Origin of the sequence: Achromobacter kerstersii (genome assembly GCF_902859595.1) — a bacterium.
GTDB lineage: Bacteria > Pseudomonadota > Gammaproteobacteria > Burkholderiales > Burkholderiaceae_B > Achromobacter > Achromobacter kerstersii.
This window is the reverse complement of sequence record NZ_CADIJQ010000001.1, coordinates 1,372,835-1,429,230: the sequence shown is the minus strand read 5'-3', so window position 1 is coordinate 1,429,230 and position 56,396 is coordinate 1,372,835. Positions and strand designations below refer to the sequence as shown.

Below are 56,396 nucleotides of genomic sequence, written 5' to 3'. Positions count from 1 at the left end.
AAGCCCAGCTTGGCGCTGGGCAAGGCCACGCGGTAGTGCGCGGCCAGCGCCACTTCCAGCCCGCCGCCCAGCGCCGCGCCGTGCAGCACGGCCACGACGGGCTTGGCGCTGGCTTCGATCTGATTGCACACGTCGGGCAGGGCGGGGGGCTTGGGCGGTTTGCCGAATTCGCGGATGTCGGCGCCCGCGATGAAGTTCTTGCCTGCGCCGACGAGCAGAATGGCGCGCACTTGCGGGTCGGATTGCGCGGCGTCGATGGCGTGGGCCAGATCGCGGCGCACATCGGCGCTGAGCGCATTGACGGGAGGGTGGTCCAGGGTAATGACCAGGATGTCGTCTTCACGGCGCGCGTGTGCGGCGCCGGCAGTGCTGCTGTCGGTCATGAATGCGTGTCTCCTGTTGGGCGGCCGCCGTCGCGGCGCCTGGCGAGCCGGGAACGGCTCATCTCTTATTTCTTCCAGCTTTTTTCTTCCAGCTCTTATTTCTTTATTCTTTCCCAGTAAAGAACTCTTGACAATGCCATCAAGAATTGACACGGCGGATAAGAAAATTTGACAATCACGCCCAAGGAGACCCCCATGGACACCAAATCCCTGACTTTGCTGGTGGAAATTCTGGATGCCGGCAATTTGAGCGAGGCCGCGCGCCGGCTGAAAATGACGCGCGCCAATGTCAGCTATCACCTGAATCAGCTGGAGCGATCGGTGGGGATGCAGTTGGTGCGGCGCACGACGCGCCACATCGAAGCCACCGAAATCGGCCTGAAGCTGTATCAGCATGGCCGCAGCATTCAAGACGAACTGGTCGCCGCCCGCGAGTCCGTGGAAACCCTGGGCAAGACGCCGCAAGGCCGGGTGCGCTTAAGCGTGCCCAGCGGCTATGGGCAATTCGTGATGACGCCGTGGCTGCTGGAGTTCAAGCAGGCGTATCCCGACATCGTGCTGGACGTACTGTTTGAGAACAGCGTGGACGACCTGCTGCGCGATGAAGTCGATATTGCCGTGCGCATCATGTCCGAGCCGCCACAGAATCTGGTGGCGCGCGAGCTGGGGCAGGTGCGCTATGTGGCTTGCGCGTCCCCGGCGTATGCCGATGCGCACGGGCTGGCGCAACGGCCCGAAGATCTGGCGCAAACCCGGATCATCAGCGCCGCCGTCATTGGCCGGCCCTTGCGGCTGTCGGCCTACTACGGCGGCCAGCCCCGGCAGCATGTGGTGCTGGAACCCACCGTCATCTCGCGCAACTACGCGTTCCTGCGGGACGCGATCCGGGCCGGGCTGGGCGTGGGCGTGGTGCCTGACTACGTGGTGCACGATGACATTGCGCGCGGCGAACTGCTGCCGATGCTGTCGGAATGGCGTTTAAGCATCTTCGGGCGCGGCATGTACATGCTGTACATGCCGAACCGCCATCATCCGCGCGCCATTTCGATGATGATCGAGTTCATTCTGGAACGCGCCCAGCGCGGGCATGAAGGCCAGGCGGGGTTGCTGGCCGTGGCGGGCTGACGGGGGCGGCGAATAGCGGGCGGCTGGCCGAGCCGGGAACGAGACTTGCTGGGCGCATTGAACAATTCAATGCGAGGGCAGGATGGAAAGCATGACGCCGGCGGTCTTGACGCCACACGGGGAGGACGCCGGCAGCCGTGCGTCCGCGCGCAAGGAACAGGCCGCGAAGGACCAGGCGGCCAACGCCGTGGTGCACGAAGACGCGTCCAACGACGAGGCGGGCAAGGACGCGTCCAACGACGAGGCGGGCAAGGAAGACAAAGTCACCGCGCAAGACGTCGGCTTGATCCCCGATATTGCGCCCAACGTCACGCACGTGTGGGCGCGCGGCGCCTGCCTGACCACGCTGACGGTGCTGGCCGTGCTGTTTTCGTTGAAGCTCGCGCAGGAATTCATCGTGCCGGTGGTGATGGCGATTGTCGTGGCCTATGCGCTGGACCCCGCCGTCACGCTGATGGAGCGCGCCCGCTTGCCGCGTGCCGTGGGCATTCTGGTGTTGATGGGGGTGATGGCTATTGGCCTGACCGGGCTGGTCTACGCCACGCAAAGCCAGGTGGGCTCCATCGTGCAGGCGCTGCCTGAAATCTCTGCGAAGTTGTCTCGCACGCTTAGCGGCTTTACCAGCGGGGATGGCTCGATCATGGAACGCGTCAAAGGCGCGGCCAGCGTGCTGCAAGACACTGGCGGCATTGCGCCGGGCCGGCAAGTGGTCGTGGCCAAGTCCGATTCGGGTCTTAGCGACATCCTGCTGTGGGGCTCCAAGGGCCTGGCCGCCTTTCTGGGCCAGGCGACCATGGGCGTGTTCCTGGTGTTTTTCCTGCTGTTGTCCGGCAACGCGTTCAAGCGCAAGTTCGTGAAAGTGGCGGGCAAGACCTTGTCGCAGAAAAAAATCAGCGTGCACATGCTGGACCAGATCAACAGCGCCATTCACCGCTACATGGCGATGATGCTGGTGACAAACCTGGTGCTGGGCCTGTTGTCGTGGGGGGTGTTTCGGCTGTTGGGCCTGGAAAACGCCGCCACCTGGGCCGTGGTGGCTGGCGCGCTGCACATCATTCCGTACTTCGGCCCGCTGCTGACGGCGGTGGCCACTGGCATTGCCGCGCTGGTGCAGTTCGGCGAGCTCGGGCCGGCGCTGGCGGTGGCGGGTAGTTCGGTCGCCATTGCGCTTTTGATCGGCGTGGTGGTCACGACCTGGATGTCTGGCCGCATCGCCCGCATGAACGCGGTGGCGGTGTTCATGATGCTGTTGCTGTTCACCTGGCTGTGGGGCATCTGGGGCACGCTGCTGTCGGTGCCCATTGCGTTCATCGCGAAGGTGGTGGCGGACCACATCGAAGGGCTGGAGGCGGTGTCGGAGTTTCTGGGCGAGTAGGGCGCGGCGATCCGGCTTGATCGCGTACGGAGCGTGAACGTGAATATCGAAGCGGTCTGGTTCCTGCTGATCGGCGCGCTGTTCGCGCTGATGGCGCTGGCCAAGCGTTTCATCGACGCGCTGCCGATGACGGGCGCCATGATCTACCTGGCTGTCGGCTTCCTGATCGGCCCGGCAGGCCTGGGCCTGCTGACCTTGGACGTGTACGACGACCGCCATGCGCTGCGGCTGATCACCGAAGCCGCGCTGCCGGTATCGCTGTTCGCCATCGGCATGCACCTGCGCGTGGCGTGCGGACACACGCTGTGGCGCCTGCCGCTGCGGCTGGCTGCGCCCGCCATGTTGCTGACGATCGGCATGATGACGGTGCTGGGCATGGCCGGCTGGGGCCTGGCGCTGGGGCCGGCAGTGCTGCTGGCGGCGGCGTTGGCGCCCACCGACCCGGTGCTGGCCAATGAACTGCGGCCGCTGGAAGCTGGCGACGACGACCCGCTGCGCTTTGCCTTGTCGGGCGAGGGCGGGGCGAACGATGGGGCGGCCTTTCCCTTTGTGGTGCTGGGCATTGCCTTGTGCAATGCCGGGCCGGATGGCTTGCTGCACCCCTGGACATTGGCCGCCGAACTCGTCTGGGGCGTGGCCGTGGCCATTGCCATTGGCTGGCTGATGGGCACGCTCAGTGAACGCCTGATCGCCATGTTGCGCATCCGCTTTGGCAATGCGCTGGGGGTGGATGAATTTCTGGCGTTGGGCCTGATTGCGTTGTGCTACGGCGCCACGCTGCTGGCGCATGGCTACGGCTTTCTGGCGGTGTTCTGCGCGGGCGTGGCCTTGCGTCAGCAAGAGCTGCGCGCAACCGGCGGCAGCCAGAACCCGCGCGCCGCGGTTGAGGACGTGACGCCCGCTAAACAGGAGGAAAGCGCGCAAGACCCCAAGCTGGCGCACGCGCATCTGGCTGAATCGATGATGGCGATTTCGGTCGGGCTGGAACGCTTTGTGGAACTGGCGTTGATGCTGATCATCGGCTGCGTGGTGTCGGCGTGCTGGCGCGACCTGCTGGGCGTGATGCCGCTTGTCGTCATCGCCGTGTTGTTCATGGCGGTGCGGCCGGCGAGCGTGCTGCTGTCGCTGGCGGGGTCCACGCTGGACAGGCGCCAACGCGGGCTGGCGGGTTGGCTGGGCATCCGTGGCGTCGGCACGTTCTATTACCTGCTGCTGGCCATGGAGCAAGCGCCGCGCGGCGTGACGCAGAGCCTGGCGCCGGTGCTGCTGGCGGCCATTGTGGGGTCGGTGCTGGTGCATGGCGTGTCGGCGCAACCCTTGCTGCGGCGCTATCACGGTGCGCGTGCGCCGTAATGGCCCGGCGCGGCAAGCGCCTGGGGTCGGGGGGATGGGCGCATTTCAATCGCACCGTCCGCGCGTCTTCTCTTACGCCGATCCGCCTCGCCTGTTGTTATGCTGACGCATCGCCTCGCCGGATATTTCATGCCCGACTCTGCCCGTACCGTTCCGCCGCCTTCCACTTCTGCCATCCACCATTCGACCTTGGCGTCCGACGTGCGCCGCACGCAATTGCGGCGCATGAAAATTGCCGCGCTGGCGTTGCTGGTGGCCATGGTTTGCGGCTTTATCACCAGCCACGTCATGGGCGGACAGGGCGCATGGGCGTGGGTGCGGGCGTTTTGCGAAGCGGCAACGGTGGGCGCGCTGGCTGACTGGTTCGCCGTGGTGGCGCTGTTTCGCCGGCCCATGGGCCTGCCCATTCCGCACACGGCCATCATCCCCAGCAACAAAGACCGCATCGGCGACAACCTGGCCGTGTTCGTTCGCGATCACTTTCTGGACCCGGACACGCTGATGGAAAAGCTGCGCGTCTTCGACCCGGCCGCACGCCTGTCGCGCTGGCTGGTGCGCCCCAAGCAGGCGCATGCGCTAAGCGATGGCGCGCGCCGCGTGGCCTTGCAGACGCTGGACATGCTGGATGAGCAAGCGGTTCGCGGCGTCATCCAGGAATTCGTTGTGAAGAATCTGCGGCGCTGGGATGCGGCCGGCACCGTGGGCGAAATTCTGGGGCTTTTGACGCGCGACGGGCGGCATCAGGAATTGCTGGATGCGGCCATGGAACGCCTGGGCGGATATCTGGGCGAAGACGACGTGAAAGAACGCGCGTCGACGCTGCTGGTGAAGTTTGCGCGCAAGGAATGGCCGCGCATCATCGCGGCGGTGGACGTGATCAAGTCGGTGGACGGCATCGCCGACAACCTGGCGGACCGCCTTGCGCTGGCGCTGGTGCAGGAAGTGCGCGACGTGCTGTCCGAACCCGATCACCCGGTGCGGCGCGACTACGAGGCCTGGGTGCTGAACTACATCGAACGCCTGAAAAGCGATCCGGCCTTGTCGGCGCAAGTAGAAGACTTGAAGCAACGCGCCATCGACCATCCCAAGGTGCAGGAATACGTGCAAGGCCTGTGGGACGACATTCATGCTGCATTGCGGCGCGATCTGTCCGACGAAGATTCCGCGCTGGCCCGCCATCTGGAAAGCGCCTTGCTGGCGCTGGGCCGCAAGCTGGGCGAAGACCCGAGCCTGCGCGACGCCATCAACAACCATGTGCTGGGCAGTGCGCGCCGGCTGACCGGCCGGCTGCGCATTGGCGTGACCGAACATATTTCGCGCACGGTGAAAAACTGGGATGAACGCCATCTGGTCGACGAACTGGAACTGAGCGTGGGCCGCGACCTGCAATACATCCGCTTCAATGGCACGCTGGTGGGCGGGCTGATCGGCGTGGCGCTGCACGCGCTGGTGCTGCTGGTGAATCGTTAACAAGCCTGCCCGCTTGTATCAGGAATGAAGATTGCTGGCTGTTTCTGCCGCCCCGGTGCTATTGTTTTCTGCGCCATGGGCCAGGGCGGCGCGGTTCGCCCGGCCGGGCATCCGCACCTTGTGTGCATGATTCCAGGAGGCACTTCATGAAGAAAATCTCGATGCTAGTTGCGACGCTGGCACTCGCAGGCGCGTCCAGCGCTGCGCTTGCCGAAAACGTCACCATGACGTTCGTGACGGCCGACGGCCTGGGCAAGAGCGCCGGCACGATTTCACTGAAGGACACCAAGGGCGGCTTGCAGATTACGCCGAACCTGAAGGGCCTGCCGCCGGGCGAGCACGGCTTTCACGTCCATGAAAAGGATTCGTGCATGCCGGGCATGGTGAATAACCAGATGGCCCCGGGCGGCGCTGCGGGCGGCCACCTGGACCCCAAGGGCACTAAGGCGCACAAGGGGCCGATGGCCACCGATGGGCACCAGGGCGACCTGCCGTTCATCGTGGTGGCGGCCGATGGCACCGCCAAGAAAGCGGTCGTTGCGCCGCATTTGAAGCTGGCCGACGTGAAGAAGCACGCGGTGATGGTGCACGTGGGCGGCGACAACTACAGCGACACGCCCGCGCCGTTGGGCGGCGGAGGCGGCCGTCTGGTGTGCGGCGTGGTGAAGTAAGCCGGTTTACGTCAGACCTGCCGGCGTCGTCAGGCCGTGCCGTTGCGGCCGTACAGCCGGTAGCCCTCGCGGGCGGCAAGCCGGTCGTAGTAGGCCATGACGGCGGGCAGGGCGGGCTTAGAGAATTCCCCGAAAGGCGTGCAGAACCAACGGTTGACGGACAAGCCGATGGGAATGTCCGCCAGCGTGAAATCCTGGCCCGCCACATACGCGCCGGTGCGCGCCAGTTGTTGCTCCAGGATGCCCATGGTGTGCGACCAGCTCTGGCACGATGCCTCGATGCTGGCCGCATCCCTATGCGCGGGCGATTGCCGCGCCAGCGCCATGAAGGCGTAACTCCAGGACCGGTTCAGATCGGTCGCCTGCCAGTCTATCCACTGGTCGATACGCGCGCGCAGTTTTGGTTCGGCGGGGTAAAGAGGCTGCCCGTCATATTGCGCGCACAGGTAGCGGATGATGCTGTTCGATTCCCATAGCACGAAATCGCCGTCTTGAATGACGGGCACCATGGCGTTGGGATTCAACGCCAGAAAGGCGGGGTCGCTCGTCGGCTGAAAGCCAGCGCCCCAGTCTTCCCGCGTGAACGGCAAGCGTAGTTCGGCGCAGGCCCACAACACTTTGCGCACATTGATGGATGAGGCCTTGCCTAGTATTTTCAGCATCTTGCAGCGGCAGGTAGAGAGGAAATTTGCGCCAGTCTAGCGGCGTGAAAGCCGAGCCGCCAGATACAGATCGCGGCCGCGCCGGGGGTAACAGCGCAGGGCGGGAGCAAGGCCTTGGCAGCTATAACCGCCTTCGCGCAAATTCCATCCGCGCATAGCCCCTCCGCTCAAACCCCATCCGCTCAAACCCCATCCGCTCAAACCCCATCCGCTCAAACCCATCCACTCAAACCCCATCCGCGCAACCCCCACCGCTCAAACTCCCACCGCTCAAACTCCCACCGCTCAAACTCCCACCGCATCCGGCTGGCTGCGCAATCGCAGCACGGGTGACGCGAACAACACCAGAAATTGCACCAGGAACCCGGCCGTGGACACCCATAGGCAGGCGTCCAGGCTGACGCGCGCCGCCAGCGTTGCGCCGATCAGCGCGCCCACGGGCCGCGCGCCGAACGTCGCGGTCAGGATCACTGCCGACACGCGGCCCAGCAGCGCATTCGGCGTCACCGCCTGGCGCAGCGTGGTGGTGGTGATGGTCCATAGAATCGGCCCGGCGCCAAACAGAAAGAACCCCACCGCGGCCCATGGGCCGGACGCATAGGCCAAGGTCGACAGCAAAATGGCGCTGGCCACAAGCGCCGACAGCGGCCCCAGCGCGATCATCGCGCCGAACGACAGCCGGCGCGCGAGCCAGGGCGCGGCCAGCGCGCCCGCCAGCATGCCGGCGCCATACACGCCCAGCGTGATGCCCACCCCCGCCGCCGACAACCCCAGCCGTTCAATCGCATACACCACGTACACGGCCTGGAGCACGAACCAGGCGGTGTTGAAGAACACTGCGGTGATCAGCACTGGCCGCAACAGCGGGTGCGCGACGACAAAGGCGGCCCCGGCGCGCAGCTCGGCCAACACATCGCGGCGGGCCGTGGACGTGGGCGCGTCCTGCGGCAAACCGGCAAGCAGCACCGCGGCTAATAGCGACAACGTGGTGGCCAGCACATACGCCGTCGGCGCACCCATCCAGCCCACCAGCGCGCCGCCTGCGGCCGGCCCCGCGGAAAACGCGCAGCTGCGCGCCAGTTCCAGCCAGCGGTTGGCGCTGGCGAGTTCGCGGGCAGGCACCAGGCGCGGCACCAGCGCCGGGGCGGCGACGTTATAGGCCACCGTGCCCACCGCACCTAGAAATCCCAGTGCCGCCAGCCACGCCAGGCTGAGTCCGCCCAGCCAAAGCAGCGCCAGCAACGCCAGCAAGCTGCACGCGCGCACGCACTCGGCCGCCGTCATCAGCGCGCGGCGCGACATGCGGTCGGCCAGCACGCCAGCAGGCAGGGACAGCAACAGAAAGGGCAAGGTCTGCGCCGTTTGCAGATAGCCCGTTTGCGCAGCGGTGGCGTCCAGCGCCAGCACGGCAACCAGGGGCGCGGCCGCCAGCGCCATTTGTTCGGAAAACTGAGCGGCCAGATTCGAGGCGGCCAAACGGCGGAAGGCAGAGGGCAGGGCAGACATGGGCAACGCCATCAGGCGCTCGAAAACAACAAGGGCACGATCATGATCGTGCCCTTGCTTACCCGCACTCCGGTCCTTGCCATGGGCAAGGGTGGAAGCGTTGAATCGGCCGGTCAGGGAATGGCGGGGTAGTCGCCGTAGCCGTCGGGCCAGGGCGTCAGCACTTCGTAGCCGGTTTCCGTTACGACGACCATGTGTTCCCATTGCGCCGACAGCGAGCGGTCTTTCGTGACCACCGTCCAGCCGTCCGGCAACTGCTTGGTGGCGGGCTTGCCGGCGTTGATCATCGGTTCAATCGTGAACATCATGCCGGGTTGCAAGACCAGGCCTTCGCCCGGGCGGCCGTAGTGCAGCACTTGCGGTTCGTCGTGATAGATCTGGCCAATGCCGTGGCCGCAGTATTCGCGCACGATGGAAAAGTGTTCGCGATGCGCCACCGTTTGAATGGCGTGGCCGATGTCGCCCAGCGTGGCGCCGGGTTTCACCGCCATGATGCCGGCGCGCGTGGCTTCGTACGTGGTGTTGACCAGGCGGCGCGCCAACTGGCTGGGCTGGCCCACGTAGTACATGCGGCTGGTGTCGCCGAACCAGCCGTCTTTGATGACGGCCACGTCGATGTTCAGGATGTCGCCGTTCTTCAGCACCTTGGAAGACGGAATGCCGTGGCAGATGACGTGGTTGACCGACGCGCAGATGGTCTTCGGAAAGCCGTGATAGCCGACGTTGGCCGGAATGGCCTTCAGCACGTTCACGATGTATTCGTTGCAGATGCGGTCGAGCTCATCGGTGGTGACACCGGGGCGCACGTGTTCGCCAATCATATGCAGCACTTCCGCCGCCATCGCGCCGGCCTTGCGGGCCATTTCGATATCGGCGGCGGATTTAATGGAAACCTTTCTTGCCATTTACGCGGCCTCCTGCTGGACGCCGTCCGGCAAGCGCCGGGACAAGGACGCAATGGTGAAGCCTTCCGCCTGTTCGATGCGGATCAGCAATTGGCAGATGTCCGCGTGGCGCAGTTCGGGATAGAGCTCGGACAGCATGCCGATGCGCATCCAGTGTTCAGCTTGGGAATTGATCGAGCGGCTGAGTGCGCCGCTGGCGACGCGCAGATTTTCGTGCATCTGCTCAGAGACTTTGACGAGGCCCATGAGGGAATGATCCGTATATGGTTTGTATATGAATCGTATGGTAATCCCAGAAAGGGCTGGCGCGCAAATCGAGGGGGGGGTGAAAGGCGGCGCTGCCGCCAGCAACGCGATCGGCGCGATCAGCGCGCCTTGGCCCGCGACGTCTTCTTGGCCGCGGCGGTTTTGGCCGAGCCTGTCTTGGCCGAGCCTGCCTTGGCCGAGCCCGCGCGCCCGGCATCCTTGGGCGCGGGCGCCGTCGCAGCTTGAATCTGCTCCATCCACATCAGCGCGTCCGTGTACGACAGGAACTGTTGCAGATACCCCGGCGATAGCTCGCGCATCAGCGACAGGGCGCGGTGCACCAACTGATTCGAATTCAGCGGGCCTGCGTTCTTGTGGACCTGTTCCTGCGATTGCCGCACCTGCCGGTCGGCGCTGACGCGGGACCAGACGGCGCGGAAGTACTCCAGCATCTGCACATCGGGGTAGGCTTCGCGCAGCCCCAGCGCGTCGCGCGTCCAGGCGGCGTCGCCGTCCGGGGCATCCGGGTACGCCAGGTAATCGATCAGGCCGGCCAGCGCGCTGGGGGCATCATCGGAAGGGGGCGCTTCCTGCTGCGGGGCAGGCGCGTTCAGCGAGGCTTCATAGGCGCTAAGCAAGCCCGCCAACTTCGCGTCCAGCATTTGCCGCGCGGGGCCATGCAATGCCGCCGTGCGCCGCGCCATGGCGCTCATGAACTGAAAGCGCACCGGGTCGGCATGGGCAGCCCCGCTGTCGCGCCAGGCGTCCAGCGTGGCCTGCGCGTCGTGAGCGTGGCCAGTGCCGGGGACGTCATGACCGTCGGGGACGTCCTGAGTGTCCTGAACGTCCTGACCGTCACGGACGTCCTGAGCGTCCTGAACGTCGCGGACGTCCTGCACGTCCTGAACGTCCTGAACATCGCCAAGGCTACGAAGGTCGGGCGAGACGCCCGCGCTGCCGTCACTGCTCACGCGGTTTTCCCGGCTCGTTGGACGGCTTGGGGATCGGGGTGATCTCCACGCGGCGGTTCTTGGCGCGGCCTTCCTCGTCGGCGTTGGACGCCACCGGCTGCTCCGAGCCGAACGCGGCGGCGAATACGGTGGACGACGGCACGCCTTCGTCGATCAGCGCACGCGTCACCGTCAAGGCGCGCTGCGCCGACAAATCCCAGTTGTCCGCAAAACGGCGGTTGCCTTCGCGCACCTGCTGGTCGTCGGTATACCCGCTGACCATCAGGATTTCGTCGTGTGACTTCAGATACGCGGACAGCGGTTCGATCAGCGTCTTCAGAATCTCCCGGCCTTCGGGCTGCAACTGATCGGAGTTCAGCGCAAACAGCACGCTGCCGCTGATGCCGATGCGGCCATTGATCAAGGTGACGCGGCCCGCCGCAAGCGGCCCGGCCAGCGCCTGCTCCAGCGTCTCGCGCCGTTGCGTTTCTTCCTGGCGCTGCTTGACCTCTTCTTCCAGCTGCGTCGACAACTGCAACTGCACGCCGATCACGCTGACCAGGATCAGCACAAAGGCGCCCAGCAGCACCGACATCAGGTCGCCGAAGACGGCCCAGGCGGGGGAGGAGGCCTCGACGCCGCCGTCGATGTCTTCGCTCATGCGGCTTCCGCTCCGGCGGTGGCGCGCTGGACGGCCAGCTGTTGCAGGTTCTCGATGATCTGCTTTTGCGACATCAGGCTCAGGTCAACCACTTCACGCGCTTGCGCCACGTAGTAGGACAGTTGCTCGTCGCCACGCGCGATGGACTTGTCCAGCGCCGCTTCGATGCGTTGCAGGTGCGCGACCAGCTTGTCGTTGGACTCGCCGAACAGCTGCACCGCCGTGCCGAAGGATTCGCCCAGGCTGGCCACTTCCACGGCGCTGCTGGTCACATGCGCCGCCACATCGGCAAGCTTGCCGGTTTCGGCTTCGACGCGGTCGGTGAACTGCGTGCCCACGCGTTCCAGCAGCTCGGCCGACGAGGCCACCAGCGCGTCCACGGCTGTGCGTTGTTCGGCAGCGGTGTGATTGACCGCGTTCAAGAGCGTGTCCAGCGTGTCGAGCAGGCGGTTGCGCTCTTCGAGCATGTCGTTGTCGCGCACCATGCTGTCCGACAGCTTCTGGCGCAGTTCACCGATGACGTCCGCCGCGGCCTTCGGGGCTTCGGATGCGGCTTGCACCAAGCGGCTGATCTCGGCAATGGTCTCGCTGGCATGCGCCTGCGTTTGCGACGTGATGTCGTGTGCGGTCTGGGCCAGCGTGTCGGCCACGGCGGCCAGCTTGCCAGTCCAGGCGCCCAGGCGCGCTTCGTCGTTTGCAGCCAGCTCGGCTTGCAGCGTCGCGTGCGACTGGTCCAGCGTTTGCAGCAACGACGCCGAATGTTGTTCGAAGGTAGCCGCTGCCGTTTCCAGCGCCTGCTGATGGCTCGCCGCCAATTGCTCGTTGACCTGCTCCTGGCGCGTCTGCGCGTCGGCCCAGGCCTGCGTGACGCTGCTTGCCGCTGTCTCCAGACGGGTCGATGCGGCCTCCAGCACGGTCGCCTGCGCTTCGGTTTGTGCGGTGATGTCGCGGGTGGTTTGGGCCAGGGCTTGCGTCAAGGCTTCCTGACGCGACGCGGCCTGCACGCCCGCCAGCTCCCATTCCTGGCCCAGCGCGTCGGCCAGCGCGGCCAGCTTCGCGGTCCAGGCGGACAGCCGTGCTTCATCCTTGGACGCCAGCGCCGCTTGCAGATCAGCGTGCGACTGGTCCAGCGTGCGCAGCAACGATGCCGAGTGTTGTTCGAACGTGGCGGCGGCGGTCTCCAGCGCTTGCTGGTGGGTCGCCGCGAGCTTTTCGCCGACCTGTTCCTGGCGCGCCTGTGCGTCGGTCCAGGCCTGCGTCACGCTGCTTGCCGCCGTTTCCAGGCGGGCCGACACGGTCTCCAGCAGACGGGCTTGCGCTTCCGTCTGGCCGGTGACGTCCAGTGCGGTCAAGGCCAGCGTGTCGCTGATTTCCTGTTGGCGGGCAACGGTGTGCTCGCCAGCGGCCTTCCATTCCTGGCCCAGCGTGGCGGCCATGGCGGTCAAGGTGCCGGTCCACGCCGCCAGACGCTCGTGGTCTTGCGCGGCAAGCGCCGTATGCAGATCGGCGTGCGATTGTTCCAGCGTGCGCAGCAAGGACGCCGAATGTTGTTCGAAGGTGGCGGCGGCCGTCGTCAAGGCTTGCTGATTGTCGGCAGCCAGCTTCTCGCTGACTTGCTCCTGGCGGGCCAATGCGGTGGTCCAGCGGTCCGACACGCCGTTCGCAGCGGACTCCAAACGGGCCGACACGCTTTCCAGCAGCAGCGCTTGCGCTTCGGTTTGCGCGGTGATGTCGCGCGCGGTGCGCGCCATCGACTCGCTGATCGCTTCCTGGCGGCTGGCGGCTTGCGCGCCAGCCTGTTCCCATTCCTGACGCAGCGTGGCGGCCATGCCGGCAAGCGAATCCGTCCAGGCGGACAGACGCTCGTGGTCCTTGGCGGCCAGCGCCGTTTGCAGGTCGGCATGCGACTGGTCCAGCGTGCGCAGCAGCGACGCCGAGTGCTGTTCGAACGTGGCGGCGGCGGTGGTCAGGGCCTGTTGATTGTCGCGGGCCAAGGTCTCGCTGACCTGTTCCTGGCGCGACAAGGCCGAATCCCAGCGGGCCGACACGTTGTTGGCCGCGGCTTCCATGCGCGCCGACACGCCTTCCAGCACGCTGGCTTGCGCAGCGGCCTGGGCGTTGATGTCGCGCACGGTTTGCGCCAGCGTGTCGCTGATGGCTTGCTGACGGGCGGCGGCTTGCGTGCCAGCCTGTTCCCATTCCTGGCGCAGCGTGGCGCCCATGGCGCCCAGCGTTTCCGTCCAGGCGGCCAGGCGTTGCTGATCGCGCGAGGCCAGGTCCGATTGCAGCAGCGCGTGCGAGTCGTTCAGCGTGCGCAACAGCGACGCCGAGTGTTGTTCAAAGCTGGCGGCAGCGGCCGTCAGGGCTTGCAGGTTGTCGCCCGCCAGCTTCTCACTGACGCGCTCCTGGCGCGACAGCGCCGAGGTCCAGGCCTCGGACATATTGCCCGACGACGTTTCCATTCGCGCCGACACGCCATCCAGCAGGGCGGACGAACGTTGCTCAAACGTTTCGGCAAAGCGGTCGAGGGAGGCGCGCAAGTCCTGCGCCAGCGTTTCGCTTGCGCGCTGCTGGCCGGCCAGCGCCTGGTTCCAGATGTCGGCCACATTGGCGGTAGACGATTGGAAGCCGGACGTCAGGCTGCTCAATTGCTGCTGCACGGCTTGCGTCACCGTGTCTTGCAAGCTGGCGGTTTCGCGCGACAGGCTGGCCATCGTGGCTTCAACAACGGGCTGCAAGGCCACGCCGGCCGAGCGCGCGCTTTCGGCCACGCCTTCCTTCATGGACTGTTCCATCACCGACGCCAGGCGGGCGTAGGCGGCCTCGGCCTTGTCCTGGAACGCATCCTGGCTGGCCATTTGGCGGTCATTGATGGCGCGGGTTTGCTGCTCCATGTTTTGCATCATGGCTTGCAGGCGGTCTACCAGCGTGGGCATGGCTTCGGCCTGACGCTGCATCACTTCGGCTTGCCGTTGCAGCAGCTTGAAGGATTCTTCGCGTTGATAGCTTTGCGAATACACGCGCAAGGTCGTGGCGATCTTGGTATCCAGCGACTGGGCCGCCTGCACGCGTTCGCGGCGGCACAGCGCAGCCAGCAGGCCCAGCATGGCGGAGGTGGCCACGCCGGCAATCGACGTGCCAAAGGCGAAACCCAAGCCCTTGACCGGCGCCGCGAGGGACGCGCGGATAGCGCCCAGGTCGGTCGCGCTTTCCAGCGCCATGCCGGTGCCGCGCAGCGTGACGACCATGCCCAGGAACGTGCCCAGCATGCCCAGCAACACCAGCAGGCCGACCAGATACGGCGTCAGCGCCGGGCCGGGCAGGCCGACGCGTTCGCCTTCCACGCGCAGGCGCGCGGCGTTGCGCAGGCTGGGATGCAGCTGATCCAGCCAGGAACCCAGGCTGGCCGGCGCTTCGGATAGCGAGGCCGTGGACCGCGTCAGGGTGGACGTGGCCTGCTGATACCGCAGCAGTTCCCACGCGCCCGCCAGATAACAGACGCCAATCAGCAGCGTCACGGCCAGCGCCAGCGGGTTCGTGCCCGCATAGCCCACGCCAATCCAGCCCACAACGGCCAGACCGGCCAGGAATACAACGAAATTGATCAGAGTCTTGGACATGGTGTCCTGGTTAGCTGGCGCGAAGGGCGGCAAGCAGCCCTTCGACCGGTTGTAAACGAACATCCAATTCGGCAAGCAGGACGCTGCGCATATCCTTGCGGAACACGTCCAGCCAGGCGCCGGGGGTAATCGGCTGGGGGGCGGGCTCGGCTTCAAGGTCGGGCGCTTCGGCCAGCCGCAGGCGTTCAAAATGCGTGTGAAGCAGCTTTGGAATGAGCCCAAACAAGGCGCGTTCCTTAGGTAGCAGCGCGCGGTCCATGATGGCGTCCACGACGGCCAGCCGTGTCATTTCGCCATTTCTGGCCGCAACCATGCCGCGCAAACGGCTGCGCAAATTGCCTACGCTGGTCTCCATCGTGTGCTGCAACGACTGATACCGCTGACGAAAATTCGAGTAATCGGCCTCGGCTTGCTCTACAGCCGCCGACTTCTTGGCCGGCGCTTGTCCGGGAACAAGCCGCTTGGCGGCCGTGGCCGCCGTATCGCTGGCGATGGCATCGGCCAGCGTGGTCCGGACACGCGCGCATTCGCGCTCTTCGGCACTGCTGAACTGACGCGCGCCAGGGGCGATCACCGGCGGGCGGGTATTCAAGGCCGCGGAAAGCGCGATCGCATCCGTCCAACCGAGCCACTGGCTCAAATGGTCGGACAGCGATTGCCTGGATTCCGGAACGTCGACATCCGTCAGGCGAGTCAGCAAGCGAATGAGCGTCGGGCCGCTTAAACCTGTGCGCTGTGGGGCTTGCAACATACCACCAGAGTCAAAAAGGGGGGAGTTTACACGCTGACGGGCAGGTTAAGGGCGGGGTGAGGGCTCCACGCGCGATAAGTGGGGACGCATCGTTTGGGGGTTGCCCAATTGGGGGCGGTTCAAGGGGGCCAGCTCAAGGGGCGCAGCTCGATGGCCTAGCTCAACGGCCTAGCCCAACGGCCCAGCTCAACGGCCCAGCTCAACGGCCCAGCTCAACGGCCCAGCTCAACGGACCAGCTCAACGGCCCAGCTCAACGGCCCAGCTCAACGGACCAGCTCAACGGACCAGCTCAACGGACCCGCTCACTTTGGGCAGATCACTCCCTGTCATCCCCGCTGGCCCATTGGCTCAGGTCGTCGACGGGGCGGGGCAGGTAGCCTTCCAGCGTCTGCGCGATCCAGGCGGGGTCAATATAGTTGTAGGTCGATTCGATCACCCAGGACAAAAAGTCCTGCGGGCCGCCATTCATGTATGGGGGTGGCGAAACCGGCTTGAACACGGTGGGCAGCTTGTCGTGGATGGACGCGTCGTTCAGCACAAAGCCCAATTCCTGCACGACTTGCCAGGCCAAAGGGTTCTGGAGGTCGATGGTGAACTTGACCCACCAATAGGCATCGCTTGTCACCTGCGAGGACAGCACGTTCACGCCCGGCATCCGCGACAGATAGTCCACCAGCTTGGGCAGCCCGGCTTTCAGCACGGCCGGGTTGATGGCTTCAACCGGCGGCGTGACCGATTCCAACTTCTTCAGAATGTGCGCGTGCAGCGTACGGTTGGCGTCGGCGGCCTCTCGTTCCAGCGGTTTCTGCAGGCTTTTGGGTAGCGTCAGTTCCATACGTTCCAGTTATGTGTGGTTAAGCGGGGGGCTTGGTTTGGTGGGGGTGCCTAGCCGGGGGCGCCGAGCCGGGGGCGCCGAGCTGGGGTCGCCTAGCCGGGAGCGCCGAGCCGGGAGCGCCGAGCTGGGGTCGCCGAGCCGACGGCCGCTCGGCCGGGCAGCTCCGCATTGTGCCAATTTGCGCGCCATCCGGCACGCCCCACCGACGCAGCGGCGGTGGTAGATTGTTCCGCACCCGAATGCCAAGGCGGATATTGAAGTGGGCGAGATCACCAACGAGCTTCTGATCGCAAGCGCGGCGCGCGCCTTGGCCGCGGGCGATCCGCTGGGCGCGCTGAACCTCGTGGCGTTGCGTGACGAGGCCCCCGCGCTGGCCCTGCGTGGTATCGCCATGGCGCAATTGGGCGACTTTTCCCGGGCGAAGGCGCTGTTGCGCAACGCGGCACGGGCCTTCGGGCCGGCGCATCCGGTCGCGCGCGCCCGCTGCGTCGTGGCCGAAGCCGAAGTGGCGCTGGCCTCGCGGGATCTGGCCTGGCCCGAAAAATCGCTGGCCGCGGCACGCGCCACATTGGCGTCACACGGCGACCCCCTCAACGCAGCGCACGCCGCGTATCTACAGGCGCGGCGGTTGTTGCTGCTGGGCCGCCTGGACGACGCCGATCTCGTTCTGGCCGGCGTGGACGCCAGCCCCATGCCCGCCGCCTCGCGCGCCATCCACGAACTCATCACGGGCGGCATCGCCATGCGCCGGGTGCAGGCAGGGGCGGCGGGCGCGGCGCTGGCTCGCGCACAACACGCCGCGCGGCAGGCCGGCATTCCCGCCTTGATGGCCGAGGTGGACCACGCGTTGCAGACGCTGCATGCCCCCGCCGCGCGGGAAGTCTTGCACGACGGCGCGCGCGATCTGCGGCTGGATGAGGTCGAGGCGCTGCTGGCATCCCCGGCGCTGATCATCGACGCCTGCCGCAACGTCGTGCGCCAAGACGGCCAGACGGTGCCGCTGGCCAGCCGCCCGGTCTTGTTCACGCTGGCGCGGCTGCTGGCCGAGGCCTGGCCACAAGACGTGACCCGCGAACTGCTGATCGCCCAAGCGTTTCGCACCGGCTTTCAGGACGACTCCCATCGCGTGCGGCTGCGCGTGGAAATCGGACGCCTGCGCACCGCGTTGCGGCCGCTGGCGGGCATCAACGCAACGCGGCACGGCTTTGTGCTGCGGCCGCATGCCGGGGCCAATGTCGTCGTGCTGGCGCGCCCGGTCGACGTGGCGGACCGAGATCACGCCGCCGTGTTGGCTTGCCTGGTCGACGGCCAGGCGTGGTCCAGTTCCGCGCTGGCGTTGGCGCTGGGCGCAAGCCAGCGCACCGTGCAGCGCGCGTTGGATGCGCTGGCGGCCTCGGGTCAGGCGCAGCCCTTGGGCCATGGCCCCGCCCGCCGCTGGACGACGCCCGCCGTGCCGGCATTCACGACAAGCTTGTTACTCCCCGCGTTGTTGCCGGCTCAGTAGCATGAAGTCTCCTCCTTCAAGGACACAGTCATGAAACGAACCCAAGCCCAAATCCTCCGTGAATACGGCCCTTTCCCCGGTGTCGACAGCGTGCATGGCGTCACCTACGACGGTCATCAGGTCTGGTTTGCCGTCGGCGAAAAACTGATCGCGCTGGACCCCGATAGCGGCGAGACACCGCGCGCGTTGAATGTGGCGGCCAACGCCGGGACGGCCTTTGACGGCAAACACCTCTATCAAATCGCCGAAGGCAAAATCCAGAAGCTGGACCCGGCCAACGGCAAGGTCCTGTCCACCATCCCCGCGCCCGGTGGCGGCGGCGATTCCGGCATGGCTTGGGCCGATGGCTCGTTGTGGGTCGGCCAGTATCAGCAGCGCAAGATCTATCAGGTGGACCCCGGCACCGGCAAGGTGCTGCGCACGATCGACTCCAACCGCTACGTCACCGGCGTTACCTGGGTCGACGGGCAACTGTGGCACGGCACCTGGGAAAACGACGCCAGCGAATTGCGGCGGCTGGAACCGGACACCGGCGCGGTGCTGGAAAGCGTTGACATGCCGGCGGGCGTGGGCGTGTCGGGCCTGGAGTCGGATGGCGCCGACCGCTTCTTCTGCGGCGGGGGTAATTCCGGCAAGGTCAGGGCGGTGCGGCGCCCCGGGTAGAATCGTTCGAAGGCCGCCACGGCTGTTGGGTGGCGGCGCTTAGCGCTATGTAGAGCTACGCAGCGTTATCCAGCACCTCTTGGCGCTATCCCAGCATCCCTTGGCGCTATCCAGCACCTCTTAGCGCCATCCAGCACCACTCTAGGAACCGCATGAAATTTGCTCCGCTAGGCATGTTGGCCTTGGCCGCAATCGGCATCACGGCCCAGGCCCAGCCCCTTGTCATCCCCACGCCGGAAGAAGCCCACGCCGCCGTGCTGACGCTGCTGGGTGATGATCTTCCCGGGATGAAGACGTCGCAACTGGCCATCGGCACCTGCCTGCCCGCACCCAAGCCGTCGCACAAGGGCCGGGTGTCTTGCACCACCATGCTGCTGATGCCAGCCGGCACGTCCGAGGCGCCCATGGACTTCTATCAGGACGGCGGCAAGTGGGTGGCCTCGCCGCCGACCAATATGGAACTGCCGTTTCCCGACCCCAAGCTTGCCGACAAGCATTGGGTGGAAGGCAAGAGCAAGCCGTAGAGCAAGCCGTAGAGCAAGCGATAGAGCAATCCATAGAGCAAGCCGTAGGGGCAATTCAGGCCATCGCGGCCCGCAGCAGCACATCCTCATAAAAAGCGCCGATGGGTTGGTGCTGGTCGCGCACCTGAATCTCAAGCACCCAGATGCCATCGCCGGGCACGAAATCCGCATTGGCCAACTGATGCTTGCCATACAGCGCATGCGGAAAATCTGACACGCGATGGCCGGGTATCTCGTGCACCAGCTTGCAGCCCAGCTCGTGCGCGTAGGTGTCGGCCAGCTCATACAGCGCTTGGCCCGTCATGCCGTTTAACCACGCCAGGCGCGTGCGTTCGAAGACGTCGCGCGCGGCTTGGGCGCAGCGTTGCCGGTCGGCATTGCTGCCGGTGACGAAGGTGTCGCCGTAGTCGCCTTCATACCCGTCCCAGACGGGGCCGATGTCGATGACGAAGATGTCGTCTTCGCCCAGCGTGCGTTGGCGGTCGGTGGGTTGCACCGCAGGCGATTGTGAATCCGCGCCGAAGCGGATGTAGGTGGGGTGCCAGTTGTGTGACGCGCCCATCTGGCGCAGGTGCGCGTCGGCCCGTGCGATGGCGTCGGCGGTGGTGATGCCGGGCGTCATCAGCGCGGCGATCTCATGCACGGCGGTGATGGAACGCTGGCGGGCTTGCAGGATGCCGTCCATCGTGAAGCGTTCGCTGACGCGTTCCCAGGGATGAGCGGCAGGGGCGGGCGGTGACGCAAGCGTGGCGCTTGCCGGTACAAACGCTTCCGACTGAAAGCGGCCGTCGGGTAGCCCGGCATCACGCAAGCGCGCTTGCGCCGCGCGCACCATGGCACCGTTGCCGCAGGCGTAGACCAGCGTGCGCGCCCAGTCATGGCCGGCTTGCGCGGCGCGATCTTGCACGTAGTGCGCGTCGTCGTGCCGGGCATCGTCGTGCCGGGCAGTTCCGTCGCCCGACAGGACGGGGTGCCAGCGGAACGCCGGGCCTTTGCCTTGCAGCGCATTCAAGAGGCCGCTGGCGTAGCAATCGGCCCGTTGGCGCGCGCCCCAATACAGCGTCACGGTGGTGAAGTGATCGCTTTCCAGGGCGCGCATCAAGATGGGAAACACGCCGGCCAAGCCCGTGCCGGTGGCCAGCAGCACCAAGTGGCTGACCCCGTGCGGCAGCGTCGATGGCAACACGCAAGCGCCATACGGGCCTTCCAGCGTCAAGGCGTCGCCTGGCGTTAACGCGGGCAAGATGTTGTTGGTGAAGGCGCCTTGCGGTGTGCGGCGGATATGGAACTCCAGCCGACAGGCGCCTGCCGCGCCGGGCGTATTGGCAATCGAGAAGCTGCGGCGTCCGCCATCCTCCAGCAGCAGCTGCACGTGCTGGCCGGGCAGATAGTCGAACGCGTCATCGCCTTGGATTTCAATGATCAGCTGCGTGATGCCGGTGGTTAGCGGCCGCCGCGATACAACGCGCGCGTCGTAGCGCTGCGCGGGGCGGCCAGGCGCGGTCCAGTGCGCAAAGCGCAAGCTCAGATCGCTGACGGCGCGGCATTGGCACATCAGCAATTCGTTATCCGCCGGCACGTAGGAACGTTCGTTCGGCGCGGTGATGGGTTCGAAGTCACCCGCCCCTACCTGCGCCCGGCACGAGCCGCATTCGCCGCGTTGGCACGAGAAGGGCACGGGGACGCCCTGGGCCAAGGCCGCATCCAGAATGGACGTGCCGCCATCGGTCGTGAACGAGCCGGTTTCCAGCGTGATGGTGTAGGGCGATGACATCGATGTCTTCCTGATTGGCATAGGAATAAAGGAATCTGGTCACGCCAATTTATCGATAGAATGGCTTATCGAATAGAGCCATATTCATAAAAATGAGCAAGCCACTTATCAGGCGCCATGGCACAGGCACAGGCACCGCCACCGCCACCGCCACCGCCACCGGCACCACCACCATCACCGCCACAGGCATCGGCGCAGGCATCGGCGCAGGCAAAGGCATCGGCACAGGCATCGGCACAGGCAAAGGAAAAGGCACAGGTACGAGCACAGGCACAGGCAAAGGCACCGGCACCGGTACGAGCACACGCGCGCGTACCAAACAGGAATCCAGCCTGGACTTGCCTGCCGACCCGCCCCGCGCAGGCGAATCCAAACAGGCCTGGGTGTACCGGCAGATTCAGGAACGCATCTTGAAAGGCGTGCTGGCGGAGGGCGCCCGCCTGCCATCAACGCGTGAGCTGGCGGCGCGATGGCAGGTGTCGCGCTCCACGGTTGAAGCGGCCTATGACCAATTGCGCGGCGAAGGCTACACGGCGGGCACGGTGGGATCAGGCACCTACGTGTCGGCGGTGATTCCCGACAACTTCTTCCGCAGGGGCTTGCCGGGCGACGGCATCAGCGCCAACACGGGCAGCAGCACCGGCACCACCACCAACACCGGCACCGGCACCAACACAAGCCCAAGCACCAGCACCACCACCCGCAGCACAGGCCGTGCCGTCACCGCCAAGTCCGCAACACCTCCCGGACCCACACCCTTATTCGCCGCCAGAACCGCTGACGCATCGCTTTTTCCCATGCCGGCGTGGCGCAAGGGCTTGATGATCAGCGCGCAGCACGTCACGCCCAGCCAGTTGGCCAACGAGGAATCGCAGGGCTGGCTGCCGTTACGCGTGCAGATTGCGCGCTACCTTGGCGCGGTGCGCGGCATTTCGTGTGAGCCGGATCAAATCGTCATCCTGACCGGCATCCGCGATGGCCTGGACCTGAGCGCCCGCATCTTGCTGACGCGCCAAGACAAAGTGCTGATCGAAGATCCGGGCTATCTGACCGCCGTGCCGCTGTTCAGCCAGTTCACGCCCAAGGTGATGCCCATCGCCATTGACGAGCACGGCTTCTCGGTCGCGCGCGCCAAACGCCAGCGCGGCGTGAAGCTGGTACACGTGACGCCCGCGCACCAGTCGCCCACCGGCATCACGATGCCCGTCTCGCGCCGCCTGGAATTGTTGGCGTGGGCCGAGGAGCAAAACTGCTGGATTGTCGAAGACGACTACGACAGCGAATTCAACTACGACAGCGCGCCGCTGCCCGCGTTGAAGAGCCTGGACACCGCCGACCGCGTCATTCACCTGGGCAGCTTCAACAAGACCATGTTCAACGCGCTGCGCATCGGCTATGCCGTGCTGCCCAAACGCTGGGTGCCCGCGTTCACGCGCGCGCGCCACACCACCGGGCGGTCCAACAGCATGATCGAACAGATGACGTTGGCCCGCTTTCTGGAAGACGGCAGCTTCGCCCGCCACATTCGCAAGGCGCGCGCGGTGTATGCGCAGCGGCGCGATCAGGTGATGCACGAATTGGCGCAAGCCATGGGCAATGCGCCGTTGCGCGTCAGTGGTGAACACGCGGGCTTTCATTTGCTGTGGTGGCTGCCTGCGGATGTGGACATGGCGGGGATGCAGGCGCGGGCGCGGGCCATGGGCATCGCCTTGCTGCCGCTATCGGACTTCTGCCGGCGCGTGGCCTTGCCGCCCGGGCTGGTGATCGGCTACAGCGGCTTGTCGGAGCCCGAGATCGCGCAACAGGGTGCGCAACTGCGCGCCCTGTTGGCGGGTGCCGTGTCCGCCGCATGAATCGGCCGTGTGCGGCCACGCCTGACGCGCGCTTAGAATATCGCCCCGGCCATCGGCCACCACAACGGAGTAAGCAGGCATGCATTCTTATCCCGCCTTGGCGCAAGCCCACGGCATCCCGTTGCCGGCGTTGTTGCGCCATTTGATTGAAGCGGGTCTGGCGGACTACGGCGCGGACGTCAAAGCCTGGGTGGCCGACTGGAGAGCGAACAAGCTCGCGGCGCAGCCTGCGTTGTCGTGCATCGACGACTTCGAATGGATCAAGGCGGACGAGGCCGCAGAAACCATTGATGAATGGTTGAATCCCGCCTATCAGCATGGCCGCCGCTTTCTGCCTTTCGCCCAAACGGGGGCGGGCGATGCGTATTGCCTGACGCCGCTGTCCAACGGCGGCGTGGGTGTGGCGCTGGTCTGGCACGACGCGGACACCAGCAAGATCGAAGCGGTGTCATTCGACGTGTTTGCTTATGAAGCCGTGGTACGCAGCGCGGGGGATGCCTCGCACCTGATCGACGACGGATTCAGCCGGGCGGAAGCCGCGCAGTGCGTGGCCGCGAACCTCCGTGCCGTGGCGCCGTCGCTGCCGCAAGACCTGCGCGCGGAACTCGATGGCATCGCCCAGTTGTTGACCGGGTCTGACGGACAGGCAGACGGCCCGGCGCTGGTTCCGGCCGCAGCTGTCGATGCCGCCTTGGCGCGCGTACCTGCCGTGCAAGACGCGCCATTCGTCGTGGTGGCGCGTTGGGAGTGCGGCGAAGGCTGATGCCTTGAAGCCAACGCACTAGTACTTCTGGCTAGGGTAATTCCTGACAAAAAGCTGATTGTCAGCTGTTTGTCAGGACGGTTTAATCACCACAAAGTTGCAAAGCAGTCGTAGCCCCGACACCGGGAAGCTCGCAGCAGGCGTTTCCCCGCGTCCTCGCAGGTGCAGTTACTACAAGCTGGTCCGTGTAGTCCACCCAAGGAGACAACAAGCCATGCAACACGTCACAAAGCCCCGCCGCAAGTTCATTTCCGGCGCCGCCGCCGCGGGCGCCGCCGCACTCGGGTTCCCCGCTGTCACCCGGGCGCAGAACGCGCCCATTTCCCTGCGCTTTCAAAGCACCTGGCCCGCCACCGACATCTTTCACGAGTTCGCCCGCGACTACGCGCAAAAGGTCAACGACATGGCCGGCGGCCAGTTGAAGATCGAAGTGCTGCCTGCGGGCGCCGTCGTGAAGGCGTTTGACCTGCTGGACGCGGTGTCGGCCGGCACCTTGGATGGCGGACACGGCGTGGTGGCGTATTGGTACGGCAAGAACACGGCCGTGGCGCTGTGGGGCTCGGGGCCGTCGTTCGGCATGGACGCCAACATGCTGCTGGCCTGGCACGAGTACGGCGGCGGCAAGGAATTGCTGGTGGAAATCCAGAAGGCCATGGGCGTGAACGTGGTGTCGCTGATGTACGGCCCCATGCCGACGCAGCCTTTCGGCTGGTTCAAGCGGCCGGTCACCAAGGTCGAAGATGTGAAGGGCGTGAAGTTCCGCACCGTGGGGCTGGCCATCGACATGTACACGGCCATGGGCGCGGCGGTAAACGCTTTGCCGGGCGGTGAAATCGTGCCGGCGCTGGACCGCGGTTTGCTGGACGGGGCGGAGTTCAACAACGCGTCTTCCGACCTGGCGCTGGGCTTTCAGGACGTGTCCAAGATCTGCATGCTGCAAAGCTTTCACCAAAGCGCCGAGCAGTTCGAAGTGCTGTTCAACAAGGGCAAATACGACGCGTTGCCCCCGCACCTGAAAGCGGTGCTGAGCTATGCCGCGCAGGCGTGCAGCGCGGATATGTCATGGAAGGCGGCCAACCGGTATTCGCAAGACTACGTGAAGCTGCAAAAGGATCACAACGTCAAGTTCTACAAGACGCCGGACGCGATTTTGCAGGCGCAGCTGAAGATCTGGGACGAGATGATCGCCAAACGCTCGGCCGAAAACCCGCTGTTCAAGAAAGTGCTGGACTCCCAGCGGGCCTTTGCTGAAAGGGTGGGGCGCTGGCACGGCGACGTCTCGGTGAATTACCGGATGGCCTACAACCATTATTTTTCGCGCGCCACGAAGCCGGCCTGATCCCTGACCAGGCCGCACGATGATCCGTCTTATCCGACTGATTGACCGCGTCTCCACCTTCGTCGGCAAAACCTTTGCCTGGCTGATCGTGGTGCTGACCCTGCACGTGTGCTGGGAGGTGGCGGCGCGGTATCTGCTGAACCAGCCCAGCGCGTGGGCGTTCGACTTGCAGATGATGTATTACGGCATCCTCTTCATGATGGCCGGCGCTTACACGCTGGCCAAGAACGGCCACGTGCGCGGCGACATCCTGTACGGCTTTCTGCCGCCGCGTGTGCAGGCGGGGTTGGACCTGGTGCTGTTCATCGTGTTCTTCTTTCCCGGCGTCATCGCGCTGGTGTGGGCGGGCTGGTATTACGCCGCCTATTCGATTGCCATCGGCGAGCATTCGTCGCTGATGGCCAACGGGCCGCCCATCTATCCCTTCAAGGCCTTCATCCCCATCGCAGGCGCGTTCCTGCTGCTTCAAGGCGTGGCTGAAGTGTTGCGTTGCGTGCTTTGCCTGCGGCGCGGCGCGTGGCCATCGCGCGAAGAAGACGTCGAGGAAGTGGACGTCGACAAGCTGAAGAAGATGGTGCATGTGAAAGACGAAGACATCGCCCAGCTTGACCGCTATGTGACGACCCCCGGGGAGCCCCGCCGATGAAGATCCACAAGGCGTTGTGGTTTGGCCTGTCATGCATCGGGATCGTGCTGGCGATGATCGCGTTCCTGACGCCGTGGGGCGAGCTGACCACGGGGCATATCGGGCTGCTGATGCTGGCGCTGATCGTCGTGGCCATCATGCTGGGCTTTCCGACGGCGTTCACGCTGATGGGCATGGGCGTGCTGTTCACGTTCCTGGCCTATTACATGCAAAGCGCGGACGCGGGGCGGTCGATTGGCCAGACGCTGGACCTGATGGTGCAGCGCACGTACGCCACGATGACGAACGATTCGCTGATCTCGATTCCGCTGTTCGTCTTCATGGGGTATCTGGTTGAGCGCGCCAATCTGATCGAAAAGCTGTTCCGGTCGATGCATCTGGCGCTGGCGCGGCTGCCCGGCGCGCTGGCGGTGGCCACGCTGGCCACGTGCGCCATCTTCGCCACGGCCACCGGCATCGTCGGCGCGGTGGTGACGCTGATGGGGCTGCTGGCCATGCCCGCCATGTTGAAGGCGGGTTATAGCGTGCGGCTGACGGCGGGCGCCATCACGGCGGGCGGCTGTCTGGGCATTCTGCTGCCGCCGTCGGTGATGCTGATTGTCTATGGCGCCACCACGGGCGTGTCGGTGGTGCAGCTGTACGCGGGCGCGCTGTTTCCGGGCATCATGCTGGCCGGGCTGTACATGATTTACGTGATCATCGTGGCCAAGCTGCGCCCCGACATGGCGCCGCCGTTGCCGGTCAGCGAACGCGGCGTGCCACTGTCGCCCGAAGCGAAGACGCTGGAGGCCACCGGTTACACACGCGCGCTGACCGGCATGGTGGCGGCGCTGTTCAAGGGCCGGCGCAATCGCGACGTGCCGTTCGGTTTTCTGGTGCGCAACATGGCGACGGTGCTGGCGCCGCTGGCGGTCACCGTGCTGCTCGTGGCCGTGGTGCATCACGGGCTGACGCGGCCCTTGGTGGAATATGAAATTCCGGCCGAGTTGCAGCTGGGGTCGGGCGGGTTTGATTCAGGCGGATTTGATTCGGGAGGGGCCGAGGGCGGATTGAGTGAACCGCCCGCCGATGGCCTGGCCGAACCGCCGGGCACGCCGCAGGCGTCGTCTTCGGCGCTACCGGCCGGCGCCACCCCCAACCCCGCAGCCGAACCTGCGACCGCCGCCGCCAACGACACCCGCCCCGCACCCACCGGCTTCTGGATCTTCGCCGCCATCTGCGCGGTCATGCTCGCCGTGTTCTACGCCGCGCTGACGTGGGCGCGGCTGGAAATCTTCAAGATGCTGATGGGGTCGTTCTTCCCCTTGGCGGTGATGATCGCCGCGGTCTTGGGCTCCATCGGGTTCGGCTTGGCGACCCCTAGCGAAGCCGCCGCCATGGGCGCGATGGGCGGCGCCTTGCTGGCGCTGGCGTACCGGCGGCTGAACTTGCCGGTGCTGCGCGAATCGGTCTTCCTCACGGCCAAGACCAGCGCGATGGTGTGCTGGCTGTTCGTGGGATCATCCATTTTTTCGGCGGCCTTCGCGCTGCTGGGCGGCCAGCGCATCATCGAAGAATGGGTGCTGTCGCTGGGGCTGACGCCAATCCAGTTCCTGCTTTTGGCGCAGGCCATCATCTTCCTCTTGGGCTGGCCGCTGGAGTGGACCGAGATCATCGTGATCTTCATGCCCATCTTCGTGCCGCTCTTGAACGCCTTCGGCATCGACCCGTTGTTCTTCGGCCTGCTGGTGGCGCTGAACCTGCAAACGGCATTCCTGTCGCCACCCGTGGCCATGTCGGCGTTTTATCTGAAGGGCGTGTCGCCGCCGCATGTGACCCTGAACCAGATCTTCCTGGGCATGATGCCGTTCATGGGGATTCAGGTTGTGGCGATATTCCTGTTGTACATGTTCCCGGGTATTGGGATGTGGCTGCCCACGGTGCTGTACCGATAGGCGGGTGATCCAAAAAGACCGGCCAATGCGAAACCTGGCCGGTCGGCGTATGCTTTCGTCAGCACCATCCTGGACACACTAACAGGGAAGCTGACGATGACATCTACACCCCCCTTAGCACAGCAGGCACGGCCGTTGGAGATCGGTGATATCACCGTCATCGACAACTCCAAGCTCAAGAAGGCCGTGACGGCCGCGGCGCTTGGCAATGCCATGGAATGGTTTGATTTCGGCGTCTATGGGTTTGTCGCCTTTGCGTTAGGCAAGGTTTTTTTCCCCGATGCCTCGCCCGCCGTGCAGACGATTGCCGCGCTGGGCACCTTCTCGGTTCCGTTCCTGGTCCGCCCCTTGGGCGGCGTTTTTTTTGGCGTGATGGGCGACAAGTTCGGGCGGCAGAAAGTGCTGTCGCTGACGATCATCATCATGGCGATCAGCACCTTCTGCATCGGGCTGATTCCGTCCTATCAGTCCATCGGCATCTGGGCGCCCGTGCTGTTGCTGGCGTGCAAGCTGGCGCAGGGGTTTTCGGTGGGAGGCGAGTACACGGGTGCGGCGATTTTCGTGGCCGAGTACGCGCCCGACCGCCAGCGCGGCTTTCTGGGCAGCTGGCTGGATTTTGGTTCTATCGCCGGCTTCGTGCTGGGCGCAGGGATGGTCGTTCTGCTGCAAACCATATTGCTGGAGCAGACCTTCCTGGAATGGGGCTGGCGCGTGCCGTTCTTCGTGGCGGGGCCGTTAGGCCTGCTTGGCCTGTACTTGCGCCATGCGGCGGAAGAAACGCCCGCGTTCACGCAGCAGCTGGAAAAAATGGAAAAGGAAGACCAGGACGCGGTGCAAGAGCGGCCCACGGTTTCCTTTCGCGAGATTTTTTCCAAGTACCGCAAGGCGCTGCTGATCTGCATCGGCATGGTGCTGGTGACGAACATCACCTACTACATGCTGCTGACGTTCATGCCGACCTACCTGACGAGCAATCTCGGGTATTCCGAAGAGCATGGCGTGCTGATCATCATCGTGGTCATGATCGGCATGCTGTTCGTGCAGCCCGTCGTCGGGTTCGCCAGCGACAAGGTCGGCCGCAAGCCTTTCCTGCTGGCAGGCAGCGTGGGCCTGTTGGTGCTGGCGGTGCCGGCCTTCAAGTTCGTGGGCAGCGACAACACCGGGCTGATCTTTCTGGGCCTGCTCTTCATTGCCGTGTTGCTCAATTGCCTGACGGGCGTCATGGCTTCGACACTGCCCGCGCTGTTTCCGACACGCATCCGCTACAGCGCGCTGGCCAGTTCCTTCAACGTGGCGATCATCATCGCCGGCCTGACGCCGACGCTGGCGGCCTGGCTGGTCGAAGAAACGGGCAACCTGATGATGCCCGCCTATTACCTGATCGTGGCCGCAACCATCGGCTTGATCACGTCGTTCTTCCTGCCTGAAACCGCGAACCGGCCGCTGCGGGGCGACACGCCCAATGCGTCCAGCAAGCATGAAGCGAAAGCGCTGCTGCAAGAGGCCTACGAGACCATCGAGCAACGCGTGCAGGACGTCGATGCTGAAATCGCGGAACTGGAAGACAAGCTTGAAGCGCTGCGGCAACGGCGCCAACAGCTTGCAGACCGTCATCCGTCATTGGAGTAGCCCGCCTGCCGGGCGGGCGGAATCGCGGAGACGCGGGTTTGCTGACTTGCCGAATCGCAAAGCCGCAGACCCGCCGATACGCAGATTCGCCTACTCGGTGACCAGGTACGCCTGGCCGCCGGGTTTCACGATCGGCGCCAGGTCTTTGAACGGCACCGTCGCATGCGTGCCCAGGCAGATGCCCATCGCGTGGCCGATGCCGGAGATCGACAAGGTCAGCACGCCGGGGGCTTCGGTGCCCAAGGCCAGATAGCTGGGCCACAAGTCCGAACACCCTTCCAGGGATTCGTCTTCGGTGGCGCCCTTGAGGGCGTCGTCGGCCAGCGGCGCGCGCGCTTTTTCCATCAACGCCAGCAGCGTGGGCGTTTCCTTGCGCCAGCCGTTTTCGTCCGGCACGTAAGCGTCAAAGATGCGGTTCCAGTCCAGGTATTCGCCGCGCAGCAGATCAAACGTGTAGGGCTCGAAATGGTTGTCGGGGTGTGCGCCGCCACAGTACAGGCTGCCGGATTCCGTCACGGTCATCAGCGCGGGCGACAACCACTGCACGGTGATGCTTTCTTCGTCATAGCTGCCCAAGGTGCCGGCGGCCGGGTTGCCGTTGGTATACGCGGACGACATGCACGCCAGCGCGGCCAGGTTCATTTGCCAGTGGCGTTGTTCAAGCAGGTGGTTGATGCGGGTCAGCACCTGCGGGTCGGGATGCCGGCTCAAGCGCGGATAGCTGAATTTGGTGCGGGGGTCGCGCCATAGCTGGTACGCCACAGGGCCTGCGCCGCTGTCTTGGCCGACGGGTACCGCGTGGCCGGCAAGCTTCAGGGTTTCGTAGGGTGCGTTGCCGGCATTGATGCCCACGTGGCGATTGATGCCGCTGCCCATCCCGCCGCTGATCGCGTCGGTGACGGCCTGCGCGCTGTCTGGCGTCAGTTTGTCGGGATCGTAATCCGCCACGCGGCGCAGGCTGAACGTGCGCGTTTTGCCCGTGCGGGCGTCTTTCCATTGCCCGCGATAGCCGCTGGCATCGCGCTCGCCTTGCCACGTTGCGGCAGGGTCTGTTTCGGGATCTTTGCCGGAATCAGCCACTTCAAAGAAAGGCTTCGGCTCAACCAGCGCCTGCGCCGTGCCTTGCAAGGGAATGTCGACGCCGTGCTTCGGATAGAAGTAGCGCCCGGTCAGTTCGCTATTGGCGCCCGCCTGGCTATCCAGTTCCATGACCACATCGCCCGCGCCTTGCAGCGTGCCGGTGTAGACAGTGCGTGAAGCGGCATCGGCCGTGCCCCCAAACAGCGGCAACACGGCCAGCGCCAGGGCGCCAAGCAGCAAAGGGGTTGGGCGGCGAGCGGGCAGGGGCATGGGAAGGGGTCAGTCTTCAGCAGCGGACAACGTGACCTGTCCGAAAGTCATCCACACAAAGGCGGTCTCAGACGCTTGCGCCCGGTACGTGCCGGTGGCTTCACCCAGGCGCATCGCAACGGCCGTGAATTCCCAGGCCAGCGCGTCGTCGCACTGCACCTTGCGATGCGAATACGCGGGCAAGCCATGCGCACGGCCAAACGCCAGCGCCAGTTGCGCGTGTTCCGACAATTCGGCGGGCACGGAAGGATGGTCCCAACCCCACAGAAAGCTGCCGTCCGCCGTGTTCGACGTACCCACAATCTGCACCGGCGCCGTCGCGGTAATGCCGCCCGGCAGTTGGAACACGATGCTCTCTTCGTCCATGTCCACCGACCACTGCTCGGCCTCGTCCAGATGCCAGGTGGCGCAGTGCGCGCTGGTAGCGGCTTGCATGCCCTCCAGGCTTTGGGCAATGAAGGCTTGAACGTCAAAAGGCTGCGTGGTGTCGGTCATGCTTGGCGGTTCTTTGTAGGGGAAAAATCAGGATGATAGGGCATTGGGGCGAGGCAATACGTAGACATTCGTGTCGCGGTGGTAGTGCTGTTCTTGGGAGCTGAACACAAAGCCCAGTTTTTCCAGGACGCGCCCGGATGCATGGTTGCCGGGCCAGACCACGGCCACCAGTTGGGGCACGTCCAGCGTGCGCCAAGCGTAGTCGCATAGGAGTTTGCCAGCGAGCGTTGCGTAACCGTGGCCCCAGGCCGCGCGGCTCAGACGGTAGGCCAGTTGAAGCCGGCCAGAGTCCTCAAGCGGAACCAGGCTGATCCAGCCGACGGCGACTTGGCCTACGACGATGGACCAATGGCCGATATCGGTTTGCGGTTCGGCCAGCCATGCCAGAAGCTCCTGCCGCCGCGCCTCGGTAGCGGGCTTGACACCCGTGCTGTGCTGCATGACGGCCGGGTCGGATTCCATGGCCAGAATCATGGGCACGTCGCCCGCTTGCACGCGACGCAAAGTCACGGTGGTGGACGGGGTAAGCATGGGCGCGGGTGGGGTAGTCAAGGCCATGCCAGATGATACCGGCGCTTGGATGACGTGTACGAAAAGGGGCGTTTGCATCAAACTAATTAGGTGCCTTACTATCTGTCGCTGAATCAAATCAGGAACGCGATCTTGCTCCCCACGCCACCCATGCTTGAACCCAAACACCACGCGCTGCTGGACGAAGCGGCGCGGCGCGGGTTGGACTCGGCCGACGACATCGGCCTGTGTTTTCAACTGCTGTCTTTAGCCAATGCGATCGACCGCGATTGCGCGGCTCGTCTCGCGCCGCGCCAGCTATCGGAAGGGAAATTCGTGCTGTTGTTCCTGTTGCACGAGCAGGCGGAGGGGTTATCGCCGCATCAGTTGGCGGACGGGGCGGGCGTGACGCGCGCCACCATTACGGGCTTGGTGGATGGGCTGGAACGTGACGGCTATGTGTCGCGGCAGGCGGGCACTGAAGACCGCCGCAAAATCACGGTGGCTTTGACCACCAAAGGAAAATCCATGGCGGCGAAATTGTTCAAGGAGCACACGGACTGGATCGCATCCTTGTTCGGCAACCTGAGCGCACCCGACAAGGCGCAGTTAAGCGAACTGCTGGCGCGCGTCTGGCACGGCACCGACACCGGGCGTGCCGCGTTGCGAAAGGGCCAGCGATGAGCGCCGGCGCATCGCCCCCCGCGAAGCGCAACGCCGCTTCGCCTGCTACGAAGCGTACCGCCGCATCGCCTGCTACAAAGCGCACCGCTGCTTCGCTTCCTACGAAGCGCAACGCCGCTTCGACCACCACTAAGCCCGCCGGCAGGGGGGTGAAAGACATCAGCCCGGCCCGTCTGGCGCAGCTGAATGCGGGCGCGCCCGCCGCCGCGCTGACGGAGTGCCTGGCCGTGGACTTCGCCGCGCTGATGCAGGCGGTGGCCCCGCAAGTCGGGCGCGACGCCATGGCGCAGATGCAGGCGGAAGCAAGCACGGGCATTTCCAAACGCATGGCGGTGGCGGCGCGCCTGCTGACTGATCAACTCGGGGACGATTGCGAACCGATGCTGGCGGCGCATGCCTCTGACACGGTGCGCGGTTGGGCGTGCTTCGTGATCGGCGGGGTTCCGGATTTGACGCCCGGCGAGCGTCTGGAACGGATTCGCCCCTTGGCCGACGATGCGCATTTTGGCGTGCGCGAATGGGCCTGGCTGGCGGTGCGCCCGTGCTTGGCCGCCGAACTGGAAACGTCTTTGCAAGCCCTGCAATCATGGACGCAAGACCCGTCGGAACGGGTGCGCCGCTTTGCCAGCGAATGCCTGAGGCCGCGTGGGGTCTGGTGCGCCCACATTGCAGCGCTGAAGTCTGATCCAGACCAAGCCTTGCCGCTGCTCACGGCATTGCGCGCCGACCCCGCCGTTTATGTGCAGGACTCGGTCGCAAACTGGCTTAACGACGCCAGCAAAGATCAGCCGGACTGGGTGCGTGAGGTGTGCGCGCGTTGGCTGGCCGGCCAGCCGTCCGCCGCAACCGAACGCATCTGCAAGCGCGCACAGCGTTCGATTGCGGCGTAACCGCTCAGAGCTGGCTCATCCCGCCATCTACGATGATTTCCGTGCCGACAATGAACGCGGATTCCGGCGCGGCCAGATGCAGCACGGTCGAGGCCAGCTCTTGCGGGGTGCCGAAGCGGCCCAGCGGAATCTGCGACTGGATGCTGGCGGCGGTTTTCTCCAGCGTGTCCGCGTCCAAACCCAGCTTGCCGTAGATGGGGGTTGCGATCGGGCCGGGGCTGACCACATTCACGCGGATGCCGCGCGGTAGCAACTCTGCCGACAAGGTCTTGGCCAGCGAGATCAGCGCGGCTTTGCTGGCGGCGTAAATGCTGGATGCCGGCATGCCGATGTGCGCGTTGATGGAGCCATTGAGCACGATGGACGCGCCCGCGTTCAACAGCGGCTCCAACGCTTGCAGCTGGAAGAGCACGCCCTTGATGTTCGTGTTGAAGGTCTGGTCCCAGAGGTCTTCGGTGGCGTCCGCCAAGGATGCGAACTTGGCGATGCCGGCGTTGACGAAGACGGCGTCCAGGCGCACGTCCGCAGCCTTCAATGCCTGGGCCAGCGCGGCGGCGGCCCCCGGGGCGCCTGCGGCGTTACGGATGGCCAGGGCGTTGCCGCCCAGCGCGGCGCGGGCGCTTTCCAGCGCGGCTTCGTCGCGGCCGGTGACGATGACGCGGGCGCCTTCGTCTGCGAAAGCTTGGGCTGCTGCCAGGCCGATGCCGCTGGTGCCGCCGGTGACCAAAACGGTCTTATGTTCAAAACGGTTCATGGTGATCTCCTTGGGAGTCGTTCGATAAGGTGTAGCCATGTTGCGCCTGGGCTGGCGGTTTGTCGTACGATCTTTCGGATGAACACGTTCGAAGGAATCGCACATGTTGACGGCAAATGAACTGGCGCTGCTGGAAGCCATCCGGGACAGCGGCAGCCTGTCCCGCGCGGCGGTGAAACTGGGGCGGGCGCCCTCATCGGTGTCGCACGCGGCCCGCCAACTGGAAGAACGCTTTGATGCCTTGCTGTTTGACCGCCGCCGCTACCGGCTGCAACTGACGCCCGCCGGTCAATTACTGGCCGACGAAGCCGCCCGGCTGATGCTGGACGTGTCGCGGCTGACACAGCGCGTCAAACAAGTGGCCAGCGGCTGGGAAGACCGGCTGCATATCGTCAGCGATGAGATCCTGGAATTCGAACTGATATCGCCCTTGATCCACGCGTTTGACCGGCTGAATTCAGGAGTCAGCCTGCGTCTGACGCATGAAGTGCTGGGCGGCACGTGGGAAGCGTTGCGGGAGGGCCGGGCCGACCTGATCGTGGGGGCGACGAACGAGCCTCAGTCTATGCCGAACCTGCAATGGGCGGAACTGGGCGCAATGGAATGGTTGTTCGCGGTGTCGCCGCGTCATCCGCTGGCCAAGCTGAAACCCCCTTTGCGGCAGGACCAGATTCAACAGCATCGCGCGGTGGTGGTGGCCGACACGTCGCGCACCAGCGCCGCGCGGGGTTACGGGCGGGTAGGGGGGCAGGCGGTGCTGGCCGTACCCAGCATGCGCGCCAAGATCCTGGCGCAGCGCGACGGGCTGGGCGTGGGCTGGCTGCCGCGCCATCGCGTGGCGTCCCTGCTGGCGCGCGGTGAGCTGGTGGAAAAAGCGACCGAGACCCCGCGCGAGCCCAACCTGCTGTATCTGGCATGGCGCGGCGGCCACGAGGGGCGCGCGCTGCAATGGTGGCGGGAGCAACTGCGCCAGCCCACGATGGCGGCGGCGCTAATGCGGGGGATTGATGTCGGGTGATTGACGCGGTGGATTGATGTCAGGGCTACATCTCGACCTTGATGCGAGATGGATTCCAGGAGTCATGAAATGGCGTGTGGCGATGTTGCGCCGCCTCGATTAGAATGCGACTAATTCGTGTTATCAAACACCACGCAACGAGCCCGTCGTGTCCGACCCCGTTCCCGCTACCCCCGCGCACGACGCAATCCAGACGCTCTATGTCGACCACCATCGCTGGCTGCTCGGCTTTTTGCGCCGCCGCCTTGGTGGATCGGACCACGCGGCCGATCTGGCGCACGACACCTTTGAACGCATCATCGGGGTGGACCCACAGCCCATTCTGGCGCAGCCGCGCGCCTATCTCACGACGGTCGCCAAGCGCCTGCTGTTCCGGCACCACCGCCGCAGCGTGATTGAAGCGGCGTATCTGGACGTGCTGGCCGCGCGCGGCGAACCCTGCGAACCGTCGGTGGAATCGCGGCTGATCGTGGTCGAGACGTTGGTGGAACTGTGCCGCCTGATCGATGGGCTGGATGCGCGCACGCGCGCCATTTTTCTGCTGGCGCAACTGGAAGGCTTGTCGTACCCCGAGGTCGCGCGGCAGACGGGTCATACGCTGGATGTGGTGAAGAAGGCAATGTCCAAAGCCTTGCAGCGCTGCTTCAGCGTGATGTACGGCTAGGCGGGCCGCCCCATGTCTTCATCGTCCACATCCGCGCTGCCCCGCAGCCAGCCCGCCGTGGTGACTGCCGCGGTGGACTGGCTGATCTGTCTGCAATGCGATCCCACCCCCGCTGAGCTGGCGCGCTGGCAGGCGTGGCGCGAGGCCTGTCCTGACCACGATGTGGCGTGGCAACGCGTGACGTCGATGTCGCAGGTGCTGGATGCGCACGCGGCCAAGCTGCCGGGCGCGTTGGCGAGCCAGGTCGTCGAGCAGATCAGCCGCTCGCATAGCGGCCGGCGCCGCGTGCTGCTGGCCTTGTTGGGCGTGTCGGTCACGGGGGCCTTGGTGGCGGTGTCGGGCGAGCCCGCGCCGTGGCGGGTGTGGACGGCGGCCTATCGTTCCGGCGTGGGTGAGCGCCGCTTGCTGACGCTGGAAGACGGCACCCGCCTGATGCTGAACACCCGCAGCGCCGTCGATACGCGTTTCGATGCGCAGGCGCGCCGCATCGTGCTGGTGGAAGGCGAGATCCAGATTGAATCCGGGCAGGACGCGGCGGGCCGGCCACTGATTGTCGAGACTCGCAGCGGTTTCGTCAGCCCGATCGGCACGCGCTTTATCGTGCGCCAGTTGGGCGACGAGGCGCAGACGCACGTCTCCGTGCAGGAAGGCGCCGTGCGCATTCAGACGCGTCTGGGCGGAACCGAGCTTCGGCTGAACCGCGGAGAGCGCACGTCTTTTGACCGCTACAGCGTGGACGCGGCGCAACCCAGCCCCGATAACGCCGACGCCTGGACCAGCGGCATGGTGTTCGCCGACAACTGGCGGCTGGGTGATTTTCTGTCTGAACTACGCCGCTACCGGCGCGGCTTCCTGCGTTGCGATCCCGCGGTGGCCGAGCTGCGGGTGACCGGGGCCTTCCCCGTTCAGGACACAGACAAAGTCTTGCGGCTGATCGAAAAAATCCTGCCTGTGCGTGTGCACACCCGCAGCGCTTACTGGGTGACGGTGGGGCCGTGACGGCGGTGCGCGACTATTTTGTAACAGGCCGGCACCGTTTTGCGACTCGAGCATTAGACATAGGGACAGCCGCCTTGTCGGGCCGGGCTGTCCAACGCTAACGCTCACAAGGATTGCCCCATGTCGCATCATCCCTGCCGTCGCCGCGCGACGCCCGCCACGCTGTCGCCTGCGCGCCGCTGGCTTTGCCATATTGCGTTTGGCCTGCCGGCCGGTGCGCTGGTGTCCACGTTGGCGCCGGTTCAGCCCGCCTACGCGCAAGCGGCGGACGCCCGGCAGCAGTACGGCATCGCGGCGGGTTCGGTGCAGCAGGTGCTGCTGGAGTTCGGGCGCCGATCTGGTGTGATGGTAGGCGCCGAACCTACGCTGATCGCCAACGTGCAAAGCCCCGGGTTGCGCGGCGCGTACGGCGTGCGCGATGGGTTGGCGGCCCTGCTTGCCGGGACGGGCCTGGAAGCGGTGGCGGAAGAAAGCGGCGCGTATCGCCTGCGTCGCGCGCCGGCCGCGCCGGGCACCGCATTGTTGGAGCCCGTGCGCGTGGTGGGCCAGACCGAAAACGCCTGGGGGCCTGTACCCGGCGTGGCGGCCAAGCGCAGCGCCACCGGCACCAAGACGGACGCGTCCATTCTGGAAATTCCGCAGACGGTCAACGTGGTGACCGCGGCTGAGATTTCAACGCGCGGCGCCACCACGGTGGCTCAGGCGCTGCGCTATACGCCGGGCGTCAACGTCAACGGCTATACCGATTCGAACATGATCGCCGACGAGGTCGATTCGCGCGGCTTCGCCCCGGCGCCCTTGTACCTGGACGGCACCTATCTGCCGTACGCCGGCAGCCTGGGCGGCGCGTTGCAGATCGACCCGTATCTGCTGGAACGGGTTGAAGTGCTGAAGGGGCCGGCATCGGTGCTGTACGGGCAGAACCAGCCGGGCGGGCTGATCAATCTGGTGTCTAAGCGGCCGTCGGACGAACGCCTGCGCGAAGTGCGTTTTGGCGTGGGCAGCTATGGCCGCGTGGAAAGCGCGCTGGACCTGACGGGCCCCGCCAATGAAGATGGCTCGGTGCTTTACCGCGTGACCGGGGTGGCCAACGGCGGCAACGAGCAGATCGACTACAAGGAAAGCCGCCGCCTGCTGATTGCGCCCAGCCTGACGTGGCGGCCCAGCGCCGCAACGTCGCTGACCTTGTATACGCAGTTGCAGCGGGATGGCGGCGTGCCCGACTACCAGCCGCTGCCTGCCATCGGCACCGTATTCGACGGCCCCGATGGCAAACGCATCAACCGCGACATCTTCACCGGCCAGCCCGGTTTCAACGATTTCTATCGTCGCCAATTCGTGGTGGGCACGGACTTGTCGCACAAGTTCTCGGAGCAAGCCACGTTGCGCCAGACGATTCGCTTCGTGGACGTGCGCGACAACTATCGCGGCTTCTACCTGAACCGCTTCGTGCAAGACGCCGACGGCAATACCGACTACAGCCAGGCAAGCCGCACCAAGCTGGACTGGGGCCAGCACAACAATGTGCTCAGCATCGACAACAACGTTGAACTGAAAGGCCGCACCGGTGCGCTGGACCACACGGTGCTGGTGGGCCTGGACTACCGGAACTTCTCGCGCAAGTACACGGGCTACAACAACTACGCCGCCACCCCGCTGAACCTGTACGACCCCGACTACAACGTCGCGCAGCCGGATACCGAACTGACCACGAAATGGGACAACAGCGTCAGCCAGGTCGGGCTGTATCTGCAAGACCAGGTCAAGCTGGACAAATTTGTGCTGACGCTGGGCGGGCGCTACGACTGGGCGAAGATCGACAACAAAGACCTGCTGGCCAATACGCGCACGCGCCGCAATGACAGCGCCTTCAGCGGGCGCGTGGGCTTGGCGTACGTGGCCGAAAACGGACTGGCGCCGTACATCAGCTATTCCGAATCGTTCCTGCCCGTGATCGGCACCAATTACGAAGGCGAGTCCTTCAAGCCCACCACCGGAAAACAGGTGGAAGTGGGTATCAAGTACCAGCCCGTTGGCAGCGACACGCTGATCACGCTGTCAGCGTTTGAGATCCGTCAGAAGAACATGTCGTCTGAAGACTTCGACCACCCGGGCTACGAAGTTCAGAACGGCGGCGTGCGTTCCAAAGGCGTAGAACTGGAGATCAAGTCGCAGCCGATGGATCGGCTGGACGTGATTGCCGGGCTGACGTATCTGAACCCGCGTTCCACGCCGGGCTCGTACGACGAAGGCAAGCGCCTGGCCGCGCTGCCGACCTGGGCAGCCAGCCTCTGGACCAACTACCGCTTTGCAGGCGACGTGCTGGGCGGCATGGAACTGGGCGGGGGCGTGCGCTGGACCGGCACGGCCTATGGCGATTCGGCCAACACGTTCCGCACGCCGGCCTTCGCGGTCGTCGACGCGTCGCTGCGCTACGACCTGGCGCACGTGTCGCCCGCCTTGCGCGGCCTGGTCGCCAGCCTGACCGTGCAAAACCTGTTCGACAAGACCTACGTGTCCAGCTGCAACTATTCCTTTGGTTGCTACTACGGCAAGGCCCGCAGCATGATGGCGGGCGTTACGTACCGCTGGTAAGCCCTTCGGCCGCCAGCGCCGCCTGCACGCTGGCCCGTTCGCCTACGCGGGACATATACCCCGCCAGAGCGGGCCAGCGTGTCAGGGAAATATCGAAGAACGCCGCCCAGCGCAACACCGTGTACAGATAGGCGTCGGCCACGCCGAAGCGGCTGCCGGCCAGATACGGTTGGGCGTCCAGCGCGCCGGCAAGATAGTCCAGGCGCTTTTCCAGCCGCGCCTGCCACCATTCGCGGGCGGCTTGCGGCAGGGCGCGGTTGAACAGCGGGCCGAAGCCACCATGGATTTCGGTGCTGATGAAGTTCAGCCATTCTTGCAGGCGGCTGCGTTCCCAGCTGCCGTTGGGCGGGGCCAGTCCGGCTTCCGGTTTCAAGTCCGCCAGGTACTGCACGATGGCCGGCCCTTCGGTCAGCACTTGCCCGTCGTCGCGTTGCAGCGCGGCCACGTAACCCTTGGGATTGATCGCCAGAAAATCACCGCCGTCGGCGGTGCGCTTGGTCTGGTTGTTCACACGCACCAGCGTAAAAGGCAGGCCCAGCTCGCGCAGCACGATGTGCGGCGACAGCGAGCAGGTGTCGGGGGCGTAATACAGCTTCATCGGTCAGTCCTGAATTCAACAAAGCACTTATCTTGAAGCGCCGCGCGGCATGCGTAAAATTACTTCTTCAGAAAATAACCATAAGCAGAGCTAATGCCATGATGAACCTGATGCACTGGCGGCTGGTGCTGGCGGTGGCGGACGCCGGCAACATCACGCACGCCGCAGCGCAGGTGGGCATGACGCAGTCGGGCGCCAGCCAGGCCATCGCCCAGCTGGAAGACATGCTGGGCGCGCCGCTTTTCACGCGCGAACGGCGCCAGACGGTACCCACCGCGCTGGGGCTGCGCGTGGTGGACGAAGCGCGCGCCATGCTGGGAGCGCTTGAGCGCATTCAGGCGCTGACGCAAGCCGCGCGCGGGACCGCACGCGGCACCTTGCGGCTGGCCAGTTTCCCGATGGTGTTCTCTACCATTTTGCCGCCCGTGCTGCGGCGGTTTCGGCAATTGCATCCGGCGATTGATGTGGTGTCGCTAGAGGCCAGCGATGACGAAGTCGAAACCTTGCTGGCGGCAGGCACGGTGGATGTGGGCGTGGTGTTGAACGCCGCGCCGGGCCGGCACGTGTGTCCGCTGGGTGAAGACGAATGGACGGCGGTGCTGCCTGCCGCGCATCCCCTGGCGCGTGCGGGCAACGCCATCGACTTTGCGGATCTGGCCGCGCAGCCCTTCGTGCTGGCAACGGGCGGTTGCAGCGTGCACGCGCAAAGCCTGGCGCAAGACGCGGGCATCACCATCCCGGACGTGCGCGCCACGGTGCGCGATTGGGCAAGCGCGTTCGCCCTGGTCCGCGAAGGGCTTGGAGTGACGCTGGTGCCTGCGTTGACCTTGCCTGATAACCGCCGTGGCTTACGCGTGTTGCGGCTGGCGGCGCCGCAGTACCGGTCGTTTGGCTTGGCGGCCTCCCAGCACGCGGCAGAGAGCGCGCCGGTTCAGGCCTTGTTCGAGATGTTGCAGCCGCGGCCGGTTTCAGGCGTAGCCAGCCGCAGCAGCCATCCCAGTCGCGCCGGCTGAGTCAGCCGCCCCAGTCTGGCCGGCTGACTCAGCCCCCTTCTGCTTCTCCCGCCGCAAACCGCAGCAGATAGCCGTCGGGGTCTTGCACCAGGAATTCCCTGCATACCGACCAGCCGGCGCCGACCCGGTAGCGCTTTTCCTCAATGGGACGAAAGAGCGGCCAATTCGCTTCGGCCAGCGCATTGGCGATGGGCTCGATGCTGGGCACCGTCATCTGAAAATTGATGCCGCGTCCGAAGGGGCGTTCGAGCGGCCCCGTGTCCCATTCATGGTTGATCTGGCACAGCATGATCTGTAGCGGCCCGCGCTCCAGATACGCAAAGCCGGCTTCGGGCCGCGCATAGGCCACGTCAAAGCCCAGCAGTTGGCACCAGAAGGCCAGGCTGGCGTCCAGGTTGGACACATCCAGTTCCGGCACCATCGCCGCAAAGCCGCCGGTGGGCAGCCGTCCTGCGGAAGTTGCGTTGTTTCGTTCTTGTTGGTCCATGTCTCTTTTGGTGGTTGTCATGCGTGCTGGAATTGCGACATGCTTACGGCTTGCCGTAATGGCCTGCCGTCACCGCACGCTGTTACGGCTCGCCGTTACGGCTCGCCGTCACGGCACGCCGACGATTATCCTGGTAAATGCGCGAACCGCGTTTTTGACCGCGAGATCAATCGCTACGGCACACAACAGTCCAAAGGACGGAAATGGAAGAGACAACGCACGACGCGGCCATGAACTGGCCGCAGCTGGTGGATGACCTGAACAAGCTGCTGCGCCTGAAGACCACCGTCATCGGCATGAAGCTGTTCGAAGACGAAGCGGACATGGCGGGCATTAAAGGGTTGCGCCGGCCGCAAGCCACGCACACCACGGACCAGATCGTGGGCATGGCGGCGCGCCTGGGCTGGACGGTGGGGATAACCGGCGACGATCTCGTCGGCGCGCAGTGCCGCGCGGTGATCGGCCTGGGGCCGCAAGACGAAGCCTGGAAAAGCGGCAAGGACTACGTGGGCGTCTGGCACGCCACCGAAGCCGATGCGCGCGCACGCCAATCGGCCTTGTCCTGTGTGCCGGCGGGCAAGTATCGCGGGCTGGTGGTGTCGCCCTTGGCATCGGGCCGGCTTGATCCGCCCGATATCTGCCTGGTGTATGCCACGCCGGGGCAGATGATCATTCTTATCAATGGCTTGCAGTGGAAGAACTACCGCCGGTTTGACTGGAGCGTGGTGGGCGAGACCGCCTGTGCGGACTCCTGGGGCCGGGCGCTGGCCACGGGCGAACCCAGCCTGTCCTTGCCCTGTTTTGCCGAGCGCCGATACGGCGGCGTGCCCGACGAGGAAATGTTGATGGCCTTGCCACCGCGTTATCTGCCGATTGCCATTGAGGGCATGAAGGCGCTGGCGGCCAACGGCTTGCGCTACCCGATAGCGCCCTATGGCATCCAGAACGATGTGCGCGCCGGCATGGGCGTGAGCTATGCGAAGAGGGCGCAATGATCGCGAGCGACACGCGCTGGGCCGCGGTGCTGGCGGTGGTGGGGGCGGGCGTGGTGGCGTCGTTGCAAGTGGGCAAGGTGATCATTGCCGCGCCGCTGCTGCGCACGGACATGGGCCTGGACCTGGCGTCGATTGGCACGCTGACGGCGGTGTTTTCAATTCTGGGCGTGGTGGGCGGCATCGCCGCAGGCGGCGTCATCGCGCGGTTCGGCGCGCGGCGCATGTTGCTGTTGGGCCTGTTGGCGACGGCGCTGGGTACCGTCATCGGTGCGATGGCGCCCGGCTACGGCGTGCTGTTGGCGTCGCGCGTAATTGAAGGGCTGGGGTTCCTGATGATCACCGTCGCCGGGCCCGCCGCGTTGCAACGCATGGTGTCGGCCTCGGGCCGCGACTTCGCGTTTGCGCTCTGGAGCTGCTACATGCCGGCGGGCATGGCCATTGCGATGCTGGCCTCGCAAGCCTTTGACCAGTGGCAGGCGTACTGGTGGTGCGCGGGTGTTGCGGTGGCGGTGGCGTTCGTGAGCGTGGTCGCGCTGGCGCCCGCGTCGCCGCCCGGGCCACCGCTGTCGTGGCGCGGCATGCGGCAAGACACCACCGACACGCTCAGCGCCGCAGGCCCGGTGCTGCTGGCCTTGTCGTTCACGCTCTACAGCTTGATGTTCTTCGCGCTGTTCACGTTCCTGCCCGTGTTGCTGATGGAGCAATTGGGCTTGACGCTGGCCCAGGCGGGGCTGTACAGCGCCATTGCCAGCGCGGCGAATCTGATCGGCAACCTGGGCGCGGGCGTGCTGCTTGCGCGCGGCTGGCGGCGGTCGACCTTGATTGCTTGCGCCAGTGCGGCGATGGCCGTGGTGGCGTTGCTGATCTTCCGCTCGGTGCTTCCCGCCATGCCAACCTTTCTGCTCTGCGTGCTGTTCTCGGCCGTAGGCGGACTGATTCCCGCCACCTTGCTAGGCACCGCGCCGCTGGTGGCGCCGCGTGCGGGGCTGACGGCGGCGTCGGTGGGCCTGGTCATGCAGGGCAGCAACTTGGGCCAGGTCATTGGCCCGGTCACCGTCGGGGGGGTGATCGACCGTTACGGCTGGGGCGCGGCATCCTACGTGGTGGTGGCGGCGGGCGTGGCGGGGGTGCTTATTGCAGGCGGCTTGCGGCGGGTACGGGCGGCCAGACTCTAGCGGCATTGCGCAGCCTCAATGCGCCATCGACGCCCGCGTGCGCAACGTCATGATCGAGGCCTATCATGAAGGCCGACCTTGTTGGAGCCGATATGCAACCGTCTACCACCCGCCTTGTCATCTTCGATTGCGATGGCGTTCTGATCGATAGCGAAATCATCGCCGCGCGTGCGCAATCGCGCGCGTTGGCCGAACATGGCATCACGATCACGCCCGAAGAAGCCGCTCACCGTTTCGCCGGCATACCCGATGCCGACATGTGGCAAACCCTGCAATCCGAAAACTCCTGCACCTTGCCCGACAGCTTCGCGCGGCAGTATGCCGACCGCCTGGCGCACACGTTCCGCGAAGAACTGCGGGCCTTGCCGCATGTGCACGAAACCGTGGCGGCGCTGCGCGCGCGTGGGATGGATATCTGCGTGGCCAGCAGCAGCACGCCGCCCAAACTGGAAGCCGCGCTGAAGCTGGTGGGCCTGTGGGACGACTTCGCGCCCAACGTGTTCAGCACGGCGCAAGTGGCCAAGGGCAAGCCCGCACCCGACGTCTTCCTGTTTGCCGCGCGCCAGATGCGCGCGGCGATTCTGGATTGCGTGGTGGTGGAAGACAGCGTGCCGGGCGTGCGCGCTGCCCGCGCCGCGCGCATGCGGGCGGTGGGCTATGTGGGCGCGTCACACAATGGGCCGAACCAGCGCCAGCGCTTGCTGGACGAAGGCGCGTTCGACGTCATCGACGACTTGAGCCGCTTGCCGGACTTGCTGTAGCGGGTACCGGTACGGGTATCGGCTTGACGCGCACGGCGCGCAGCACGCCCACGACCAGGCAGGCGATGCCAACCAGCGTCAGCGGTTCAGGCGCCGTGCCGCGCAAGATGAAGGCATAGGCCAGCGCGGCCAGGGTTTCAAACACGATGAGCTGGCCGGCCAAGGCGGTGGGCAGGCGCTGGCTGGCTTCATTCCAGCACAAGGTGCCCAGCCACGAGGCGAACAAGCCGATGATGATCATCAGGCCCAGGAACACGTCGGGGCGCGGGCCTAACGGCATGTCGAACGCGCTGCCGGTGGCGGCCATTCCGCCCCAGAGGATGGCGTAGCCCGCCAAGGCCAGCGGCAGCGTGGCCACGCCCTGCGCGGTGGCCCAGGTGCTGGGGCTGCGGTCGGGGTGCGCGCGCAACCAGTCGGCATTGCGCAGCGGATACCAGGTCCAGCAGGCGACGGCGGCCAGCGCCAGCAAGGCGCCGACCGCGTAGCGCGACATGTCGGCATCGGCGTCCTGACGCAGCGCTTGCAGCTCTACCTGGTTGACGCAGCCGATGCCCAACGCAATCAACGCAAGCGATGGCGCCAGACGCATCCAGGGCAGTTTGCCGTCGCGGCGCGCATTGCGCAGGTTGGCGCAAATGGCGATCACCACCGGCAAGGTGCCGATGATCATGGTGGGGACGGGGCCGCCTGCGCGCTGGATGGCGCTGGCCAGACACAGGTAATACAGCAGGTTGCCGATGGCGGCCAGCTTCAGCGCTTCGATCCAGTCGGCGCGGCGCAATTGCCGCAAGCGGTTGCGATCCAGCCATGCAAGCGGCAGCGCGATCAGCCCGAACGCGAGGTAGCGCGCCACGGATTGCAGCGCCGCCGGGTATTCCGGCAGCAGCAACGGCCCCACGAACACCAGCCCCCACATCAAGCCCGCGGCCAGCGCATAAAGGGTTCCTGCCCACATACCTTGCTCCTGCAAATCAATGCGGGCAGTCTAGCCAGCGCGGGCAGGGCGGGTCTTGTACCAGATTGCGGTGGCGACGCTGGCGCGCTTCGGGCGCGAACCTGTTTCAGGCGTGAAACTGCTTCAGGCCCGAACTTGCTTCTGGTAACGGGCGGGCGTGACGCCGTAGCGGCGCGAAAAGGCGCGCGTCAGATGCGCCTGGTCGGTCAAGCCTGCCGCCAGCGCCACTTGCGCCGGTTCGATGCCGGCGGCCAGCAGGCGCTTGGCCTCGAACAGGCGCAGCGCCATCAGCATCTGCTGCGGCGCGGCGTGATAGTGCGCCTGAAAGCGCCGCAGGAAATGAAACGGACTCAAGCCCGCCACCGCCGCCAGCTCGTCCAGCGTAAGGCGGCGCGACAGGTTGGCGCGCAGGTAATCGATGACGGGCGCAAAGCGCGGCGCGCCTTCGGCTGGCGCATGGCGCGGCACCTGCGCGTGGCGGCGGAACTCGTTCAGCAGTGCGTAGAGCGCGCTGTCGAAGGCCAGCGGTTCATGCGCGTGCCATAAGGTGTCGAGCAAGGCGGTGACACGTTGCGCGCTGGCGGCGTCATGGCCCACGGCGGTATCGAACCACCAGCCGTCTTCGCCCGTCACGCGCGCCACGACGCCGGGGTCGATGTAAACCATGCGATAGCGCCAGCCGCCTTCCGTTTCGGCGCGGCCGGTATGCAGCTCGTCGGGGTTCATCAGCACGACCGAGCCGGACGGGGCCAGATGGTCCGCGCCGCGGTAGCGGAACCGTTCGACGCCGGATTCGATCGCGCCCAAGCCATAGGCTTCATGCGTGTGGGGCTCGAACGCGTGCCGGATGATGTGGGCGCGGTATAGCTCCACGCCGGGCTGATGCGCTGTGCGGCGGAACTCGGCGCGGTCGTTGGGGTGGTCGAACGCCGCCGGCACGCCCGTCAAAGCGGGCGCGCCGGGGTCCGACGGGGCGGCATGCACGGAACACATGCCTGGGATTAAATCACGGCAGTTGGCCGCAGCCCCTGGCTCGCCCGTGCAATGAATGTCCCCAGTTTCTGGATGCTCATGGGGCGGCCAAACAACCAGCCCTGCGCATATTGCACGCCACGCTCGCGCAGGATGTCGCGCTGCGCTTCGGTTTCCACGCCTTCGGCAATCAACTGCAAGCCCAGCGAGCGCGCCAGTTCAATGATGTGAAACGTCACCAGGCTGGTCGGCGCGTCGGTGCCGAGGGTGTCGACGAACATCTTGTCGATTTTCAGGAAGTCCAGCTCGTAGGTGGCCAGGTAAGACAGGCTGGAATGGCCCGTGCCAAAGTCGTCGATCGCCACGCGAAAGCCGCCCGCCCGCACGGCGAGCAACACGCCACGCGCCTTGTCGGGCGACATCAATCCGCGCTCGGTGATTTCGAACATCAGGCTGGCGGGACCCATGCCGGCGCTGGCCGCCAGTTCCTTCATGCGCGTGTCCATGCCTTCCGAATGCAGATCGTCGGGCGACAGGTTGATGGCGATATGCAGCTGCGGGTCGGCGCGCAGCAATTCGGCGGCGTCGCGCACCACGATTTCCATGGCGCGGGTGGTGATGCGCTGGATCATTCCGTTGGCTTCGGCCAGCGGAATGAACACGTTGGGGCTGACCAGCGCGCCGTCTTCATTGCGCCACCGGGCCAGCGCTTCGGCGCCCACGCATCGGCCGTCTTGCAGGTCGATGATGGGTTGGTATTCCACGAAGAATTCGTCGCGGTCGATGGCGGCTTCCAGCTCGCCGCTCAGCGACAGGCGGCGGCGCGCGACGAACACCACGACGCCCGTCAGCAAGATCCCCAGGATCAGGCCGACGGGCCCGAGTATGTAGGCGAACCGTTGCACCTGCGCCTGCACCAGCGTGGAGGGCATGGCGGCCAACGCCGCGCTGTCGCCCGTGTCGGACGGTTGAATCACCACAAAGTAGCCAGCGTCTTCGAACTGGATGGGCTGGCCTTGATAGCGGTCGATCCATTCGTCCTGGATCGTGCCGCGGCGGCCCAGAATCAAGCGCTGTCCGGTGGAAAAGAAGGCCAGCGATACGGGCGATTCGCGGTTCAGCAGGTCGATCGCCAAATCGGGATACACCAGTGCGGCGTAGCCGTCGCGGCCCAGCACGCTGAAAGTCTGCCCGGGCAGGTTGGGCAATTCGATCGCGCTCCAAAACTGCAAGCCGTATTGGCGGTTGCCATGCGGTGCGCCCAGATTCAGCGGGACGCCTTGCCCGCCCAGCGTGGTACAGACCAGCGCGTCTTGCTCCAGCCGCGCCATGCCCGCCACGTGGCTGAACGCGGCCGACAACATGCCCATGCGCGTCAGTTGTTCGGGCGAGCAGGGCGGTTCGGCGGGGTTGTTGTTCAGGGCGTCGATGGCGTCGCTGATTTGCAGGCGCGCATTGTCGGCCCGGTGCAGCACGTCTTCCGCCAGATCGTGCAATGCGGTCAGCGCGTCGTCACGGCCCTGGGTCTGCGCCAGATAGAGCGACAGCGAAAAAGGCACGATCAAGGCCAGGACGCCAACCGTTGATGCCAGCAACACCATGCCTGTCTTGTTCATGCGACGCTCCGCAACCCGCTTTTCACGATTCGGATCAGGCTACTCCCGGCCTGTCCGCGCGTTGCGTCCATTGACAATATTTGACAGTCGCGCGGTCTACGCCGGCATTTCCTTGGCGCGCGCCAGCAACAGCGCTTGTTCGCGAGCGTTGCGTGTCATGCCGGCCGCGCGTTCAAATTCTGCGCGTGCTTCGGCGTGGCGGCCCAGCTTGGCGAGCAGGTCGCCGCGCACGCTGGGCAGCCAGTGGTAGTTGGCCAGGGCGGGGTTGGAGGACAGCTCATCGGCCAGATCCAGACCCGCTTGCGGGCCAAAGGCCATGCCCACGGCGACGGCGCGGTTCAGCGCCACCACCGGCGACGGCATCACCTGCGCCAACGCGTCGTACAGCGCGACGATGCGCGGCCAGTCGGTGTCTTCTGGCTTGCGGGCGCGCGCATGGCAAGCGGCCAATTCCGCTTGCAGCGCATACGGGCCGCGTGCGCCGCCCTGCGCGTCCGAGCGCGCCAGCGCGGCCAGCCCACGCCGGATCAGCAGCGGGTCCCAGCGGCTGCGGTCCTGTTCCATCAAAAGGACGGGGCGGCCTTGCGCATCGGTCCGGGCGTGCAGGCGTGACGCCTGCAATTCCATTAGCGCGACCAGGCCGTGCACTTCCGCTTCGTCGGGCGTCAGCTCGGCCAGGATGCGGCCCAGCCGCAGCGCTTCATCGCACAGCGCCGGGCGCATCCAGTCGTCGCCCGAGGTCGCTGAATAGCCTTCGTTGAAGATCAAATAGATGACTTCCAGCACCGACGCCAGCCGGGGCGCGCGGTCTTGTGCATGCGGTACTTCAAACGGCACGTTGGCCGCCGTCAGGCTGCGTTTGGCCCGCACGATGCGCTGGGCGATGGTGGATTCGGACGCCAGAAACGCGCGCGCGATCTCGGCGGTAGACAGCCCGCCCAGCAGGCGCAGCGTCAACGCCACCCGGGCGTCGGTGGACAGCACGGGGTGGCAGGCGGTGAAGACCAGGCGCAAAAGGTCGTCGCCAATGTCGTCCTGGCGCGCGGCGTCCAGGGCGTCGACAAAGTCGGGCTCCACATCCGCATGCAAGGCTTCCAGCTCGTGGCCGATCTGCTCGTGCTTGCGGGTGTGCAGCGCGTCCAGACGCAAGCGGTCGCGCGCGCGGTTCTTTGCGGTGGTCATCAGCCACGCTCCGGGGTTGTCCGGCACGCCGGTATCGGGCCAGCGTTCCAGGGCGGCCACCAGCGCATCCTGCGCCAGTTCTTCGGCCAGCCCGACGTCGCGCACCAGCCGCGCGACGCCGGCGATGACGCTGGCGGCCTCGATCCGCCAGACGGCTTCAATGGCGCGATGCGTGGCCGCTTGCGTCATGCCGCGGGGACCTCGCCGGGCACCATGTAGACCAGTTCCCAGATGTGGCCGTCCAGGTCTTCGAAGCCGTGGCCATACATGAAGCCGTGGTCTTGCGGCTCGCGCGGCACCGAGGCGCCGGCGGCCCGCGCGCGGGCGACCAGGTCATCGACTTCGGCGCGGCTTTCGCACGACAGGCAGATCAGCACTTCGGTGGCTTGCTTGGGGTCCACCAGCGGCTTGTCGGTAAAGCCCTTGAAGAAATCACGGGTCAGGAGCATCGCGTAGATGTCGTCGCTGATCACCATGCAGGCGCCCTGGTCATTGGTGAACTGCGGGTTGAACGTGAAGCCCAGCTGCTTGAAGAAGGCTTGCGATTTCTGCATGTCGCCGATGGCGATGTTGACGAAGATTTTCTTGTGCATGATGGGGTCTCCAGAGGATCAGTGGCTGACGCCGGTGATGTCGCGAAATCGTTCAACTTCCTGGCTGGGTGCGAATTCGTCCAGCTCAAAAAGCTGGCGCACCTCGATCTCGCAGCGCTGGCCGGGAAAGGGCGAGGGAAAGCGCATGGCCCATTGCATCGCTTCCTCGCGCGAGCGCACCTGAATCAAGGTGTAGCCGGCGATCAGTTCCTTGGTTTCAGCGAAGGGGCCGTCGATGACGGTGCGCTTGCCGTCCGGCTGGCCGTCGTATTGCACGCGCCAGCCTTTGCTAGTGGGGTGCAGGCCGTTGGCATCGAGGAGTGCGCCCGCTTTGGCCAGGGCCTCGTGGTAGGTCAGCATCGAGGCAAGCAGGCTTTCGTCCGGCATCTTGCCGGCTTCGCTATCGGGCGTGGCCCGCACGATGATCATGAATCGCATCTGAGTCTCTCCTTGGGGTAGGACATCGCCACCTGGGTTCCGGAGGGAATTTCGGGGGCTTGCAGGGGGACGACGAACGGGGGTGACTCAGATCGACAGGAATGTCGTGAAGTTAGGGTAAATACTAAGATTTCAGCGGTACGGGTTCCTTTGACTGAATAGCAGAGCTTCCTCGTCCGTAAGGTTCACCTGCCGACCGATACGCGCGAGCAATGAACCCAGCTTGATGCGCTTTTCTGACCGGGTGGCCTCTTTCAGGATGGCACGGACTTCGGCCTCGATAGTCCGTCCATGCTGCTCTGCCCGCATGCGTAGTGCGCGGAGCACGTCTTCCGAGAGATTTCTAATGGTCAATGTAGGCATGGTGCCGTCACTCCTAATTGCTTGTTGGATGCCGGCAAATGCCTACATAAAGCACGGCCCCAGTTCCCGGACTTCCACCGTTGCCCATTGCGCCGCCGGGCACTCGGCGGCCAGCGCCAGGGCTTCTTCGCGGGTGTCACAGGTCAGCAGGAAAAAACCGCCGATCATTTCCTTGGCTTCGGCGTATGGGCCGTCCATCAGCGAGCGTTCGCCGTCGCGAATTTGCAGGCGGACGCTTTCGGATTCGGATTTCAGGGATTCAGCGCTGACGAGCAGGCCGCGGCCTTTGAGTTCTTCGGCGTAGCGCACCATTTGCGCATAGGCCTCGCGGCCTTCTTCGGGGGTGCGCTGGGCGCGCTGGCCTACCGGTTCAACGATCAGCAACATATAGGACATGGCGTTTCCTGTTCTGGCCTGAGGGTGGATTGGGCGAAGCTTAACGCTGTTGCCCGGCCACACGCCAGCTTGGAAGGGAGACTTTTGTCACCCTTCCTGGAAGATCGTCATGGTGGCGCGCGATGCCGCGCGCCGGCCTGTTGCGGGGGGGGCTTAGGTGCGAGCCGGGGCCGGCTGCGTGGCGGGCGCGGGCGCGGCAGCGGCGGATTCGGGCGCGGTAGCCGCGGGCGCTTGCGCCGCCGGTGCTGCTACCGAAGCCGCCGATGCCGAAGCAGCCGATGCCGAACCGGCTGTTGCCGAAGCAGCCGAAGCCGAACCGGCTGTTGCCGGTGCCGCCGAGGATGACGCCGATGCCGGTGCTTTCGCTTCCTTCGCCGGCGCCTGCTTCGGCGCAATATCCATGATCAGTTCGACGCGGCGGTTGGCGGCGCGGCCGGCCGGCGTGTCATTGGATTCAATGGGGCGCGTTTCCGCATAGCCCACGGCCCGCAGGCGCTGGCCCGCGACGCCGTCTCGCACCAGCTCGCGCAGCACGCTGGTGGCGCGGCTGCTGGACAGTTCCCAGTTCGAAGCGAACTGGCGCGTCTGGATCGGCACCGGGTCGCTGTGGCCTTCGACCGACACCTGGTGTTCGTTCTTGTTCAGAATCGTCGCCAGGCGTTTGATCACGTCCAGGCCGGCCGGGCTGAGCGTGGCCTGGCCCGACGGGAACAGCAGTTCGTTGCTGATGCGGAAGCTGACGGACTGCTCGTTGATGATCACGTCCACCGACTTGCCCAGGTCGCCCAGCCCCAAGGATTCCTTGGACGGCGCCATCAGCGGCGGGGCGGCATCGGCCACCTTCATGCTGTCGTCGTCGGCGGGGGCGGCGGGGGCCGTGGCCGCAGGGGCAGCGGGTGGTTCGGCCCAACTGGCGGGAATGGCGGGCGTGTCGAATTCAGCGTATTCGCCGTCGTACTTGGGCAGGCCGGCGGCGGCCAGTGTCCCCACCAGCTCAATCGGCTGGTCCGACGGGCCGGAAGCCTGGCCATGCAGACGCGACACGGCCAGCATCACCACCAGCATGGCCAGCAGCAGCGTGATCAGGTCCAGATAGCTGAGCAGCCAATTCTCGGAATCCTGTTCGACCGTTTCTTCAACGTGCCAGCGGGAATAGCGGTCTTTGCGGTCACTTTTGCTGGGGCGCCAGCCGCTGTTGTTGGCGGCCGTTTTCTGCGCGCGCAACTGGGCCTGGCGGGCCTGCTCGATCCGCTGCGCCAGGGAAGGAGAAATCAGGCTCATTGACGCGCGGGGGCCGGGCGGTTGATGGAGACGGGCTGGGCGGCGGGTTTGACCTGGCCTTCCGTCTTGGGTTTGGCCTGGGGCGCGGCGCCAGCGCCACCGTCGTAGATTTCGTCTTCGACGTGCAGCACGAAGGAATTCAGCGTCTCGCGCACCACAGCCGGGCCGCGCTTCTCGCACATCATCGAGATGCCTTGCAGCACCATGTTCATGGATTCCACACGGCGCGCGGTGCGGCGTTCAAGCTTCAGCGCAATCGGTTTGCAGATCAGGTTGGCCAGCAAGATGCCGTAGAACGTCGTCATCAGGCCCACGGCCAGATGCTGGCCGATCATCGTCATGCTGCCGTCACCCAGCACGGCCATCAGGTTGATCAGCGCAACCAGCGTGCCCAGCATCCCGAAGGCTGGGGCAAAGGTCGCCATCACGCGGAACATCTGCGCTTCGGCCTGTTCGCGGGCACGCAGGCGCGCCACGCGCCATTGCAGCACTTCAATGATCTGGTCTTCCGGGGTGTTGTCGATGATCAGCTGGACGCCCGTGCGCAGGAACGGGTTCGACACTTTCTTCAGGGCTTGCTCGACCTTGTGGACGTCGGTGTTCATCCACAGCTGCGCCATCGACACGAGTTCTTCGATGTCGCGCTGCTGGTCGTGCTGGTCGTTGCGGAACACCGTGCGCACAAGCGAGAACACGCGCAGCACTTCATGCAGCGGGTAGGCGATGAACAAGGCTGCGCACGTGCCGCCCAAGACGATGGCCAGGCCTGGCAAGTTGAAGTACATGCTGGCGTCGGTGGCGGACAGCGCCACGACGATAAGCAGGGTAAGCAGGCCAACAACGGCGCCGATGACGGAAGACGGATTCATGGATCTTGCCCGAAGGGAAAAGCACCCCTACGCGCGGAATGCCGGAATGTCGGGAATTCTAGCCAGGAGTCATTCGGGTCAATTCGCCGGAAAGCGGGCCTAAAGGGCCGGTAAGCGCCGGCTTAGGCTGCCTGTCAGGGGGCGGCGGGGCAGGCACGAAAAAAGGGGCGGATCAGCGGGGTCAACCGCGCCGAACCGTCGGCGCCTGCCGTCATTGCGCGGTTTGCAGCGCCCGCCGCGCTTGCCACTCCTCGCGAGTGATTTCCCAGATCTCGGCGGGGTAGCGCCCGCTGACAAACCCGCGTTCTTCAACCGCCACGACGCGCATGCCGCCGCGTTCGGAAATCTTGCGCGACCCCGTATTGACGATGGCCTTGGGCGCGCGCAGCAGCGGCTTGCCCAACACGTCGAACCAATAGGCCGTGACGGCCTCGCTGGCTTCGGTCATATAGCCTTGCCGGCGAAAATCGGGGTCCAGCCAGAAGCCGCGATTGTTATTGGCGTCGTTGTCCATCAGGCTGACCACGCCGATCATGCGGCCCGGGTCGGCGTGGGTGCGCAGCGTCCAATGCCACTCTTCGCCCCGCTGGATGGCGGGCAGCGCCACGTGCTCAAGATAGTCGCGCGCGCCGTTCTCCGGGTAGGGCCAAGGCACCTGATCCGCCAGGAATTGCACCACATCCCATTGCGGAAAGATGCGCTGGATGGCCTCGGCGTCCTGCATGCACAGGGGCTGAAGCGTCAGTCTGGGGGTGGCCAGGGCGGGGTAGGCAGGGGCGTCAGGCACGGCGGGCGATCGGGCAAAATGATGGGCTGAAGGCGGATATGTATATCATGAGCGCTATCTGGCGGCCCGGTGTAATGTGGCCGCCTCGGCTTTGGAGAAGAATATGAATACCCCCAACGAAAACGTCAGCATGGCGCTTTTCTGCGACTTCGAGAACGTGGCGCTGGGTGTGCGCGACACCAAGTATCAGAAATTCGACATTCGTCCCGTGCTGGAACGCCTGCTGCTCAAGGGCAGCATCGTCGTCAAAAAAGCCTATTGCGACTGGGAACGCTACAAGGAATTCAAGGCCCCCATGCACGAGGCCAATTTCGAGCTGATCGAAATTCCGCACGTGCGCCAATCGGGCAAGAATTCGGCCGACATCCGACTGGTGGTGGACGCGCTGGACTTCTGCTACACCAAGTCGCACGTCAACACGTTCGTGATCATCAGCGGCGATTCTGATTTTTCGCCCCTGGTATCGAAGCTGCGCGAGAACAACAAGAAGGTGATTGGCGTGGGCGTGAAGCAATCCACGTCGGACTTGCTGATCGCCAACTGCGACGAATTCATCTTCTATGACGACCTGGCGCGCGAAGTGCAGCGCACCGCCGACGGCCGCCGCGATAACCGCGGTGCGGCCACTGGCGGCCAGCGCCGCACGCCCGACGAAGAAATTCGCCGCAAGGAAGAGCTGGACGCCCGTAAGACGCAGGCCGTGGAGATGGTTGTCGAGACCTTCGAGGCGCTGATGGCCGAACGCGGCGACAGCGGCAAGATCTGGGCATCCGCGTTGAAGGACGCGCTCAAGCGCCGCAAACCGGATTTCAACGAGTCGTACTACGGCTTCCGGGCCTTTGGCAACTTGCTGGACGAAGCAAAAAAGCGCGGCTTCCTGGAAGTCGGCCGCGAAGAGAATGCCGGCACGTATGTGTTTCGCGATAGCGCGGATGGCGCGGATGCGGGCGACGTTGCCGACACCGCACCGGTTACGGCTCGCGCCGATCGCGGAGAGCGCACGGATCGCGGTGATCGCACAGAGCGTACCGAACGCGGCGACCGTGCCGAGCGCACCGAACGTGCAGACCGTGGCGATCGCGCAGAGCGCAACGAACGGACCGACCGCGCAGACCGTGGCGGCCGCAACAATGGCTCGCGTGCCGCGCAAGGCCATCACGCCACCACCGCTCCCACCACCGCTCCCACGTCCGCCGCCGCGCCGGCCGATACCGGCGCCACGCAAACCGACGCCGTTCAGGAAGAGACCGATTCCCGGCCCTCCCGCAGATCGCGTGGCGGCCGCAAGTCGGGCCGAGGCGCCAGCCAGCACAGTGATCAACACGCAAACGTAGCGTCCATGAATACGCCGGCCGCAGCCGCCCCGGCTGACGCGGTTTCCGATGTGCAGGCCGCGGCGCCCGAGGCCGCGGCGAACGTGGCGCAAGCCCCCGCCGCCGCGTCGCCTGCGGCACAGGCCGAGGCATCTGCCCAAGCCAGCAAGCAAGCGGAAGCCGATCGCGCAACCGCGCAGGAGCTCGCCAAGGAAGCCGCCAAGCTCGAGGCCATGCGCGCCGATGCGCTGGCGCGTGCGCAGGAAACCAAGCCGGTTCAACCCTCGCGCCTGCCGCCCATGCCGACCCCGTTGCCGCAGGCGCGCCAGCCGCTGCCTGCTGTGAACATCGCGGAATGGACTTTTGTGGAAACGCCGCCCGAGGCGCGCCGCGAATCGGTCAAGACGCCGGTCAAGGTGTCGGACCCGTTTGAAGGCGGCGCCGCGCGCATCGCCGCCGAGGCTGCCGCCCGCGCAGCGTCCGAGCAGGAAGCTAAGAAGGCGCAAGAGAAGGCCCCGGCGAAAACGGCAACGCAGACGATCACGCAGACGACCACTGCGGCGCCCGCTAAGAAGGCAACCAAGACTGCAACCAAGACTGCAACTAAGACTGCAACGAAGACGGCGACTAAGACTGCAACCAAGACGGCCACAAAGACCGCCACCAGCCCGGGCACCAAGACCGCAGCGGCAAAGACGGCAGCGAAGACGGGAACTCAACCCCCCGCCGACGCGGCCTCTGCCGATGCCGGCGCAGCCCCCGCCAAAACGGCCAGCCGTACCCGTCGCCCGCGCAAGTCGGATGAATCGGCTTCCTGATCTTTCAGGGCGTCATTTTTCCGCGCAGGCTACGCCATGCAATACGTGTTGATCAGTTCCTGCCTGTTGGGCAACCCCGTGCGCTACGACGGGCGCGGGGTGCCTCACGATGACGCCGTCCTCGTGCGCTGGCGCGCCGAAGGCCGGGTCGTCTCCGTCTGTCCGGAAGTGGCGGGCGGGATGCCCATTCCGCGTCCGCCCGCTGAAATCGAACCCGGTAAGCGTGCCGCCGACGTGCTGGATAACGGCGCGCGCGTGGTCGCGGTAACGGGCGACGACGTCACCGTGCCGTTCGTGCAAGGCGGCCAGGCGGCGCTGGCGCTTGCCGAACAGCGTGGCATTCGCATCGCAGTGTTAAAGGAAGGCAGCCCATCCTGCGGCAGCGGCTATGTCTACGACGGCCATTTCGCAGGCAAGCGCCAACCGGGCGTGGGCGTGACGGCGGCATTGCTGACGCGCGCCGGTGTGCAGGTCTTCAGCGAAAAGCAATGGTCCGACGCCGAAGCCTGTTTGTTACGGCTGGAGGCCGAAGATGGCGCGTAGGGCGGGTGTCGTCATGCGTATCAGCGCCGTGCTGTGCCTGGCGCTGTCCGCCTTCTTCTACTACGCCTGGTACGCGTTCTACGTGAAGTGGGACTTCAACGAATTGGGCCGTTACTACGACCCCGTCGACCAGGTGGTC

At 65.4% G+C, this 56,396-nt stretch carries 55 protein-coding genes (2 of these 55 running past the window's edge); 27 read left to right on the top strand and 28 right to left on the bottom strand.

All coding sequences use genetic code 11. The features are described 5' to 3' along the window. Window positions 1-383, bottom strand: partial view of a 3-hydroxyacyl-CoA dehydrogenase NAD-binding domain-containing protein gene (locus tag HV765_RS06300; RefSeq protein ID WP_175169131.1) — the 5' portion only. It extends 1,765 nt beyond the left edge of the window; 383 of the gene's 2,148 nt are visible here — the first part of the coding sequence; its start codon is at window positions 381-383; its stop codon lies beyond the left edge, outside the window. Window positions 384-578: 195 nt separating this feature from the next. Here HV765_RS06300 and HV765_RS06295 point away from each other — a divergent pair, with 195 nt between their 5' ends. The 5 genes from HV765_RS06295 (at window position 579) to sodC (ending at window position 6,377) form a co-directional block, all read left to right on the top strand. Then, on the top strand, window positions 579-1,508 hold the full coding sequence (locus HV765_RS06295; RefSeq protein WP_175169130.1) for a LysR family transcriptional regulator: 930 nt from the start codon (window positions 579-581) through the stop codon (window positions 1,506-1,508). Between the two features lie 91 nt (window positions 1,509-1,599). Further along, entirely contained in the window at window positions 1,600-2,883 is a 1,284-nt protein-coding gene (locus tag HV765_RS06290) for an AI-2E family transporter (RefSeq protein WP_175169129.1), read from the top strand. Between the two features lie 39 nt (window positions 2,884-2,922). After that, entirely contained in the window at window positions 2,923-4,236 is a 1,314-nt protein-coding gene (locus HV765_RS06285) for a cation:proton antiporter (protein ID WP_175169128.1), read from the top strand. Between the two features lie 225 nt (window positions 4,237-4,461). Further along, entirely contained in the window at window positions 4,462-5,706 is a 1,245-nt protein-coding gene (locus HV765_RS06280) for a DUF445 domain-containing protein (protein ID WP_175169534.1), read from the top strand. 146 nt (window positions 5,707-5,852) lie between these two features. Continuing rightward, entirely contained in the window at window positions 5,853-6,377 is a 525-nt protein-coding gene (gene sodC, locus HV765_RS06275) for a superoxide dismutase family protein (protein WP_175169127.1), read from the top strand. 29 nt (window positions 6,378-6,406) lie between these two features. On the opposite strand, the gene HV765_RS06270 is transcribed toward sodC, so the two are convergent. From HV765_RS06270 to HV765_RS06230, 9 genes are all read right to left on the bottom strand, one after another. Beyond that, window positions 6,407-7,039, bottom strand: a complete 633-nt coding sequence (locus HV765_RS06270; protein ID WP_175169126.1) for a glutathione S-transferase family protein — start codon at window positions 7,037-7,039, stop codon at window positions 6,407-6,409. A 285-nt stretch (window positions 7,040-7,324) separates the two neighbouring features. Beyond that, window positions 7,325-8,545: an MFS transporter gene (locus HV765_RS06265; protein WP_175169125.1), complete on the bottom strand. Its 1,221-nt coding sequence runs from the start codon at window positions 8,543-8,545 to the stop codon at window positions 7,325-7,327. A gap of 113 nt (window positions 8,546-8,658) precedes the next feature. Next, complete coding sequence (map, locus tag HV765_RS06260) at window positions 8,659-9,450, bottom strand: type I methionyl aminopeptidase (protein WP_054421470.1); 792 nt, start codon at window positions 9,448-9,450, stop codon at window positions 8,659-8,661. Further along, entirely contained in the window at window positions 9,451-9,696 is a 246-nt protein-coding gene (locus tag HV765_RS06255) for a ParD-like family protein (protein ID WP_054421473.1), read from the bottom strand. 119 nt (window positions 9,697-9,815) lie between these two features. Continuing rightward, window positions 9,816-10,667 carry a DUF2894 domain-containing protein gene (locus tag HV765_RS06250; RefSeq protein WP_338077787.1) on the bottom strand — a complete coding sequence of 284 codons (852 nt, stop codon included), beginning with the start codon at window positions 10,665-10,667 and terminating at the stop codon, window positions 9,816-9,818. Then, window positions 10,657-11,307, bottom strand: a complete 651-nt coding sequence (locus HV765_RS06245; RefSeq protein ID WP_175169124.1) for an OmpA family protein — start codon at window positions 11,305-11,307, stop codon at window positions 10,657-10,659. The genes HV765_RS06250 and HV765_RS06245 overlap by 11 nt, the downstream gene beginning before the upstream one ends. Continuing rightward, the gene (locus tag HV765_RS06240; RefSeq protein ID WP_254600469.1) at window positions 11,304-14,927 is read right to left on the bottom strand and encodes a DUF802 domain-containing protein; all 3,624 of its coding nucleotides are present in this window, start codon (window positions 14,925-14,927) and stop codon (window positions 11,304-11,306) included. The genes HV765_RS06245 and HV765_RS06240 overlap by 4 nt, the downstream gene beginning before the upstream one ends. A 10-nt stretch (window positions 14,928-14,937) precedes the next feature. Then, window positions 14,938-15,678, bottom strand: coding sequence for a DUF3348 domain-containing protein (locus HV765_RS06235; RefSeq protein WP_054421476.1), 741 nt, complete (start codon window positions 15,676-15,678; stop codon window positions 14,938-14,940). A gap of 317 nt (window positions 15,679-15,995) precedes the next feature. Next, window positions 15,996-16,514, bottom strand: a complete 519-nt coding sequence (locus HV765_RS06230) for a hypothetical protein (protein ID WP_054421478.1) — start codon at window positions 16,512-16,514, stop codon at window positions 15,996-15,998. 259 nt (window positions 16,515-16,773) lie between these two features. Here HV765_RS06230 and HV765_RS06225 point away from each other — a divergent pair, with 259 nt between their 5' ends. The 3 genes from HV765_RS06225 to HV765_RS06215 all read left to right on the top strand — a co-directional run bounded on the left by HV765_RS06225 (window position 16,774) and on the right by HV765_RS06215 (window position 19,205). Continuing rightward, window positions 16,774-18,018 (top strand): helix-turn-helix domain-containing protein, encoded by a 1,245-nt coding sequence (locus tag HV765_RS06225; protein ID WP_420840102.1) that lies wholly within the window; start codon window positions 16,774-16,776, stop codon window positions 18,016-18,018. A 30-nt stretch (window positions 18,019-18,048) separates the two neighbouring features. Further along, window positions 18,049-18,681: a Vgb family protein gene (locus tag HV765_RS06220; RefSeq protein WP_175169122.1), complete on the top strand. Its 633-nt coding sequence runs from the start codon at window positions 18,049-18,051 to the stop codon at window positions 18,679-18,681. A gap of 152 nt (window positions 18,682-18,833) precedes the next feature. Further along, complete coding sequence (locus HV765_RS06215; RefSeq protein WP_156336395.1) at window positions 18,834-19,205, top strand: hypothetical protein; 372 nt, start codon at window positions 18,834-18,836, stop codon at window positions 19,203-19,205. A gap of 55 nt (window positions 19,206-19,260) precedes the next feature. Here HV765_RS06215 and HV765_RS06210 read toward each other — a convergent pair whose 3' ends face one another. Then, on the bottom strand, window positions 19,261-20,979 hold the full coding sequence (locus HV765_RS06210; protein ID WP_175169121.1) for an NAD(P)H dependent flavin oxidoreductase family protein: 1,719 nt from the start codon (window positions 20,977-20,979) through the stop codon (window positions 19,261-19,263). Window positions 20,980-21,071: 92 nt separating this feature from the next. On the opposite strand from HV765_RS06210, the gene pdxR reads away from it, so the two are divergent. The 6 genes from pdxR (at window position 21,072) to proP (ending at window position 29,143) form a co-directional block, all read left to right on the top strand. Continuing rightward, the gene (gene pdxR, locus HV765_RS06205; protein ID WP_254600468.1) at window positions 21,072-22,832 is read left to right on the top strand and encodes a MocR-like pyridoxine biosynthesis transcription factor PdxR; all 1,761 of its coding nucleotides are present in this window, start codon (window positions 21,072-21,074) and stop codon (window positions 22,830-22,832) included. 79 nt (window positions 22,833-22,911) lie between these two features. Beyond that, window positions 22,912-23,595: an SMI1/KNR4 family protein gene (locus tag HV765_RS06200; protein ID WP_175169120.1), complete on the top strand. Its 684-nt coding sequence runs from the start codon at window positions 22,912-22,914 to the stop codon at window positions 23,593-23,595. A 214-nt stretch (window positions 23,596-23,809) separates the two neighbouring features. Further along, window positions 23,810-24,934, top strand: coding sequence for a TRAP transporter substrate-binding protein (locus HV765_RS06195; RefSeq protein ID WP_054421487.1), 1,125 nt, complete (start codon window positions 23,810-23,812; stop codon window positions 24,932-24,934). A 19-nt stretch (window positions 24,935-24,953) separates the two neighbouring features. After that, window positions 24,954-25,580: a TRAP transporter small permease subunit gene (locus tag HV765_RS06190; RefSeq protein WP_175169119.1), complete on the top strand. Its 627-nt coding sequence runs from the start codon at window positions 24,954-24,956 to the stop codon at window positions 25,578-25,580. Then, entirely contained in the window at window positions 25,577-27,514 is a 1,938-nt protein-coding gene (locus tag HV765_RS06185) for a TRAP transporter large permease (RefSeq protein ID WP_175169118.1), read from the top strand. Before HV765_RS06190 ends, HV765_RS06185 begins: the two co-directional genes overlap by 4 nt. Window positions 27,515-27,610: 96 nt before the next feature. Beyond that, a complete protein-coding gene (proP, locus tag HV765_RS06180) occupies window positions 27,611-29,143 on the top strand; it encodes a glycine betaine/L-proline transporter ProP (protein ID WP_175169117.1) in 1,533 nt (510 codons plus the stop codon). A gap of 90 nt (window positions 29,144-29,233) precedes the next feature. Here proP and HV765_RS06175 read toward each other — a convergent pair whose 3' ends face one another. From HV765_RS06175 to HV765_RS06165, 3 genes are read right to left on the bottom strand one after another with little or no spacing between them, the layout of a single operon-like run. Next, the gene (locus HV765_RS06175; RefSeq protein WP_175169116.1) at window positions 29,234-30,493 is read right to left on the bottom strand and encodes a hypothetical protein; all 1,260 of its coding nucleotides are present in this window, start codon (window positions 30,491-30,493) and stop codon (window positions 29,234-29,236) included. A 9-nt stretch (window positions 30,494-30,502) separates the two neighbouring features. Beyond that, on the bottom strand, window positions 30,503-30,988 hold the full coding sequence (locus HV765_RS06170) for a DUF6882 domain-containing protein (RefSeq protein ID WP_054421497.1): 486 nt from the start codon (window positions 30,986-30,988) through the stop codon (window positions 30,503-30,505). Window positions 30,989-31,015: 27 nt separating this feature from the next. Next, window positions 31,016-31,540 (bottom strand): GNAT family N-acetyltransferase, encoded by a 525-nt coding sequence (locus HV765_RS06165; RefSeq protein WP_254600467.1) that lies wholly within the window; start codon window positions 31,538-31,540, stop codon window positions 31,016-31,018. Window positions 31,541-31,669: 129 nt separating this feature from the next. Between HV765_RS06165 and HV765_RS06160 the strand changes: the two genes are divergently transcribed. Both HV765_RS06160 and HV765_RS06155 read left to right on the top strand, forming a co-directional pair. After that, entirely contained in the window at window positions 31,670-32,182 is a 513-nt protein-coding gene (locus HV765_RS06160) for a MarR family winged helix-turn-helix transcriptional regulator (RefSeq protein WP_175169529.1), read from the top strand. A gap of 149 nt (window positions 32,183-32,331) precedes the next feature. Further along, entirely contained in the window at window positions 32,332-33,072 is a 741-nt protein-coding gene (locus HV765_RS06155; protein ID WP_254600466.1) for a DNA alkylation repair protein, read from the top strand. A gap of 4 nt (window positions 33,073-33,076) precedes the next feature. Here the strand turns inward: HV765_RS06155 and HV765_RS06150 are convergent, their stop codons facing one another. Continuing rightward, window positions 33,077-33,826 (bottom strand): SDR family oxidoreductase, encoded by a 750-nt coding sequence (locus HV765_RS06150; protein WP_175169114.1) that lies wholly within the window; start codon window positions 33,824-33,826, stop codon window positions 33,077-33,079. A 103-nt stretch (window positions 33,827-33,929) separates the two neighbouring features. Here HV765_RS06150 and HV765_RS06145 point away from each other — a divergent pair, with 103 nt between their 5' ends. From HV765_RS06145 to HV765_RS06130, 4 genes are all read left to right on the top strand, one after another. Next, window positions 33,930-34,844, top strand: a complete 915-nt coding sequence (locus HV765_RS06145; RefSeq protein WP_175169113.1) for a LysR family transcriptional regulator — start codon at window positions 33,930-33,932, stop codon at window positions 34,842-34,844. Between the two features lie 148 nt (window positions 34,845-34,992). Next, complete coding sequence (locus HV765_RS06140) at window positions 34,993-35,508, top strand: sigma-70 family RNA polymerase sigma factor (protein ID WP_175169112.1); 516 nt, start codon at window positions 34,993-34,995, stop codon at window positions 35,506-35,508. 12 nt (window positions 35,509-35,520) lie between these two features. Then, window positions 35,521-36,507: a FecR domain-containing protein gene (locus HV765_RS06135; protein ID WP_175169111.1), complete on the top strand. Its 987-nt coding sequence runs from the start codon at window positions 35,521-35,523 to the stop codon at window positions 36,505-36,507. 120 nt (window positions 36,508-36,627) lie between these two features. After that, window positions 36,628-39,102 (top strand): TonB-dependent siderophore receptor, encoded by a 2,475-nt coding sequence (locus tag HV765_RS06130; RefSeq protein ID WP_175169110.1) that lies wholly within the window; start codon window positions 36,628-36,630, stop codon window positions 39,100-39,102. On the opposite strand, the gene gstA is transcribed toward HV765_RS06130, so the two are convergent. Next, entirely contained in the window at window positions 39,086-39,700 is a 615-nt protein-coding gene (gstA, locus tag HV765_RS06125; RefSeq protein ID WP_054421510.1) for a glutathione transferase GstA, read from the bottom strand. The genes HV765_RS06130 and gstA overlap by 17 nt on opposite strands. 98 nt (window positions 39,701-39,798) lie before the next feature. Here gstA and HV765_RS06120 point away from each other — a divergent pair, with 98 nt between their 5' ends. Continuing rightward, the gene (locus tag HV765_RS06120; RefSeq protein ID WP_175169109.1) at window positions 39,799-40,713 is read left to right on the top strand and encodes a LysR family transcriptional regulator; all 915 of its coding nucleotides are present in this window, start codon (window positions 39,799-39,801) and stop codon (window positions 40,711-40,713) included. Window positions 40,714-40,741: 28 nt separating this feature from the next. On the opposite strand, the gene HV765_RS06115 is transcribed toward HV765_RS06120, so the two are convergent. Continuing rightward, window positions 40,742-41,200, bottom strand: coding sequence for a bleomycin resistance protein (locus tag HV765_RS06115; RefSeq protein ID WP_175169108.1), 459 nt, complete (start codon window positions 41,198-41,200; stop codon window positions 40,742-40,744). A gap of 203 nt (window positions 41,201-41,403) precedes the next feature. Between HV765_RS06115 and HV765_RS06110 the strand changes: the two genes are divergently transcribed. The 3 genes from HV765_RS06110 to HV765_RS06100 all read left to right on the top strand — a co-directional run bounded on the left by HV765_RS06110 (window position 41,404) and on the right by HV765_RS06100 (window position 44,131). Further along, complete coding sequence (locus tag HV765_RS06110; protein ID WP_054421514.1) at window positions 41,404-42,195, top strand: DUF169 domain-containing protein; 792 nt, start codon at window positions 41,404-41,406, stop codon at window positions 42,193-42,195. Then, on the top strand, window positions 42,192-43,370 hold the full coding sequence (locus tag HV765_RS06105) for an MFS transporter (protein ID WP_054421516.1): 1,179 nt from the start codon (window positions 42,192-42,194) through the stop codon (window positions 43,368-43,370). Before HV765_RS06110 ends, HV765_RS06105 begins: the two co-directional genes overlap by 4 nt. A 92-nt stretch (window positions 43,371-43,462) precedes the next feature. Next, entirely contained in the window at window positions 43,463-44,131 is a 669-nt protein-coding gene (locus HV765_RS06100) for an HAD family hydrolase (RefSeq protein WP_054421518.1), read from the top strand. On the opposite strand, the gene HV765_RS06095 is transcribed toward HV765_RS06100, so the two are convergent. From HV765_RS06095 to HV765_RS06045, 11 genes are all read right to left on the bottom strand, one after another. Continuing rightward, entirely contained in the window at window positions 44,094-45,086 is a 993-nt protein-coding gene (locus tag HV765_RS06095; protein WP_175169107.1) for a DMT family transporter, read from the bottom strand. The genes HV765_RS06100 and HV765_RS06095 overlap by 38 nt on opposite strands. A 123-nt stretch (window positions 45,087-45,209) precedes the next feature. Further along, entirely contained in the window at window positions 45,210-46,034 is an 825-nt protein-coding gene (locus HV765_RS06090) for an AraC family transcriptional regulator (RefSeq protein WP_420840108.1), read from the bottom strand. A 53-nt stretch (window positions 46,035-46,087) separates the two neighbouring features. Beyond that, the gene (locus HV765_RS06085) at window positions 46,088-47,674 is read right to left on the bottom strand and encodes an EAL domain-containing protein (RefSeq protein ID WP_175169105.1); all 1,587 of its coding nucleotides are present in this window, start codon (window positions 47,672-47,674) and stop codon (window positions 46,088-46,090) included. A 96-nt stretch (window positions 47,675-47,770) separates the two neighbouring features. Next, window positions 47,771-49,045 carry an RNA polymerase sigma factor gene (locus HV765_RS06080; protein ID WP_175169104.1) on the bottom strand — a complete coding sequence of 425 codons (1,275 nt, stop codon included), beginning with the start codon at window positions 49,043-49,045 and terminating at the stop codon, window positions 47,771-47,773. Then, window positions 49,042-49,449 (bottom strand): VOC family protein, encoded by a 408-nt coding sequence (locus HV765_RS06075; protein WP_054421526.1) that lies wholly within the window; start codon window positions 49,447-49,449, stop codon window positions 49,042-49,044. Before HV765_RS06075 ends, HV765_RS06080 begins: the two co-directional genes overlap by 4 nt. 18 nt (window positions 49,450-49,467) lie before the next feature. Then, complete coding sequence (locus HV765_RS06070) at window positions 49,468-49,887, bottom strand: YciI family protein (RefSeq protein ID WP_175169103.1); 420 nt, start codon at window positions 49,885-49,887, stop codon at window positions 49,468-49,470. A 132-nt stretch (window positions 49,888-50,019) separates the two neighbouring features. Next, window positions 50,020-50,250, bottom strand: coding sequence for a FitA-like ribbon-helix-helix domain-containing protein (locus tag HV765_RS06065; protein WP_175169102.1), 231 nt, complete (start codon window positions 50,248-50,250; stop codon window positions 50,020-50,022). 42 nt (window positions 50,251-50,292) lie between these two features. Further along, the gene (locus HV765_RS06060) at window positions 50,293-50,646 is read right to left on the bottom strand and encodes a YciI family protein (protein ID WP_054421532.1); all 354 of its coding nucleotides are present in this window, start codon (window positions 50,644-50,646) and stop codon (window positions 50,293-50,295) included. A gap of 153 nt (window positions 50,647-50,799) precedes the next feature. After that, window positions 50,800-51,927 (bottom strand): OmpA/MotB family protein, encoded by a 1,128-nt coding sequence (locus HV765_RS06055; RefSeq protein WP_175169101.1) that lies wholly within the window; start codon window positions 51,925-51,927, stop codon window positions 50,800-50,802. Continuing rightward, entirely contained in the window at window positions 51,924-52,796 is an 873-nt protein-coding gene (locus HV765_RS06050; protein ID WP_054421534.1) for a motility protein A, read from the bottom strand. The genes HV765_RS06055 and HV765_RS06050 overlap by 4 nt, the downstream gene beginning before the upstream one ends. Window positions 52,797-53,007: 211 nt before the next feature. After that, window positions 53,008-53,583: a GNAT family N-acetyltransferase gene (locus HV765_RS06045; protein WP_175169100.1), complete on the bottom strand. Its 576-nt coding sequence runs from the start codon at window positions 53,581-53,583 to the stop codon at window positions 53,008-53,010. 103 nt (window positions 53,584-53,686) lie between these two features. Between HV765_RS06045 and HV765_RS06040 the strand changes: the two genes are divergently transcribed. The 3 genes in view from HV765_RS06040 to HV765_RS06030 are tightly spaced (at most 36 nt apart) and all read left to right on the top strand, a layout consistent with a single transcriptional unit that may run on beyond the window. Further along, window positions 53,687-55,714, top strand: coding sequence for an NYN domain-containing protein (locus HV765_RS06040; protein ID WP_175169099.1), 2,028 nt, complete (start codon window positions 53,687-53,689; stop codon window positions 55,712-55,714). A 36-nt stretch (window positions 55,715-55,750) separates the two neighbouring features. Then, window positions 55,751-56,257: a 2-thiouracil desulfurase family protein gene (locus HV765_RS06035; RefSeq protein WP_054421540.1), complete on the top strand. Its 507-nt coding sequence runs from the start codon at window positions 55,751-55,753 to the stop codon at window positions 56,255-56,257. Between the two features lie 13 nt (window positions 56,258-56,270). After that, window positions 56,271-56,396, top strand: partial view of a hypothetical protein gene (locus HV765_RS06030; protein ID WP_254600465.1) — the 5' portion only. 90 nt of this gene lie beyond the right edge of the window; the window shows 126 of its 216 coding nt (coding positions 1-126); the start codon lies at window positions 56,271-56,273; its stop codon lies beyond the right edge, outside the window.

Bases quoted from the DNA above. Each gene is read 5' to 3' on its own strand.
- HV765_RS06195 (WP_054421487.1), top strand. From the start codon at position 23,810: ATGCAACACGTCACAAAGCCCCGCCGCAAGTTCATTTCCGGCGCCGCC.
- pdxR (WP_254600468.1), top strand. From the start codon at position 21,072: ATGAGCAAGCCACTTATCAGGCGCCATGGCACAGGCACAGGCACCGCC.
- HV765_RS06080 (WP_175169104.1), bottom strand. From the start codon at position 49,045: ATGACGCAAGCGGCCACGCATCGCGCCATTGAAGCCGTCTGGCGGATC.
- HV765_RS06245 (WP_175169124.1), bottom strand. From the start codon at position 11,307: ATGAGCGAAGACATCGACGGCGGCGTCGAGGCCTCCTCCCCCGCCTGG.
- HV765_RS06065 (WP_175169102.1), bottom strand. From the start codon at position 50,250: ATGCCTACATTGACCATTAGAAATCTCTCGGAAGACGTGCTCCGCGCA.
- HV765_RS06150 (WP_175169114.1), bottom strand. From the start codon at position 33,826: ATGAACCGTTTTGAACATAAGACCGTTTTGGTCACCGGCGGCACCAGC.
- HV765_RS06060 (WP_054421532.1), bottom strand. From the start codon at position 50,646: ATGTCCTATATGTTGCTGATCGTTGAACCGGTAGGCCAGCGCGCCCAG.
- HV765_RS06040 (WP_175169099.1), top strand. From the start codon at position 53,687: ATGAATACCCCCAACGAAAACGTCAGCATGGCGCTTTTCTGCGACTTC.
- HV765_RS06210 (WP_175169121.1), bottom strand. From the start codon at position 20,979: ATGTCATCGCCCTACACCATCACGCTGGAAACCGGCTCGTTCACGACC.
- sodC (WP_175169127.1), top strand. From the start codon at position 5,853: ATGAAGAAAATCTCGATGCTAGTTGCGACGCTGGCACTCGCAGGCGCG.
- HV765_RS06130 (WP_175169110.1), top strand. From the start codon at position 36,628: ATGTCGCATCATCCCTGCCGTCGCCGCGCGACGCCCGCCACGCTGTCG.
- HV765_RS06255 (WP_054421473.1), bottom strand. From the start codon at position 9,696: ATGGGCCTCGTCAAAGTCTCTGAGCAGATGCACGAAAATCTGCGCGTC.
- HV765_RS06035 (WP_054421540.1), top strand. From the start codon at position 55,751: ATGCAATACGTGTTGATCAGTTCCTGCCTGTTGGGCAACCCCGTGCGC.
- HV765_RS06290 (WP_175169129.1), top strand. From the start codon at position 1,600: ATGACGCCGGCGGTCTTGACGCCACACGGGGAGGACGCCGGCAGCCGT.
- HV765_RS06170 (WP_054421497.1), bottom strand. From the start codon at position 30,988: ATGACCGACACCACGCAGCCTTTTGACGTTCAAGCCTTCATTGCCCAA.
- HV765_RS06230 (WP_054421478.1), bottom strand. From the start codon at position 16,514: ATGGAACTGACGCTACCCAAAAGCCTGCAGAAACCGCTGGAACGAGAG.
- HV765_RS06265 (WP_175169125.1), bottom strand. From the start codon at position 8,545: ATGTCTGCCCTGCCCTCTGCCTTCCGCCGTTTGGCCGCCTCGAATCTG.
- proP (WP_175169117.1), top strand. From the start codon at position 27,611: ATGACATCTACACCCCCCTTAGCACAGCAGGCACGGCCGTTGGAGATC.
- HV765_RS06070 (WP_175169103.1), bottom strand. From the start codon at position 49,887: ATGCGATTCATGATCATCGTGCGGGCCACGCCCGATAGCGAAGCCGGC.
- HV765_RS06240 (WP_254600469.1), bottom strand. From the start codon at position 14,927: ATGTCCAAGACTCTGATCAATTTCGTTGTATTCCTGGCCGGTCTGGCC.
- HV765_RS06160 (WP_175169529.1), top strand. From the start codon at position 31,670: ATGCTTGAACCCAAACACCACGCGCTGCTGGACGAAGCGGCGCGGCGC.
- HV765_RS06190 (WP_175169119.1), top strand. From the start codon at position 24,954: ATGATCCGTCTTATCCGACTGATTGACCGCGTCTCCACCTTCGTCGGC.
- HV765_RS06215 (WP_156336395.1), top strand. From the start codon at position 18,834: ATGAAATTTGCTCCGCTAGGCATGTTGGCCTTGGCCGCAATCGGCATC.
- HV765_RS06175 (WP_175169116.1), bottom strand. From the start codon at position 30,493: ATGCCCCTGCCCGCTCGCCGCCCAACCCCTTTGCTGCTTGGCGCCCTG.
- HV765_RS06200 (WP_175169120.1), top strand. From the start codon at position 22,912: ATGCATTCTTATCCCGCCTTGGCGCAAGCCCACGGCATCCCGTTGCCG.
- HV765_RS06135 (WP_175169111.1), top strand. From the start codon at position 35,521: ATGTCTTCATCGTCCACATCCGCGCTGCCCCGCAGCCAGCCCGCCGTG.
- HV765_RS06145 (WP_175169113.1), top strand. From the start codon at position 33,930: ATGTTGACGGCAAATGAACTGGCGCTGCTGGAAGCCATCCGGGACAGC.
- HV765_RS06115 (WP_175169108.1), bottom strand. From the start codon at position 41,200: ATGGACCAACAAGAACGAAACAACGCAACTTCCGCAGGACGGCTGCCC.
- HV765_RS06270 (WP_175169126.1), bottom strand. From the start codon at position 7,039: ATGCTGAAAATACTAGGCAAGGCCTCATCCATCAATGTGCGCAAAGTG.
- HV765_RS06235 (WP_054421476.1), bottom strand. From the start codon at position 15,678: ATGTTGCAAGCCCCACAGCGCACAGGTTTAAGCGGCCCGACGCTCATT.
- HV765_RS06085 (WP_175169105.1), bottom strand. From the start codon at position 47,674: ATGAACAAGACAGGCATGGTGTTGCTGGCATCAACGGTTGGCGTCCTG.
- HV765_RS06120 (WP_175169109.1), top strand. From the start codon at position 39,799: ATGATGAACCTGATGCACTGGCGGCTGGTGCTGGCGGTGGCGGACGCC.
- HV765_RS06280 (WP_175169534.1), top strand. From the start codon at position 4,462: ATGAAAATTGCCGCGCTGGCGTTGCTGGTGGCCATGGTTTGCGGCTTT.
- HV765_RS06050 (WP_054421534.1), bottom strand. From the start codon at position 52,796: ATGAATCCGTCTTCCGTCATCGGCGCCGTTGTTGGCCTGCTTACCCTG.
- HV765_RS06185 (WP_175169118.1), top strand. From the start codon at position 25,577: ATGAAGATCCACAAGGCGTTGTGGTTTGGCCTGTCATGCATCGGGATC.
- HV765_RS06105 (WP_054421516.1), top strand. From the start codon at position 42,192: ATGATCGCGAGCGACACGCGCTGGGCCGCGGTGCTGGCGGTGGTGGGG.
- HV765_RS06220 (WP_175169122.1), top strand. From the start codon at position 18,049: ATGAAACGAACCCAAGCCCAAATCCTCCGTGAATACGGCCCTTTCCCC.
- HV765_RS06110 (WP_054421514.1), top strand. From the start codon at position 41,404: ATGGAAGAGACAACGCACGACGCGGCCATGAACTGGCCGCAGCTGGTG.
- HV765_RS06100 (WP_054421518.1), top strand. From the start codon at position 43,463: ATGCAACCGTCTACCACCCGCCTTGTCATCTTCGATTGCGATGGCGTT.
- HV765_RS06075 (WP_054421526.1), bottom strand. From the start codon at position 49,449: ATGCACAAGAAAATCTTCGTCAACATCGCCATCGGCGACATGCAGAAA.
- HV765_RS06055 (WP_175169101.1), bottom strand. From the start codon at position 51,927: ATGAGCCTGATTTCTCCTTCCCTGGCGCAGCGGATCGAGCAGGCCCGC.
- HV765_RS06295 (WP_175169130.1), top strand. From the start codon at position 579: ATGGACACCAAATCCCTGACTTTGCTGGTGGAAATTCTGGATGCCGGC.
- HV765_RS06095 (WP_175169107.1), bottom strand. From the start codon at position 45,086: ATGTGGGCAGGAACCCTTTATGCGCTGGCCGCGGGCTTGATGTGGGGG.
- gstA (WP_054421510.1), bottom strand. From the start codon at position 39,700: ATGAAGCTGTATTACGCCCCCGACACCTGCTCGCTGTCGCCGCACATC.
- map (WP_054421470.1), bottom strand. From the start codon at position 9,450: ATGGCAAGAAAGGTTTCCATTAAATCCGCCGCCGATATCGAAATGGCC.